Annotated in this window: 51 protein-coding genes and 4 tRNA genes (1 of these 55 cut by a window edge); 16 read left to right on the forward strand and 39 right to left on the reverse strand. The window is 71.4% G+C overall.

The annotated features are described in order from the left end of the window. Both ACFWE1_RS00590 and pyrR read right to left on the reverse strand, forming a co-directional pair. Window positions 1-565 carry the 5' portion of an aspartate carbamoyltransferase catalytic subunit gene (locus ACFWE1_RS00590; RefSeq protein WP_376931640.1) on the reverse strand. It extends 389 nt beyond the left edge of the window, so the window shows 565 of its 954 coding nt (coding positions 1-565); its start codon is at window positions 563-565; its stop codon lies off the left edge, out of view. Then, complete coding sequence (gene pyrR / locus ACFWE1_RS00595) at window positions 562-1,119, reverse strand: bifunctional pyr operon transcriptional regulator/uracil phosphoribosyltransferase PyrR (RefSeq protein WP_376931641.1); 558 nt, start codon at window positions 1,117-1,119, stop codon at window positions 562-564. Before pyrR ends, ACFWE1_RS00590 begins: the two co-directional genes overlap by 4 nt. 104 nt (window positions 1,120-1,223) lie before the next feature. Between pyrR and ACFWE1_RS00600 the strand changes: the two genes are divergently transcribed. Both ACFWE1_RS00600 and ACFWE1_RS00605 read left to right on the forward strand, forming a co-directional pair. Next, window positions 1,224-2,564 (forward strand): MFS transporter, encoded by a 1,341-nt coding sequence (locus ACFWE1_RS00600; protein ID WP_376931642.1) that lies wholly within the window; start codon window positions 1,224-1,226, stop codon window positions 2,562-2,564. A gap of 206 nt (window positions 2,565-2,770) precedes the next feature. Next, entirely contained in the window at window positions 2,771-4,129 is a 1,359-nt protein-coding gene (locus ACFWE1_RS00605) for an 8-oxoguanine deaminase (protein WP_376931643.1), read from the forward strand. Window positions 4,130-4,195: 66 nt separating this feature from the next. Here ACFWE1_RS00605 and nusB read toward each other — a convergent pair whose 3' ends face one another. The 13 genes from nusB to ACFWE1_RS00670 form a co-directional block, all read right to left on the reverse strand. Beyond that, the gene (nusB, locus tag ACFWE1_RS00610) at window positions 4,196-4,609 is read right to left on the reverse strand and encodes a transcription antitermination factor NusB (protein WP_376931644.1); all 414 of its coding nucleotides are present in this window, start codon (window positions 4,607-4,609) and stop codon (window positions 4,196-4,198) included. Then, a complete protein-coding gene (gene efp / locus ACFWE1_RS00615; protein ID WP_189084903.1) occupies window positions 4,609-5,172 on the reverse strand; it encodes an elongation factor P in 564 nt (187 codons plus the stop codon). Before efp ends, nusB begins: the two co-directional genes overlap by 1 nt. 74 nt (window positions 5,173-5,246) lie before the next feature. Continuing rightward, window positions 5,247-5,684, reverse strand: coding sequence for a type II 3-dehydroquinate dehydratase (gene aroQ, locus ACFWE1_RS00620; protein WP_376931645.1), 438 nt, complete (start codon window positions 5,682-5,684; stop codon window positions 5,247-5,249). Between the two features lie 79 nt (window positions 5,685-5,763). Then, window positions 5,764-6,858 carry a 3-dehydroquinate synthase gene (gene aroB / locus ACFWE1_RS00625; RefSeq protein WP_376931646.1) on the reverse strand — a complete coding sequence of 365 codons (1,095 nt, stop codon included), beginning with the start codon at window positions 6,856-6,858 and terminating at the stop codon, window positions 5,764-5,766. Continuing rightward, on the reverse strand, window positions 6,855-7,388 hold the full coding sequence (locus tag ACFWE1_RS00630) for a shikimate kinase (protein ID WP_376931647.1): 534 nt from the start codon (window positions 7,386-7,388) through the stop codon (window positions 6,855-6,857). Before ACFWE1_RS00630 ends, aroB begins: the two co-directional genes overlap by 4 nt. Next, window positions 7,385-8,614, reverse strand: a complete 1,230-nt coding sequence (gene aroC, locus ACFWE1_RS00635; RefSeq protein WP_376931648.1) for a chorismate synthase — start codon at window positions 8,612-8,614, stop codon at window positions 7,385-7,387. Before aroC ends, ACFWE1_RS00630 begins: the two co-directional genes overlap by 4 nt. Window positions 8,615-8,701: 87 nt before the next feature. Next, on the reverse strand, window positions 8,702-9,550 hold the full coding sequence (locus ACFWE1_RS00640; protein ID WP_376931649.1) for a shikimate dehydrogenase: 849 nt from the start codon (window positions 9,548-9,550) through the stop codon (window positions 8,702-8,704). After that, window positions 9,547-11,004 carry an endolytic transglycosylase MltG gene (gene mltG / locus ACFWE1_RS00645; protein ID WP_376931650.1) on the reverse strand — a complete coding sequence of 486 codons (1,458 nt, stop codon included), beginning with the start codon at window positions 11,002-11,004 and terminating at the stop codon, window positions 9,547-9,549. The genes ACFWE1_RS00640 and mltG overlap by 4 nt, the downstream gene beginning before the upstream one ends. After that, window positions 11,001-11,480 carry a Holliday junction resolvase RuvX gene (gene ruvX, locus ACFWE1_RS00650; protein ID WP_376931651.1) on the reverse strand — a complete coding sequence of 160 codons (480 nt, stop codon included), beginning with the start codon at window positions 11,478-11,480 and terminating at the stop codon, window positions 11,001-11,003. Before ruvX ends, mltG begins: the two co-directional genes overlap by 4 nt. Window position 11,481: 1 nt before the next feature. Continuing rightward, window positions 11,482-14,139 carry an alanine--tRNA ligase gene (gene alaS, locus ACFWE1_RS00655; RefSeq protein WP_376931652.1) on the reverse strand — a complete coding sequence of 886 codons (2,658 nt, stop codon included), beginning with the start codon at window positions 14,137-14,139 and terminating at the stop codon, window positions 11,482-11,484. 69 nt (window positions 14,140-14,208) lie between these two features. Next, window positions 14,209-14,403 (reverse strand): hypothetical protein, encoded by a 195-nt coding sequence (locus ACFWE1_RS00660; RefSeq protein WP_189084896.1) that lies wholly within the window; start codon window positions 14,401-14,403, stop codon window positions 14,209-14,211. A 147-nt stretch (window positions 14,404-14,550) separates the two neighbouring features. Next, window positions 14,551-15,174: a 30S ribosomal protein S4 gene (gene rpsD / locus ACFWE1_RS00665; protein ID WP_189084895.1), complete on the reverse strand. Its 624-nt coding sequence runs from the start codon at window positions 15,172-15,174 to the stop codon at window positions 14,551-14,553. 180 nt (window positions 15,175-15,354) lie between these two features. After that, complete coding sequence (locus ACFWE1_RS00670; RefSeq protein WP_376931653.1) at window positions 15,355-16,848, reverse strand: replication-associated recombination protein A; 1,494 nt, start codon at window positions 16,846-16,848, stop codon at window positions 15,355-15,357. Window positions 16,849-16,960: 112 nt separating this feature from the next. Between ACFWE1_RS00670 and ACFWE1_RS00675 the strand changes: the two genes are divergently transcribed. From ACFWE1_RS00675 to ACFWE1_RS00685, 3 genes are all read left to right on the forward strand, one after another. Then, window positions 16,961-17,740, forward strand: a complete 780-nt coding sequence (locus ACFWE1_RS00675; protein ID WP_376931654.1) for a peptidylprolyl isomerase — start codon at window positions 16,961-16,963, stop codon at window positions 17,738-17,740. A 120-nt stretch (window positions 17,741-17,860) separates the two neighbouring features. After that, window positions 17,861-19,093 carry a DUF349 domain-containing protein gene (locus ACFWE1_RS00680; RefSeq protein WP_376931655.1) on the forward strand — a complete coding sequence of 411 codons (1,233 nt, stop codon included), beginning with the start codon at window positions 17,861-17,863 and terminating at the stop codon, window positions 19,091-19,093. Window positions 19,094-19,186: 93 nt separating this feature from the next. Further along, on the forward strand, window positions 19,187-19,747 hold the full coding sequence (locus ACFWE1_RS00685) for a hypothetical protein (protein ID WP_376931656.1): 561 nt from the start codon (window positions 19,187-19,189) through the stop codon (window positions 19,745-19,747). A gap of 9 nt (window positions 19,748-19,756) precedes the next feature. On the opposite strand, the gene ACFWE1_RS00690 is transcribed toward ACFWE1_RS00685, so the two are convergent. From ACFWE1_RS00690 to pdxS, 11 genes are all read right to left on the reverse strand, one after another. After that, on the reverse strand, window positions 19,757-22,003 hold the full coding sequence (locus ACFWE1_RS00690; protein WP_376931657.1) for a RelA/SpoT family protein: 2,247 nt from the start codon (window positions 22,001-22,003) through the stop codon (window positions 19,757-19,759). A 67-nt stretch (window positions 22,004-22,070) separates the two neighbouring features. After that, complete coding sequence (gene secF / locus ACFWE1_RS00695) at window positions 22,071-23,075, reverse strand: protein translocase subunit SecF (protein ID WP_376931658.1); 1,005 nt, start codon at window positions 23,073-23,075, stop codon at window positions 22,071-22,073. Further along, on the reverse strand, window positions 23,075-24,802 hold the full coding sequence (secD, locus tag ACFWE1_RS00700; protein ID WP_376931659.1) for a protein translocase subunit SecD: 1,728 nt from the start codon (window positions 24,800-24,802) through the stop codon (window positions 23,075-23,077). Before secD ends, secF begins: the two co-directional genes overlap by 1 nt. Before the next feature lie 63 nt (window positions 24,803-24,865). Beyond that, window positions 24,866-25,249: a preprotein translocase subunit YajC gene (gene yajC, locus ACFWE1_RS00705; RefSeq protein ID WP_376931660.1), complete on the reverse strand. Its 384-nt coding sequence runs from the start codon at window positions 25,247-25,249 to the stop codon at window positions 24,866-24,868. Window positions 25,250-25,347: 98 nt separating this feature from the next. After that, a complete protein-coding gene (gene ruvB, locus ACFWE1_RS00710; protein ID WP_376931661.1) occupies window positions 25,348-26,403 on the reverse strand; it encodes a Holliday junction branch migration DNA helicase RuvB in 1,056 nt (351 codons plus the stop codon). Further along, complete coding sequence (ruvA, locus tag ACFWE1_RS00715; protein ID WP_376931662.1) at window positions 26,400-27,020, reverse strand: Holliday junction branch migration protein RuvA; 621 nt, start codon at window positions 27,018-27,020, stop codon at window positions 26,400-26,402. The genes ruvB and ruvA overlap by 4 nt, the downstream gene beginning before the upstream one ends. Continuing rightward, window positions 27,017-27,634, reverse strand: coding sequence for a crossover junction endodeoxyribonuclease RuvC (ruvC, locus tag ACFWE1_RS00720; RefSeq protein WP_376931663.1), 618 nt, complete (start codon window positions 27,632-27,634; stop codon window positions 27,017-27,019). Before ruvC ends, ruvA begins: the two co-directional genes overlap by 4 nt. A 10-nt stretch (window positions 27,635-27,644) precedes the next feature. Beyond that, window positions 27,645-28,400, reverse strand: a complete 756-nt coding sequence (locus tag ACFWE1_RS00725) for a YebC/PmpR family DNA-binding transcriptional regulator (RefSeq protein WP_376931664.1) — start codon at window positions 28,398-28,400, stop codon at window positions 27,645-27,647. Window positions 28,401-28,486: 86 nt separating this feature from the next. Next, window positions 28,487-29,023 (reverse strand): DUF1697 domain-containing protein, encoded by a 537-nt coding sequence (locus tag ACFWE1_RS00730; protein ID WP_376931665.1) that lies wholly within the window; start codon window positions 29,021-29,023, stop codon window positions 28,487-28,489. A gap of 10 nt (window positions 29,024-29,033) precedes the next feature. Continuing rightward, window positions 29,034-29,669 (reverse strand): pyridoxal 5'-phosphate synthase glutaminase subunit PdxT, encoded by a 636-nt coding sequence (pdxT, locus tag ACFWE1_RS00735; RefSeq protein ID WP_376931666.1) that lies wholly within the window; start codon window positions 29,667-29,669, stop codon window positions 29,034-29,036. Next, entirely contained in the window at window positions 29,666-30,556 is an 891-nt protein-coding gene (pdxS, locus tag ACFWE1_RS00740; protein ID WP_279399732.1) for a pyridoxal 5'-phosphate synthase lyase subunit PdxS, read from the reverse strand. The genes pdxT and pdxS overlap by 4 nt, the downstream gene beginning before the upstream one ends. A gap of 83 nt (window positions 30,557-30,639) precedes the next feature. Between pdxS and ACFWE1_RS00745 the strand changes: the two genes are divergently transcribed. Together ACFWE1_RS00745 and pdxY are read left to right on the forward strand one after the other, a co-directional pair. Then, window positions 30,640-32,031, forward strand: coding sequence for an aminotransferase class I/II-fold pyridoxal phosphate-dependent enzyme (locus tag ACFWE1_RS00745; protein WP_376931667.1), 1,392 nt, complete (start codon window positions 30,640-30,642; stop codon window positions 32,029-32,031). A gap of 7 nt (window positions 32,032-32,038) precedes the next feature. Continuing rightward, window positions 32,039-32,890 carry a pyridoxal kinase PdxY gene (pdxY, locus tag ACFWE1_RS00750; RefSeq protein ID WP_376931668.1) on the forward strand — a complete coding sequence of 284 codons (852 nt, stop codon included), beginning with the start codon at window positions 32,039-32,041 and terminating at the stop codon, window positions 32,888-32,890. Window positions 32,891-32,959: 69 nt separating this feature from the next. Here the strand turns inward: pdxY and ACFWE1_RS00755 are convergent, their stop codons facing one another. Beyond that, window positions 32,960-33,436, reverse strand: coding sequence for a hypothetical protein (locus ACFWE1_RS00755; protein ID WP_376931669.1), 477 nt, complete (start codon window positions 33,434-33,436; stop codon window positions 32,960-32,962). 157 nt (window positions 33,437-33,593) lie between these two features. Here ACFWE1_RS00755 and ACFWE1_RS00760 point away from each other — a divergent pair, with 157 nt between their 5' ends. Both ACFWE1_RS00760 and ACFWE1_RS00765 read left to right on the forward strand, forming a co-directional pair. Continuing rightward, window positions 33,594-34,799, forward strand: coding sequence for a sensor histidine kinase (locus ACFWE1_RS00760; protein ID WP_376931670.1), 1,206 nt, complete (start codon window positions 33,594-33,596; stop codon window positions 34,797-34,799). Beyond that, the gene (locus tag ACFWE1_RS00765; RefSeq protein ID WP_376931671.1) at window positions 34,796-35,425 is read left to right on the forward strand and encodes a DNA-binding response regulator; all 630 of its coding nucleotides are present in this window, start codon (window positions 34,796-34,798) and stop codon (window positions 35,423-35,425) included. Before ACFWE1_RS00760 ends, ACFWE1_RS00765 begins: the two co-directional genes overlap by 4 nt. A 30-nt stretch (window positions 35,426-35,455) precedes the next feature. Here ACFWE1_RS00765 and ACFWE1_RS00770 read toward each other — a convergent pair whose 3' ends face one another. The 6 genes from ACFWE1_RS00770 to ACFWE1_RS00795 form a co-directional block, all read right to left on the reverse strand. Continuing rightward, window positions 35,456-36,013, reverse strand: coding sequence for an HIT family protein (locus tag ACFWE1_RS00770; protein WP_376931672.1), 558 nt, complete (start codon window positions 36,011-36,013; stop codon window positions 35,456-35,458). Beyond that, window positions 36,010-38,004 (reverse strand): threonine--tRNA ligase, encoded by a 1,995-nt coding sequence (gene thrS, locus ACFWE1_RS00775; protein ID WP_376931673.1) that lies wholly within the window; start codon window positions 38,002-38,004, stop codon window positions 36,010-36,012. Before thrS ends, ACFWE1_RS00770 begins: the two co-directional genes overlap by 4 nt. A 158-nt stretch (window positions 38,005-38,162) precedes the next feature. Then, complete coding sequence (locus ACFWE1_RS00780) at window positions 38,163-39,650, reverse strand: cell wall-binding repeat-containing protein (RefSeq protein ID WP_376931674.1); 1,488 nt, start codon at window positions 39,648-39,650, stop codon at window positions 38,163-38,165. A gap of 183 nt (window positions 39,651-39,833) precedes the next feature. After that, a tRNA-Val gene (locus tag ACFWE1_RS00785) sits at window positions 39,834-39,905 on the reverse strand. A 24-nt stretch (window positions 39,906-39,929) separates the two neighbouring features. After that, a tRNA-Cys gene (locus tag ACFWE1_RS00790) sits at window positions 39,930-40,003 on the reverse strand. A gap of 55 nt (window positions 40,004-40,058) precedes the next feature. Beyond that, window positions 40,059-40,131: transfer RNA gene (locus ACFWE1_RS00795), tRNA-Gly, on the reverse strand. A gap of 272 nt (window positions 40,132-40,403) precedes the next feature. Between ACFWE1_RS00795 and ACFWE1_RS00800 the strand changes: the two genes are divergently transcribed. Then, a tRNA-Val gene (locus ACFWE1_RS00800) sits at window positions 40,404-40,479 on the forward strand. A gap of 60 nt (window positions 40,480-40,539) precedes the next feature. Here ACFWE1_RS00800 and ACFWE1_RS00805 read toward each other — a convergent pair. The 3 genes from ACFWE1_RS00805 to zapE form a co-directional block, all read right to left on the reverse strand. Then, entirely contained in the window at window positions 40,540-41,121 is a 582-nt protein-coding gene (locus ACFWE1_RS00805) for a type II toxin-antitoxin system PemK/MazF family toxin (RefSeq protein WP_376931675.1), read from the reverse strand. 41 nt (window positions 41,122-41,162) lie between these two features. After that, the gene (locus ACFWE1_RS00810; RefSeq protein ID WP_376931676.1) at window positions 41,163-42,425 is read right to left on the reverse strand and encodes an ammonium transporter; all 1,263 of its coding nucleotides are present in this window, start codon (window positions 42,423-42,425) and stop codon (window positions 41,163-41,165) included. Window positions 42,426-42,571: 146 nt separating this feature from the next. Next, on the reverse strand, window positions 42,572-43,627 hold the full coding sequence (gene zapE / locus ACFWE1_RS00815; protein ID WP_376931677.1) for a cell division protein ZapE: 1,056 nt from the start codon (window positions 43,625-43,627) through the stop codon (window positions 42,572-42,574). A 143-nt stretch (window positions 43,628-43,770) separates the two neighbouring features. On the opposite strand from zapE, the gene ACFWE1_RS00820 reads away from it, so the two are divergent. Both ACFWE1_RS00820 and ACFWE1_RS00825 read left to right on the forward strand, forming a co-directional pair. Beyond that, on the forward strand, window positions 43,771-44,670 hold the full coding sequence (locus tag ACFWE1_RS00820) for a sulfurtransferase (protein ID WP_376931678.1): 900 nt from the start codon (window positions 43,771-43,773) through the stop codon (window positions 44,668-44,670). A gap of 62 nt (window positions 44,671-44,732) precedes the next feature. Continuing rightward, window positions 44,733-45,167, forward strand: coding sequence for a SufE family protein (locus ACFWE1_RS00825; RefSeq protein WP_376931679.1), 435 nt, complete (start codon window positions 44,733-44,735; stop codon window positions 45,165-45,167). Window positions 45,168-45,177: 10 nt separating this feature from the next. On the opposite strand, the gene ACFWE1_RS00830 is transcribed toward ACFWE1_RS00825, so the two are convergent. Beyond that, entirely contained in the window at window positions 45,178-46,347 is a 1,170-nt protein-coding gene (locus ACFWE1_RS00830) for an alpha/beta hydrolase family protein (protein ID WP_376931680.1), read from the reverse strand. Between the two features lie 91 nt (window positions 46,348-46,438). Here ACFWE1_RS00830 and ACFWE1_RS00835 point away from each other — a divergent pair, with 91 nt between their 5' ends. From ACFWE1_RS00835 to ACFWE1_RS00850, 4 genes are all read left to right on the forward strand, one after another. Further along, a complete protein-coding gene (locus ACFWE1_RS00835; protein WP_376931681.1) occupies window positions 46,439-47,023 on the forward strand; it encodes a DUF3000 domain-containing protein in 585 nt (194 codons plus the stop codon). Further along, window positions 47,016-48,212 carry a ribonuclease D gene (locus ACFWE1_RS00840; RefSeq protein WP_376931682.1) on the forward strand — a complete coding sequence of 399 codons (1,197 nt, stop codon included), beginning with the start codon at window positions 47,016-47,018 and terminating at the stop codon, window positions 48,210-48,212. Before ACFWE1_RS00835 ends, ACFWE1_RS00840 begins: the two co-directional genes overlap by 8 nt. Window positions 48,213-48,290: 78 nt before the next feature. Further along, a complete protein-coding gene (locus tag ACFWE1_RS00845) occupies window positions 48,291-49,496 on the forward strand; it encodes a thiolase family protein (protein ID WP_376931683.1) in 1,206 nt (401 codons plus the stop codon). 5 nt (window positions 49,497-49,501) lie between these two features. Further along, window positions 49,502-51,640 (forward strand): 3-hydroxyacyl-CoA dehydrogenase NAD-binding domain-containing protein, encoded by a 2,139-nt coding sequence (locus ACFWE1_RS00850; RefSeq protein ID WP_376931684.1) that lies wholly within the window; start codon window positions 49,502-49,504, stop codon window positions 51,638-51,640. 70 nt (window positions 51,641-51,710) lie between these two features. On the opposite strand, the gene dxs is transcribed toward ACFWE1_RS00850, so the two are convergent. Together dxs and ACFWE1_RS00860 are read right to left on the reverse strand one after the other, a co-directional pair. Continuing rightward, complete coding sequence (gene dxs, locus ACFWE1_RS00855; RefSeq protein WP_376931685.1) at window positions 51,711-53,657, reverse strand: 1-deoxy-D-xylulose-5-phosphate synthase; 1,947 nt, start codon at window positions 53,655-53,657, stop codon at window positions 51,711-51,713. 123 nt (window positions 53,658-53,780) lie between these two features. Continuing rightward, window positions 53,781-56,591, reverse strand: coding sequence for an aconitate hydratase (locus ACFWE1_RS00860; RefSeq protein ID WP_376931686.1), 2,811 nt, complete (start codon window positions 56,589-56,591; stop codon window positions 53,781-53,783). Window positions 56,592-56,733 lie beyond the last annotated feature (142 nt).

The following is a 56,733-nucleotide window of genomic DNA, read 5'->3' on the forward strand; positions in this document are numbered from 1 at the left end:
CGGCGCCGAGCGCGGGCAGCAGCCACGCGTTCGAGCGCGCGACGCGCGAGTGCAGCACGTCGCCGACGATGAGCACGCGCGCCCCGTCGAGCCCGCGACCGCGGGAGGCGGCCCCGTGCAGCCGGCGGCGCATCGTGAAGGCGTCGAGCAGGGCCTGGGTGGGGTGCTCGTGGGTGCCGTCGCCCGCGTTCACCACGCCCGCGTCGATCCACCCGCTCGTCGCGAGCGTGAGCGGTGCGCCGGACGCCGGGTGCCGGATGACGACGCCGTCCGCGCCCATCGCCTGCAGCGTCTGGGCGGTGTCCTTCAGGCTCTCGCCCTTGGAGACGCTGGACCCCTTCGCGCTGAAGTTGATGACGTCGGCGGAGAGCCGCTTCGCGGCGGCCTCGAAGGAGATCCTGGTGCGGGTCGAGTCCTCGAAGAAGAGGTTCACGACCGTCTTGCCGCGCAGGGTCGGCAGCTTCTTGACCTCGCGCTCCTGCACCGCCGCCATGTCCTCGGCGATGTCCAGGAGCTCGACCGCCTGCTCGCGGGCGAGGTCGCGCGTGCCCAGCAGATGGTTCACTCCGCCTCCCCCTCGCCGTGCGCGGTCTCGATCGCCACGCCCTCGTCGCCGTCGGTCTCGACGAGCCGCACGTTGATGCGCTCGTCGTGGGACGACGGCAGGTTCTTGCCGACGAAGTCCGCGCGGATCGGGAACTCGCGGTGGCCGCGGTCGACGAGCACCGCGAGCCGCACCGCACGGGCGCGGCCGAGGTCGGAGAGGGCGTCGAAGGCGGCGCGGATGGTCCGGCCCGAGTAGAGCACGTCGTCGACGAGGACGACCGTGCGTCCGTCGATGCCGCCCGCGGGCACCTCGGTGGGCTGCGGCGTGCGGGTGCGGGTGCGGGAGAGGTCGTCGCGGTACATCGTGACGTCGATCGAGCCGACCGGCACCGGTGCCGCCTCGGGTTCGATGCGGGCGATCGTCTCGGCGATCCGCCGGGCGAGGATCACGCCGCGGGTCGGGATGCCGAGGATGACGAGGTCGCTCCCCCCGCGGTTCGATTCGAGGATCTCGTGCGAGATGCGGGTCAGCGCCCGTTGGATGTCCGCCTGAGTGAGCACGGCGCGTGCCACGGCGGCCTCCCTTCTCCGCCTCACGGGACGGCCTTAAAGGTTGCCAAACTCCGTCGAGTTTAGCAGCGCGCCGGGTGCTGTTTCGCCGTGCGTACGATGCAAGGGTGACTTCTCCCCGGCCGCGACGGTCGCACTTCGTCGATCTCGCCCCGCTCCGGGAGTCGCCCGCGTTCGCCCGGCTCTGGATCGGCGGCACGATCGCGGGCATCGGCGCGCAGCTCACGGTGCTCGCCGTCGGGCTGCAGCTCTACGAGCTCACCCGCTCGACGCTCGCCGTGGGCCTCGTCGGCGGCATCGCCCTGCTGCCGATGCTCGTGGCGGGGCTCTGGGGCGGCGTCCTCGCCGACGCCCTCGACCGGCGGCGCCTGCTCATCGTGAGCGCGAGCACCACCTGGGCGGCGACCGCGGCGCTCGTCGCCGTCTCCGCCGTCAGCGCGGTCGAGCACGAGGCCGGCCGTCCGGTCGCGATCTGGCCGTTCTACGTGCTCACCACCGTGATCTCGGTCTGCGCGACCGTCACCGGCGCCACGCGGACCGCCGTGACCCCGAGGCTGCTCGCCCCGGCCCTCGTGTCCCGCGCCGCCGCGCTCAGCGGGATCGGGATCGGCGTGCAGCTCACGCTCGGCCCGGCGCTCGGCGGCGTGCTCGTCGCCTCGATCGGCTATCCGCTCACCTTCGGCGTGGACCTCGTGCTCTTCAGCGCGGGCTTCCTCGGCATCCTGACGCTTCCCGCCGTGCCGCCGAGCGCGGGCGAGGAAGGGCCCGCGCGGCGCACGGGCTTCGCCGCCCTCGCGGACGGGTTCCGATTCCTGCGCCTGGCGCCGAACATCCGCGCCGGCTTCCTGATCGACCTCGCCGCGATGACCTTCGGCCGGCCCTACGCGCTCTTCCCCGCGGTCGGCGCCGTCGCCATCGGCGGCGGAGCGGCGACCGCCGGCGCGCTCACCGCCGCTTTCGCGGTCGGCACCTTCCTCACGAGCCTGCTCAGCGGCCGGGTCATGCACGTCCGGCGCTACGGCGTCGCGATCGGCCGCTCGGTCATGGTCTACGGCGCGTGCATCGCCGGATTCGGCGCGGTGATCGCCATCGTGCTCGCCGGGCGCTCCCCGGCCGCGGACCCCGCGCTGAGCGTGCCGGCGCTGCTCGTCGCCGCGGTCCTGCTCGCGGGCGCGGGGGCGGCCGACGAGGTGAGCGCGATCTTCCGTAGCACGATGCTGATGACCGCGGTGCCCGACGAGCTCCAGGGCCGGATGCAGGGGGTGTTCCAGGTGGTCGTCACGGGCGGTCCGCGCCTCGGCGACCTCTGGGTCGGCATCCTCGCGACCGCGGTCGCGCTCTGGTTCCCGCCGCTGTTCGGCGGGCTGCTCGTCGTCGCGGCCGCCGTCGCGATCCTCCGCCTCCAGCGCGGCTTCCGCGAGTACGACGCCCGCGCCCCGACGCCGTGAGCGACGCGCTCGCCGACGTGCGATCGCCTCCCCCACACCGAGTTGCCCGACTTTCATGAAAGTCGGGCAACTCCGGGTTCGGTCGGCCTCGGCGCGCGGGGCGTTGACGAGGCCTCCGCCGCGCACGTAGTCTGGCGCGACCTGGATCAGCAGACAGGTCAACACTGAGCTGGCACCACTCCTCCACCGTCGAAGGGATGCCGCTCATGGCACGAGTCTGGATCAAGAACCCCGCCGCCGTCTTCACGGCCGCCGACCACGCGCCAGGCAGCGCGGACGGCGGTATCGTCGTCGAGGCCGGCCGCATCGTCGAGCTGCTCCGCGCGGGCGCCGTGCCCGCGACGCCGGTCGACGAGGTCTTCGACGCGGCGAACCACGTCGTGCTGCCCGGCCTCATCAACACCCACCACCACTTCTTCCAGACGCTCACCCGAGCCTGGGCGCCCGTGGCCGACGCGAAGCTCTTCCCCTGGCTGCAGGGCCTCTACCCGGTCTGGGCGCGGCTCACCCCGGAGAGCCTCGACCTCGCCGTGACCGTCGCGCTCGCCGAGCTCCTGCTCTCGGGCTGCACGACCGCGGCCGACCACCACTACGTCTTCCCCGAGGGGCTCGACGAGGCGATCGACCTCGAAGTGGAGGCCGTGCGGCGGCTCGGCATGCGGGCGACGCTCACCCGCGGCTCGATGACCCTGGGCGAGCGCGACGGCGGGCTGCCGCCGCAGAGCGTCGTGCAGGACGGCGACGTCATCCTGGCCGACTCGGAGCGGCTCATCGACCGCTACCACTCCACCGCGCCCGACGCCGACATCCACATCGCGCTCGCGCCGTGCTCGCCGTTCTCGGTGACACGGGAGATCATGTCGGACAGCGCCGAGCTCGCCGCCCGCCGCGGGGTGCGGCTGCACACGCACCTCGCCGAGACCCTCGACGAGGAGGAGTTCTGCCGGGAGCGCTTCGGCCTGCGCACCGTCGACTACCTCGAGAGCGTGGGCTGGCTGGGCCCGCAGAGCTGGCTCGGCCACGGCATCCACTTCGACGAGCGGGAGATCGCCCGTCTCGGGGCAGCGGGCACGGGCGTCGCGCACTGCCCGACCTCGAACATGCGGCTCGCCTCGGGCATCGCGCGCGCGATCGAGCTGGAGGATGCCGGCGTCCCCGTCGGCCTCGGCGTCGACGGCTCCGCCTCGAACGACTCCTCGAACCTCATCCAGGAGGTGCGCCAGGCGCTCTACCTGCAGCGCCTCCGCTACGGCGCCGACGTGCCGGTCGCCCGGGCCATCGGCTGGGCGACGCTCGGCTCGGCGCGGGCGCTCGGCCGCGACGGCGAGCTCGGGTCGATCGAGCTCGGCAAGCAGGCCGACCTCGCGCTGTTCACGCTCGACGGGCTGCGCTTCTCGGGCAGCCACGACCCGATCGCGGCGCTCGTGCTCTGCGGGGCCGACCGCGCCGATCGCGTCATGGTCGGCGGCGAGTGGCGGGTCGTCGACGGCCGCATCCCCGGGCTCGACCTCGACGAGCTGATCTCGGCGCACTCGAAAGCCGCCCGCCGCCTCGTGCTCGGCTGAACGCCGGACGGCGGGCCGCCTGGTGGCGGCCCGCCGTCGTGGGTGGGGCGTGGAACGCGCGGTTCGTCAGGCCTTCGCGTGCGCGACGGCGGCCAGCAGCCCGTTCACGAACCCGGCCGAGTCATCGGTCGACAGCACCGTCGCCGCCTCGACGGCCTCGGAGATCGCGACCGCGTCGGGCACCTCGTCGTTGTAGACGATCTCCCAGACGCCGATGCGCAGCAGCGCACGGTCGATGGCGGGCATGCGCTCGAGCGTCCAGCCGCGGGAGTGCGTCGTGATGAGCTCGTCGATCTCGGCGCGATGGTCGACGATGCCGTCGACGATCTCGCGGGCGTACAGCCACGACGCCTGGCGCTCCGGTTCGCCGGCGGCCTTCTCGGCCTCGACGACGAGCAGCTGCTCCACCGGCATCCCGCGCATCTCGGCGGCGTAGAGCAGGTCGAGCGCGCGCTTGCGAGCCTTGGTGCGAGCGCTCACTAGTCGTTCACGCGGCCGAGGTAGTCACCCGTGCGGGTGTCGACCTTGACCTTGGTGCCGGTCTCGAGGAAGAGCGGGACCTGGATCTCGTAGCCGGTCTCGACGGTGGCGGGCTTGGTGCCGCCGGTCGAGCGGTCGCCCTGCAGGCCCGGCTCCGTGTAGGTGATCTCGAGCACCACCGAGGCGGGCAGGTCGACGTACAGCGGGTTGCCGTTGTTCAGGGCGATGGTGACGGCCTGGTTCTCGAGCATGAAGTTGGCGGCGTCGCCGACGGTCGCCGCGGGGACCGTGATCTGGTCGTAGTCGACGGCGTCCATGAAGACGAAGCCGTCGCCGTCGTTGTAGAGGTACGTGAAGTCGCGGCGGTCGACGTTCTCGATGTCGACCTTCGCGCCCGCGTTGTACGTGCGGTCGACGGTCTTGCCCGTCACGACGTTCTTCAGCTTGGTGCGGACGAACGCGCCGCCCTTGCCGGGCTTGACGTGCTGGAACTCGATCACGCTCCAGAGCTGGCCGTCGATGCTGAGGACGACGCCGTTCTTGATGTCTGCGGTCGATGCCATGCGCGTGGATTCCGTTCCGTTTCGGTGAAGTCGTTCGGCCGCAGGCGGTGGCGCACGCGAGCCGACGAACGATTCTAGACGATGCGCAGCAGCTGCTGCACGGCGAGGCGATAGGAGTCGCTGCCGAAGCCGGCGATGACGCCCGTCGCGACCGCCGAGATGACGCTCGTGTGGCGGAACCGCTCCCGCGCGTGCGGGTTCGAGAGGTGCACCTCGATGAGCGGCACGCCGGCCTGCTTCAGCAGCGCCGCAGCGTCGCGCAGCCCGTAGCTGTAGTGCGTGAAGGCCGCCGGGTTCAGCACCACGGGAGCGCCCCGGTCGACGGCCTCGTGGATCCAGCGGATGAGCTCGCCCTCGTCGTCGGTCTGCCGGAGCTCGAGCTCGACACCCTCGGGCAGCTCGCCGCGCAGCGACGCCTTGATGTCGGCGAGCGTCTCGCTGCCGTACACCTCGGGTTCGCGGGTGCCGAGCCGGCCGAGGTTTGGCCCGTTCAGCACGAGGATCGTCGTCATGCGCTCAGCCTAGCCGCGGCCGGGACGACCCGGCGGGCCGCTCTGCCGCGGCCGCCTCCCGTGCCCCGCGCCGATCGGCTCACGAGCCGATCTCCTGGTACGCCGCGAAGAGCATCGACTGGTCGGGGGCCTGCATCACGGTGGGCTTCGCGAGGTCGTCGAGCACGATGAAGCGCAGCTGGCCGCCGCGCGACTTCTTGTCGCGCTGCATGGTGGCGAGCAGCGTGTTCCAGCGGCCGGCCGGGTAGCTCGTCGGGAGGCTCAGCAGTTCGAGCACGCGCCGGTGCCGGTCGGCGACCTCGTCGGAGAGCCGGCCGGAGAGCCGGCCGAGCTCGGCGGCGAACATCATGCCGACCGCGACGGCCGCGCCGTGCCGCCACTGGTAGCGCTCGGCGTGCTCGACCGCGTGGCCGAGGGTGTGCCCGTAGTTGAGGATCTCGCGGAGGCCCGCCTCCTTGAAGTCCTCGGTCACGACGTCCGCCTTCATCCGGATCGCGAGCTCGACGACCCGGCGGAACTCGGGCGTCGCCGGGTCGGTGGCGCGCTCGGGGTCGGCCTCGATGGTGTCGAGGATCTCCGGGTAGCGGATGAACCCGGCCTTCACGATCTCGGCGAAGCCGGCGAGGATCTCGTTCTTCGGCAAGGTGTCGAGCAGGTCGAGGTCGCAGATGACCTCGGCAGGCGCGTGGAACACGCCGACGAGGTTCTTGCCCTCGTTCGTGTTGATCCCGGTCTTGCCGCCGACGGCGGCGTCGACCATGCCGAGCACGGTCGTCGGCACCTGCACCACGCGCACGCCGCGCAGCCAGGTCGCCGCGACGAAGCCGGCCAGGTCGGTGACGGCTCCCCCGCCCATGCCCACGACGGCATCGCTGCGGGTGAAGTCGGCCTGGCCGAGGATCTGCCAGCAGAACGCGGCGACCTCGACCCGCTTGCCGGCCTCGGCGTCGGGGATCTCCGCGAGGATGACCTCGAATCGGTCGGTGAGCGACTCGCGCAGCTCGGCGGCGCGGGCGCCGAGGGTCGCCGGATGCACCAGGAGGACCTTGCGCACCGCCGGCCCGAGCGCGTCGCCGAGCCGCGCGAGCACGCCGCGCCCCACGACCACGTCGTAGCCCTCGTCGCCGCCGACCCGGATCACGGTCGGCTCGGCCTGCGGCTCGGCTGCGGTCATGCTGTTCCTCCGAAGCGCTCGGTGATGTCGGCGACGATCCGCGCGACCGAGCGGCGCGAGGTGTCGATGGCGAGGTCGGCGAGCGAGGCGTAGACGGGCGCCCGCTCGTCGCGGATTCTGGTCCAGGCTTCGATGCCGCCCTGCGCGATCAGCGGGCGCGCGCTGCCGGCCAGTCGTGGCGCGACGGCCGCGGCACTCACCTGCAGCCACACCACGGGCAGCTCCGCGAGATCGACGCGGGTCGCCGGGTGCAGCACGGCTCCCCCGCCGAGCGAGACCACGGCCTCCTCGGCGAGGGCCTCGGCGACGATCTCGCGCTCGACGATGCGGAAGTACTCCTCGCCCTCGCGGGCGAAGATCTGCTCGATCGGCCCGTAACGCTCGACGATGCGGGCGTCGGTGTCGACGAAGGGGGCACCGGTCTCGGCGGCGAGCTTCTGCCCCACCCGGGACTTGCCCGCTCCCATCGGCCCGATGAGCACGAGGGGCAGCGCGAGCGCACCGGGTGCGGCCGCACCCGCCGCGGTCATCCCGCCGCGCCGGTTGCGAGCCCGGCGTCGCCGTCCGCCCCCGCGCTCGCGAGCGCCTCGGGGATCGCGGCGAGGTACGCCTCGAGGTTGCGGCGGGTCTCGGCGAGCGAGTCGCCACCGAACTTCTCGAGCACGGAGTTGGCGAGGACGAGCGCGACCATCGCCTCGGCGACGACCCCCGCCGCCGGCACGGCGCAGACGTCCGAGCGCTGGTGGTGCGCGGGGGCCGGCTCGCCCGTCGCGACGTCGACCGTCGGCAGGGCGTGCGGGACGGTGGCGATGGGCTTCATGCCGGCGCGGACCCGCAGCACGGTGCCGGTGGACATGCCGCCCTCGGTGCCGCCGGCGCGGTCGCTCGCGCGCACGATGCGGCCGCGGTCGAGGTGCAGCTCGTCGTGCGCCTGGGAGCCGCGGCGGCGGGTGGTCTCGAACCCGTCGCCGACCTCGACCCCCTTGATCGCCTGGATGCCCATGAGCGCGGCGGCGAGCTGCCCGTCGAGCCGGCGGTCCCAGTGCACGTGCGAGCCGAGGCCCGGGGGCACGCCGTAGGCGAGCACCTCGACGACGCCGCCGAGCGTGTCGCCGGACTTGTGGGCGTCGTCGACCTCGGCCACCATGCGGGCCGAGGTCTCGGCGTCGAAGCAGCGCAGCGGGTCGGCGTCGACCGCCGCGAGATCGGCGGGCAGCGGCAGGGCGGCGCCCTCCGGCACGCGGACCGGCCCGATCGAGAGGGTGTGCGCGATGGTGCGGATGCCGAGCTCCGCGAGGAACGACTTCGCCACGGCGCCGAGCGCCACGCGCGCGGCGGTCTCGCGGGCGCTCGCGCGCTCGAGCACCGGGCGGGCTTCGTCGAAGCCGTACTTCTGCATGCCGACGAGGTCGGCGTGCCCCGGGCGCGGACGGGTCAGCGGCGCACCGCGGCCACGGCCGAGGCGGTCCTGCTCGATCGGCTCCGGGCTCATGACCTCCTGCCACTTCGGCCACTCGGTGTTGCCGACGCGCAGGGCGATCGGGCTGCCGAGGCTCAGGCCGTGGCGCACCCCGCCCGAGATGGCGAGCTCGTCCTGCTCGAACTTCATGCGCGCGCCGCGGCCGTAGCCGAGCTTGCGCCGGGCGAGGTCCTCGCGGACCTGATCGAGCGAGACGGGGATGCCGGCGGGGAGGCCCTCGAGGATCGCGACGAGTTCGGGGCCGTGCGACTCACCGGCAGTGAGCCAACGAAGCATGCGTCTATCCTTCCACAGCGGAGGAGACGCCCTCTCCGCATGACGTCCTCGGCGGGGGCGCCGTCGGACGGCATCGTGGCGGATGCCTCAGGCGATCGCCGCTCGCATCGCCTGGAGCACCACGGCCTCGTCGGGCAGCGCCTGCTCCGGGTCGCCGTTCGCGAAGACGCGCACCTGCAGCAGCGCCTGGTGCAGGAGCATGCCGAGGCCGTGCACGACGGTGCCGCCGGCGTCGAGCCACGCCGCCGCGAGCGGACTCGGCCACGGGTCGTAGGCGACCTCCAGCAGCACGGCGCCACCGGTGAGCGCGGCACTCGGCCGCACCCCGAGCTCCGTGCCGCCGGGCACCGTCGCCACGACGAGATCGAGGCCGTCGGCGCCCGACAGCTCGTCGAGGCGGCGCACGAGCACCCGGAGCCCGAGCGACGCCGCGAGCGGTTCGAGCGCCGCCGCACGAGCCGGCGTGCGCACGAAGACCTCGACCTCGCTCGCCCCGAGCTCCGCGATCGCGGCGATCGCCGACGCGGCCGTCGCTCCCCCGCCGACGATCCCGGCGCGCGCCGACGCGGTCACCCCGGCGTCCGCGAGCGCGCCGACGATGCCGCCGACATCGGTGTTGAACCCCAGCCGACGACCGCCGTCGAAGCGCAGCGTGTTCGCGGCGCCCGTGAGCCGGGCGCGGCGGTCGAGCTCGTCGACGAGCGGGAGCACCTCCTGCTTCAACGGCATCGTGAGCGAGAGCCCGCGCCACGAGGCATCCCTCGACCGCACGAAGTCGGCCAGCCCGGCCGAGGCGAGCTCGACGGCCTCGTACTGCCAGTCGAGGCCGAGCGCTGCGTACGCGGCGCGGTGCAACGCCGGTGACTTCGAGTGCGCGATCGGCGAACCGAGCACGGCGAGCCGATGCGGGGCGGGAGTCCGGACGCCGTCGCTCATTGGTACTCCGGGTGCTCGTCCATCCAGGCCAGCCACTTCGCGACGGCCGCGTCGTGCTCCTCGACGGTGGTCGAGAAGATCGTCTCGCCCGTGTCGAGGTTCCACGTCACGAAGAAGAGCCAGGTGCCGTCGGCGGGGTGCAGCGCGGCGTCGATCGCGAGATCGCCCGGATTGGAGATCGGGCCGATCGGCAGACCGGGGTGCACGTAGGTGTTGTACGGGTTGCTCGCGTCGGCGCGCTCGGCGTCGGTCGTGGCGACCCGGTGGGTGTTGCCGGTGCCGTACGCGACCGTCGCGTCCGACTGCAACAGCCCCGACTCCCACTGCGCCGGGTCGAGCCGGTTCTGGAAGACCCGCGAGACCTTGTAGTAGTCGTCGCGGAGCCCGGCCTCGCGCTGGATCAGCGAGGCGAGCACGATGGTGCGCCAGCGATCAGCCGGGGCGACGCCGGCCTCGTCGAGCGCCTGGAACTGCCGGTCGACGAGGGTCTGGAGCACGCCGCGGGCGTCGAGACCCGGGTCGAGCGTGTACGTCGCCGGGAACAGGAATCCCTCGAGCGACTTCGCCTCGGCCGGGAGACCGTAGCTCTGCGGCGACTCGGCCGCGGCCGCCTGGAGCTCCTCCAGCGGCACGCCCGTTCCCTCCGCGATGTTCGTCAGCGCGTCGACGGTCGCGGTGCCCTCCGGGATGACGAAGGTGTTCTCCAGCTTGTTCGCCGGGTCGAGCAGCGCGTCGAGCGCGGCCTGCGCGCTCATCTTCTCGGCGAGCCGGTACGCGCCCGGATAGAACGCCGGCTCCGGGTCCTGATCGACGAGCACGTCGTAGAACGCCTTCGAGGAGGCCACGACGCCCTCGTCGTAGAGGTTCTCGGCGATGGTGGAGCCGTCGTCGCCCTCGTGGATCATGAAGGTCACCTCGCCGGTGCCCGAGCCCTCGTAGTCCGCGGCGGGCGCGAAGCGCTCGATCACGGCGGAGATGGGCCCCTGCAGGAAGAAGAACGCGCCGACGCCGAGAGCGATGACGATGAGCAGGGCGATGAGGCAGCCCCACGCGCCGCGTCGCTTCGGTCGCTGCGGCGTGTCGTGGTCGTCGAAGCCGGCCGCCTCCCGCCGTTCGGCCCGGCTCGGCCGTGCCGGCGCGCTCGGCGCGGTGACGGGTTCCGCCTCGACGCGCGCCTGACGCTCCTCGAGCTCGCGCCGCTCCCGGCGGGTGAGCGGCACCTCCTCCTGCGCGGCGAACGGGTCGTTGCTGCGCGGCGCGACCCGGCCCGGCTCCGGCGCGGAGGCGGCGAAGGGGTCGTTCACCCACTCGTCGCTGCGCGGGGCGGCGTCGGGCGCGGCGGCCCGGCCGTCGCCGGCTCCGCTCGCCGCGGCCTCGTCTCCGGAGAGGATCGCCTCCCAGTCGAGACCGGGGCGCTCGCGCGACGCGCGCTGCTCAGGGGGGAGCTGAGTCACAGGGGTGGTGGCCCTTCGTCGGTGCCGAGGGACTGCCCCGGCGGCTTGCCCGACGCGCGTTCGGCGTCGATGGCGTGTTGCAGAATGATAACGGCTGCAGCTTGGTCGATGATGGACCGCTGCTGCTTGGCGCGTTTCCCGCTCGCCCGGAGCGCCTGCTGCGCGGTCACCGTCGACATCCGCTCGTCCACCAGCCGCACCGCCGCACCGCCGTTCGCGAGCCGGCGCGCGAATGCGACGGCGTCGTCGGTCGAGGGCGTCGCGTTGCCCGAGAGCGAGAGCGGATGCCCGACGACGAGCTCGAACGCGCCGTGCTCCTCCGCCAGCTCGAGGATGCGGCGCACGTCGGCGTCCGAGCCTGCTGCGGCGCGCGGCACGGTCTCGACCGGGACGGCGAGCATCGCCGAGGGGTCGCAGCGCGCGACGCCGATGCGGGCCCGGCCCACATCGACGCCGAGGCGGACGCCGTCGCGCACGCTAGCGGCCGAGCTCGTCGCGGACCGCGTCGAGGGCCGCGGGGATCGCGGCCACGTCGGTGCCGCCGCCCTGAGCCAGGTCGGGCTTGCCGCCGCCGCCCCCGCCAAGCACCCCGGCCATGCGCTTCGCGAGCGCACCCGCGTTCGCGCCGGCCGCACGGGCCGCCGGCGAGGTCGCGGCGATCGCGAGCGGCTTGCCGCCGACCTCGGCCGTCAGCGCGACCACCGAGGCGACGTCGCCGAGCTGCGAGCGCACCGAGAGGGCGAGCGAGCGCAGTTCGTCGCCGGAGCCGAGGCTGCCGACGTGCTCCGCGACGAGCAGGACCTCACCGGTCCGCACCGCCGTCGCGGCCAGCGCAGGCACCCGGTCGTTGAGCGCCTTGGCCTCGTAGGCCTGGATCTTCTTCTCGGCCGCCTTCAGGTTCGCCACGAGTTCGCCGACGCGGTCGACGAGCTGCTCGGGACGGGTCTTCAGCGAACTCGTGAGCTCACTGACGAGCGCGCGCTCGGTCGCGAACTGGCGGAACGCCTCGATGCCGACGAGCGACTCCACCCGACGGTTCGTCGCGCCGACCGAGGACTCGCCGATCAGATTGATCATGCCGACCTCCGCGCTCGTGCGCACGTGCGTGCCGGCGCACAGCTCGCGCGACCAAGGGCCGCCGATGTCGACGACGCGCACGACGTCGCCGTACTTCTCGCCGAACAGCGCCATGGCGCCGAGCGCCTTCGCCTCCTCGAGCGGCAGCTCGCGGGTGACGACCTCGAGGTTGTCGCGGATCGCGGCGTTCGAGATCTCCTCGATCTCGGAGCGGGTCTCGCTCGAGAGGGCCGCGTTCCAGCTGAAGTCGAGACGCAGGTAGCCGGCCTTGTTGAAGGAGCCGGACTGGTGCGCGTTCGGCCCGAGCACCTGCCGGAGTGCGGCGTGCACGAGGTGGGTGCCGGAGTGCGCCTGCGTGGCGCCGCGCCGGTAGTCCTCGTCGACGAGGCTCGTCGCCGCCTCGCCGACGCCGACCTCGCCGCGGACGACCCGCACGGTGTGGCTGATCAGGCCCTTGACCGGGCGCTGCACGTCGAGCACCTCCAGCTCGAAGCCGTCGCCCACGATGCGGCCCCGGTCGGGCGCCTGCCCGCCGGACTCCGCGTAGAGCGCGGTCTCGGCGAGGATGACCTCGGCGGTCTGCCCCGCCGTGGCGCGCTGCACCGGACGGCCGTCGACGAGGAGGCCGAGCACGCTCGACTCCGTCTGCAGCTCGGTGTATCCGGTGAAGATCGTCTCGCCCTTGGCGCGGTAGTCGGCGTAGACCGAGAGGTCCGCGAGAACGCGCTTCTTCGACTTGGCGTCGGCCTTCGCCCGGTCGCGCTGGTCCGTCATGAGGCGGTCGAACTCGCCGCGGTCGACGCGGAGCCCTGCCTCCTCCGCCATCTCGAGCGTGAGCTCGATCGGGAAGCCGTAGGTGTCGTGGAGCAGGAACGCGGTGTCGCCGGCGAGCTCTCCCGAGCCCTGCGCCTTCGTCTTCGAGACCGCTACGTCGAGGATCGTCGTGCCCGAGGCCAGCGTACGGAGGAAGGTGTCCTCCTCGCCGAGCGCGAGCTGCTCGAGGTGCGAGTAGTCGGTCGCCACCTCGGGGTAGGCCGACTTCATCGCGTCGCGCGAGGCGGCGAAGAGCTCGTGGAAGCTCGGGCCCTCGACGCCGAGCAGGCGCATCGCGCGGATCGAGCGGCGGAGGAGCCGGCGCAGGATGTAGCCGCGCCCCTCGTTCGACGGGGTGACCCCGTCGCTCATCAGCATGAGCGAGGAGCGCACGTGGTCGGCGATGATGCGCATGCGCACGTCGTCCTCGTGCGCGGCGCCGTAGCGGCGGCCGGAGAGCTCCGAGGCGCGATCGAGCACCGGGCGCACCTGGTCGATCTCGTACATGTTCTCGACGCCCTGCTTGATGAACGCGACGCGCTCGAGGCCCATGCCGGTGTCGATGTTCTTCTTCGGCAGCGGGCCGGCGACGTCGAAGTCGACCTTGGAGCGCACCTCGCTCAGCAGCTCCTGCATGAACACGAGGTTCCAGATCTCCGTGAAGCGGTTGTCGTCGACCGCCGGGCCGCCGTCGCGGCCGTACTTCGGGCCGCGGTCGAAGTAGATCTCCGAGCAGGGGCCGCCGGGGCCGGGCTGGCCGGTGTGCCAGTAGTTGTCCTCCTTGCCGAGGCGCTGGATGCGCTCGGCGGGCAGGCCTGCGATCTTCTGCCAGAGCGCCGCCGCCTCGTCGTCGGTCTCGTAGACCGTCACCCAGAGGTCGCGCTCGTCGAAGCCGAGGCCGCCGTCGGCCTCGGAGCGGGTGAGGAGGTCCCACGCGTAGGTGATCGCCCCCTCCTTGAAGTAGTCACCGAACGACCAGTTGCCGAGCATCTGGAAGAAGGTGCCGTGGCGGGCGGTCTTGCCGACCTCCTCGATGTCGTTCGTGCGGATGCACTTCTGCACGTCGACGGCGCGGGGGTACGGGGCCGGGACGACGCCGGTCAGATAGGGCACGAAGGGCACCATGCCCGCGACCGTGAAGAGCAGGGTGGGGTCGTCGGAGACGAGCGAGGCCGAGGGGACGACGGTGTGCCCGCGCTCGGCGAAGAAGTCGATGTAGCGACGGCTGATCTCGGCAGTCTGCATGGTTCCGTTCCGGGTCGAGACACCCCGCGGTCGGCGGGGTGGAAACTGTGCGCGCGGTGGCGCGGAGGGTCAGCGCTCGTCGGTGCCGGCGGCGCGCAGCTCGGCGTCGCGCTCGTGGTAGCCCTCGGCGATGGCCTGGCCGAACGCCCTGGCCTTGGCGTCGACCGACTCGAAGAACTTGCGGCCCTCGGCCGTCTGGTTCACCTGGTGGGCCACGACGAATCCCGCCGCGATGCCCGCGACGAACCACAGCACGCTCTTCACCGATTGCTCCTCTGGTCGAACTCTGTTCGAGGGACCGCGGCCCCTGACGCTTCCGTCCAGTCTAGGCGAGCCGAGGGCCCGCCCGCCGGGACGACGGAGGGGCCGCGGGCGAACCCGCGACCCCTCCGGCCTGCACGCGACGCTGGGTCAGCGCGCGGCGTAGTACTCGACGACGAGCTGCACGTCACAGGTGACGGGGACCTCGGCGCGCTTCGGGCGGCGAACGAGGGTCGCCTCCAGCTTGTCGATCTGGACCTCGAGGTAGCCCGGGGTCTTGGGGAGCACGTCCACGTGACCGCCGGCGGCGGCGACCTGGAACGGCTCGGTGCCCTCGGAGCGCTGCTTGACACCGATGTGCTGACCCGGCTTCACGCGGAACGAGGGGCGGTCGACGATCTTGCCGTCGACGAGGATGTGGCGGTGCACCACGAACTGGCGGGCCTGCGCGATGGTGCGGGCGAAGCCGGCACGCAGCACGAGGGCGTCGAGACGCATCTCGAGCAGCTCGACGAGGTTCTCACCGGTCTGGCCGTCGATGCGCTTCGCCTCGTTGTAGGCGATGCGGAGCTGCTTCTCGCGGATGCCGTACTGGGCGCGGAGGCGCTGCTTCTCGCGGAGACGGACGGCGTAGTCGCTGTCGGCCTTGCGCTTGGTGCGGCCGTGCTCACCCGGAGCGTAGGGGCGCTTCTCGAGGATGCGCGCGGCCTTCGGGGTCAGGGCGACGCCGAGTGCGCGCGAGAGGCGGGTCTTGCTACGTGCACGATTCGACACGAATGGTCCTTTCGGAGGTTCTGAAACGGGGTTCCGGCGCGCGACAGCGCGCTGGAAAGCTCTAGTCAGAGGGATTCGCCATGGGCCGACCGGCTACAGGTCGCGCCGCTTCGCCGTCGGAGATCGCGCAGCCGCACGCGAAAACCTGGCTTCAGGCCATCAGCAATCGTAGCACGGGGCTCAGTCCTCGCCGCGCACGATGCGGCGGAGCTTGGCGAGCCTCGCGGAGAGCTCGCGCTCGTGGCCGTGCTCCGTGGGCTCGTAGTACCGCGCGCCCCGCAAGGTGTCGGGCAGGTACTGCTGGGGCACGACGCCGATGTCGGCGTCGTGCGGGTAGCGGTAGCCCTTGCCGTGGCCCAGGCGCTTCGCCCCGGCGTAGTGCGCGTCGCGGAGGTGCTTCGGCACCCGGCCCGCCTTGCCCGCTCGGACATCGGCGATCGCCTGGTTGATGCCGAGGTAGGAGGCGTTCGACTTGGGCGCGGTCGCGAGGTGCACGACGGCCTGGGCGAGCGGGATGCGGCCTTCCGGCATGCCGATGAGCGCGACCGCGTCGGCCGCGGCGACGGCGACGCCGAGGGCCGTCGGATCGGCCATGCCGATGTCCTCGGAGGCGAGCACGATGATTCGCCTGGCGATGAACCGCGGGTCCTCGCCCGCTTCGATCATGCGCGCCAGGTAGTGCAGCGCGGCATCGACGTCGCTCCCCCGCACCGACTTGATGAACGCGCTGATGACGTCGTAGTGCTCGTCGCCGTTGCGGTCGTAGCGCAGCAGCGCCCGGTCGACGGCGCGTGCGACCGTCTCGGCCGTGATCGTGGGCTTCGCCGGTGCGGGAGCCTCGGCAGCCGAATCGTCGGGGCTCGACGGCGCGTCGGATGCGGCTTCGTCGTCGTCGCCCGAGCCATCCGCCTCGTCGCCCGAGGCATCCGCCTCGTCGGGAGCCGACGCCTCGGCGTCGGTCGAGGCCTCCGCCTCGGCGTGCGCGGCGGCGAACTCGCCGATCGCGGAGTTCGCGGCGGCCTCGAGCGCTGTGAGCGCGCGACGGGCGTCTCCGGAGGCGAGCCGGACGATCGCCTCGCGCGCCTCCGGCTCGAGCACGAACGCGTCGGCGAGCCCGCGCGGGTCGGTCGCGGCGCGGTCGACGAGCGTGCCCAGGTCGTCATCGCTCAGGAGCTCGAGCGTGAGCAGCAGCGATCGGGACAGCAACGGCGAGATGACCGAGAAGGACGGGTTCTCGGTCGTCGCGGCGACGAGGATGACCCAGCCGTTCTCGACGCCGGGCAGCAGGGCGTCCTGCTGCGCCTTCGTGAAGCGATGGATCTCGTCGAGGAAGAGCACCGTCGAGAGCCCGTAGAGATCGCGGCTCGACTGCGCCTCTTCCATCACCTGCCGGACGTCGCGCACCCCGGCCGTGACCGCGGAGAGCTCGACGAAGCGCCGACCGGAACTGCGCGCGATCGCCTGCGCCAGCGTCGTCTTGCCCGTGCCCGGCGGCCCCCAGAGGATCACCGAGACGGAGCCGCTCGTGCCCGTCCGGTCGCTCGCGAGCGCCACCAGGGGCGAGCCCGGGCTCAGCAGGTGCCGCTGTCCGGCGACCTCGTCGAGGCTCGTCGGCCGCATGCGCACCGCCAGAGGAGTCGCGCCGGAGCGCAGCCCCGTACCGGTGTCCACCATGCTCTCCAGCGTAGCGACGCCCCCGACACGGCGTCCCGCGCCGACGCGGTGATTGGCACGGTGCGCGGGGCTTGCGTAGAGTCGGCTCGCAGGAGTCCCGAGAAGGAGCAGCGTGGCATCGAACGACCGTCAGGCGCGTGAAGAGCGCGCGAGGCTTCGCACCTACCAGGCACGGCAAGAGGTTCACACGCGCAAGCAGCGCCGGCGCACCCGCGACAACGTGATCGCGGTGCTCGCGCTCGTGGTGGTCCTCGTGCTCGCGACCGCCGCGCAGCTGTTCTACTTCAGCGGCGGTCCCGGTGCCCCCGAAGCGGCACCGAGCGAGTCCCCCGCGGCCAGCGAGCCGGCCGGCGCGAACGAGGGCGACGTGCCGTCGGCGGAGCTGGCCGAGGGGCGCACCTGGACGGGAACGCTCACCCTCAACGGCATCCCGCTCGGCGTGGAGCTCGACGGGGCGGCCGCGCCGCAGGCCGTGTCCTCCGAGATCAGCCTCGCGCAGTCGGGCTTCTACGACGGCGTCGGCTGTCACCGGCTCACCACCTCGGGACTGTTCGTCCTGCAGTGCGGCGACCCGAACGGCGACGGTACCGGCGGCCCCGGCTACAGCTACGGCCCGGTCGAGAACGCCCCGGCCGACAACGTGTACCCAGCGGGGACGATCGCCATGGCGCGCCAGTCGGGCAACGGCTACAGCCAGGGCAGCCAGTTCTTCCTGGTCTACGAGGACACGACGCTGCCGACCGACGCCGCGGGCGGCTACACCGTGCTCGGCACCGTGACGAGCGGGCTCGACGAGCTGCGCGCCGCGGTGATCGACGCGGGGACCGCCGCCGGCGGCGGGGACGGCGCTCCCGCCGTGCCCGTCACGATCGACTCCTTCACGCTGCAGTGAGCCGGTGGCGCGCTCCGGAGCGCGCCAGCGCGACCGGCACCGCGCGCCGGAGGTGCAATAGGCTTGATGTCGCACCGCCGCCGTCAGGCGGCATCTACCGACCTACGACAGGGTGAGGCCGTGACCGAATCAGATCAGCAACCGTGGGGCCGCGTCGACGAGACGGGCACGGTCTTCGTTCGGACCGCCGACGGCGAACGGGCCGTGGGCGAGTACCCCGACGGCACCGCTGAGGAGGCCCTCGCCTACTTCGAGCGCAAGTACGCCGACCTCGCCGGCGCGGTCGGGCTGCTCGAGCAGCGCGTCCGCCGCGGCGCCCCCGCGGCCGACGTGGCCAAGGCGGTCGCCGCCCTGCAGGAATCCGTGGCCGACGCCCGCGCCGTGGGCGACCTCGACGCGCTCCGCACCCGGCTCGACGCTCTCTCCGGCACCACGCAGGAGCTGAACGAGCAGCAGCAGGCCGAGGCCAAGGCGCAGCTCGCGGAGGCCATCGCCGAGCGCACCGCCATCGCCGAGGCCGCCGAGGCGCTCGCCGCCCAGGACCCGGCGAAGACGCAGTGGAAGCAGACCTCCGCCGAACTGGACGCCCTGTTCGCCCGGTGGCAGCAGCACCAGCAGAACGGTCCGCGGCTGCCCAAGAACGAGGCGAACGAGCTCTGGAAGCGCTTCCGCACGGCCCGCTCGACGATCGAGTCGCACCGCAAGGCGTTCTTCGCGCAGCTCGACAGCGCCCACCGCGAGGTGCGGGCGCGCAAGCAGCAACTCATCGAGCGCGCCGAGGCCCTGGCCCCGCGCGGCGCCGACGCCGTCGGCGACTACCGCGCGCTCCTCGACGACTGGAAGGCGGCGGGCCGCGCCGGCAAGAAGGTCGACGACGCGCTCTGGGCGAAGTTCAAGGCGGCGGGCGACGTGCTCTTCCACGCGAAGGCCGAGATCGATGCGCGCGACGACGCCGAGTACCGTGAGAACCTCGAGCAGAAGCTCGCGCTCATCACCGAGGCCGAGCAGCTCCTGAGCGAGAAGGACCCGAAGCGCGCCCGGCCGGCGCTCAACGCGATCCAGCTGCGCTGGGACGAGATCGGGCGGGTCCCCCGCGACCAGGTCCGGGTGATCGAGGACCGCCTGCGCAAGGTCGAGACGCACGTGCGTCAACTCGAGGACGAGCGCTGGCAGCGCGAGGACCCCGAGAAGAAGGCCCGTTCGGAAGGCATGCTCGGCCAGCTGCAGGAGGCCATCGCGAAGCTCGAGGCCGAGCTGCAGGCCGCGGAGGCCGCCGGCGACGCGAAGGCCATCGCCGCCGCACGCGAGGCGCTCGAGGCGCGTCAGGCCTGGCTCAAGGCCGTCGGCGGCTGAGCCCCGGTCCACCGACCGTCACCGGCCGGGGCGTTCTCCACAGAACGCCCCGGCCGTCGTCGTTCCGGCCCGCCCGCGGGGCAGAATCGGCCCATGCCCCGGCTCTCCGACGTCCTCGACACCACGGACTTCTCGCTGGCGGAGCTCTGCGCCGCACGGATCGACGGCGAACTCGTTCCGGTGCTCGATCACTGGGTGGCGGTCGATGCTCCCGACGTCCCCGCCGTACGGGCGCGGGCCCTCGGCGGCGGGCCTGACGGGCCCGCGATCGCGGGGTGGTCGGCGGCGTGGGTGCACGGCGCGACGCCGATCCCCCCGGCGATCGCGGAGTTCTGCGTCCCGCACGGCGCGCGCGTCGCCCGTTCCCGGGATCCCCGCCGCCTCGTCCGTGAGGTGACGATCGCCGCGGCAGACCTCACGATCGCCGGCGGATGCCGCTGCACCTCCCTCGAGCGCACGGCGTTCGACCTGCTCCGCGACCCCGAGCTCGACGTCGAACGGCTCGCGCCGGTCCTCGCCGAGCTCATCGGCAGGGATGCCGCGCTGCCCGCACGCCTCCGCGCGCGCTTCGCGCCCGAGCGCAGGGTGCCCCACCGCCGGCTCGCGCTCGTCAGGCTGAACGAGCTGGGCAGGCTGACGGGATTGCGGTCTTGACGCCCGGGTTCAGCCGTCGCTCACGCGGTAGACGTCGTACACCGCGTCGATGCGCCGCACCGCGTTGAGCACCCGATCGAGGTGCGTGGTGTCGCCCATCTCGAACACGAAGCGGCTGAGGGCGAGCCGGTCGGTCGAAGTCGTGACGTTGGCCGACAGGATGTTCACGTGGTGCTCGGAGAGCACGCGCGTCACGTCGGAGAGCAGCCCCGCACGGTCGAGCGCCTCGATCTGGATCTGCACGAGGAAGACGCTCTTCGAGCTCGGCGCCCATTCGACGTCGATCATGCGCTCGGGCTCGCGCAGCAGCGACTGCACGTTGTGGCAGCTCGCCTGGTGCACCGAGACTCCGGCTCCCCTCGTGACGAAGCCCACGATCTCGTCGCCCGGCACCGGCGTGCAGCAGCGGGCCAGCTTCACGAGGATGTCGGGTGCGCCGCGCACGAGCACGCCGGAGTCGCTGTTGCGCGGCAGCGGGCGGGACCGCACCGGGATCGCGAGCTCTGGCTCGTCGCCGCCCTCGACGTCGCGCACCAGGGCGACGACCTTCTCCAGCACGGACTGCGTCGAGACGTGCCCCTCGCCGACGGCGGCATAGAGCGCCGAGACGTTCTCGTAGCGCAGCTGGGCGGCGACCTCGGCGAAGGACTCCTGGCTCATCAGCTTCTGCAGCGGCAGGTTCTGCTTGCGCATGGCGCGGGCGATGGCGTCGCGCCCCTGCTCGATCGCCTCGTCGCGCCGTTCCTTCGTGAACCACTGCCGGATCTTGTTCCGCGCCCGCGCGGACTTCACGAAGTTCAGCCAGTCCTGGCTCGGCCCGGAGTCGGGGTTCTTCGAGGTGAACACCTCGACGACGTCGCCGCTGGAGAGCTCGCTCTCGAGCGGGACCAAGCGGCCGTTGACCTTCGCGCCCATCGTGCGGTGGCCGACCTCGGTGTGCACGGCGTACGCGAAGTCGATCGGGGTGGCGCCGGCGGGCAGCCCGACGACGCGCCCCTTCGGGGTGAAGACGTAGACCTCCTTCGCACCAATCTCGAAGCGCAGCGAGTCGAGGAACTCCCCCGGGTCGGCGGTCTCGGCCTGCCAGTCGGAGATGTGCGCGAGCCACGCCATGTCGGTGCTGCTCTGCTTCTCGTCGACGCGGCCGCTCGTCATCCGCTCCTTGTACTTCCAGTGCGCCGCGACACCGTACTCCGCACGCTGGTGCATGTCGTGGGTGCGGATCTGGATCTCGACCGCGCGGCCCTTCGGCCCGATCACGGTCGTGTGCAGCGACTGGTAGAGGTTGAACTTCGGCGTCGCGATGTAGTCCTTGAAGCGGCCGGGCACCGGCGTCCACCTGGCGTGGATCGCGCCGAGCACCGCGTAGCAGTCGCGCACCGAGTTCACGAGCACCCGGATGCCGACGAGGTCGTAGATCTCGTCGAAGTCGCGCCCGCGCACGATCATCTTCTGGTAGATCGAGTAGTACTGCTTCGGACGGCCCATGACCTTCCCGCGGATCTTCGCGGCCTTCAGGTCGTCGTTCACGAGGTCGATGACGTTCTGGACGAACTCCTCACGCTGCGGGGTGCGCTGCTTCACGAGGCTCTCGATCTCGGCGTAGAGCTTCGGATACAGCACCGCGAAGGAGAGGTCCTCGAGCTCCCACTTGATGGTCTGGATGCCGAGGCGGTGCGCGAGCGGGGCGTAGATCTCGAGCGTCTCGGTCGCCTTGCGCGTGGCCGAGGCCGCCGGGACGAAGCCCCACGTGCGGGCGTTGTGCAGGCGGTCGGCGAGTTTGATGATGAGCACCCGGATGTCCTTGGACATCGCGACGATCATCTTGCGCACGGTCTCGGCCTGCGTCGAGTCGCCGTACTTGACCTTGTCGAGCTTCGTGACGCCGTCGACGAGCATCGCGATCTCGTCGCCGAAGTCGGCGCGCACCTGGTCGAGCGTGTACGCGGTGTCCTCGACGGTGTCGTGCAGCAGGGCCGCGGCGACCGTCTTCGAACCGATGCCGAGGTCGGCGAGGATCTGCGCGACCGCGAGCGGGTGCGTGATGTAGGGTTCGCCGCTCTTGCGCTTCTGGCCCTGGTGCGCCCGGTCGGCGACCTGGTAGGCGCGCTCGACGAGCGCGAGGTCGGCCTTCGGGTGGTGCATGCGCACCGTGCGGATGAGCGTCTCGACCGCGCCGGAGGGCTGAGCCTTGGAGAAGATCCTCGGCACGAGGCGGCGCAGCGACGCCGTGGAGTTCACTCCAGTCTCGGTCATCTCAGCACCTCCAGGGTTCCATTCCTACCACTGTCGGAGCCCCCTGGAGCCCGCACGGCGGCCCGGGCTACGCTTCGACGGCGACCGACGACCCCGCCCGCTCGCGCTCCTTGAGCACCTTCAGGTCGTGGCGCTTGATCGCCGGCTCCCCCTCGCGCAGCTGCGAGTACAGCGGCGCCGCGACGAACACGGTCGACCAGGTGCCGACCAGGATGCCGATGAGCAGCGACAGCGAGATGTCCCGCAGCGTGTCGGCGCCGAGGACGCCGGCGCCGATGAAGAGGATGGCCGCGACCGGCAGCGCCGCGATGACGCTCGTGTTGATCGAGCGCACCAGGGTCTGGTTGACGGCGAGGTTGACCGACTCGGCGAAGGTGCGCCGCGATTCATCCCCGTCGTCGGCGGTGTTCTCGCGGATCTTGTCGAAGACCACGACCGTGTCGTAGAGCGAGTAGCTGAGGATCGTCAGCACACCGATCATGGCGGCCGGCGAGATCTCGAAGCCGACGGCGGCGTAGACGCCCACCGTGACGATGAGGTCGCCGATGAGCGCCAGGATCGCGGCGAGCGACATCTTCCACGTGCGGAAGTAGATCGCCATGATGATGCCCGCGAGCAGCAGGAACGCGATGAGGCCGACGATGGCCTGCCTCGTCACGTCGGCGCCCCAACTCGGCCCGATGAAGCTCGAGGTGACCTCGCTGACGGGCACGTCGTACGCCTCGGCCAGCGCGGCCGAGACGTCGTGCGAATCCTGCTGGGAGAGCTGGTCGGTCTGCACGCGCACACCGCTGTCGCCGACGATGGTGACCTTCGCGGTGGCGTCCGGCACGACGCTCGCGACGGCCTCGGTCGCCGGCTCGGCCGTGGCGTTCTGCACGTTCGTGATCTGGAACTGCGAGCCGCCGAGGAACTCGATGCTGAAGTTCACGCCGCGCACGAGCGGGACGACGATCGACAGGATGACGAGCACCGCCGCGATCACGTACCACTTGCGTCGTCCGCCGACGAAGTTGAACGAGCGCTTGCCCGTGTAGAGGTCGTTGCCGAAGGTGGTGAGACGGCTGGCCATCAGGACTCCTTGCCTTCGCTCGTCGAGCTGAGCTGTTCGGCGGCCTTGCGCTCCGCGATCGTCTGGCGGCGCTGCGCCTCCTTCGCGCTCGACGCGGCCTTCTTGGCGGGCACCGAGGACGGCTTGCGGAACTCCGCGCGGCCTCGGTAGACGGCGCCGAGCGCGTTCGGGTCGAGACCCGACCACGGGTTGCCGCCGGAGAAGAACCGGGTCTGCGCGAGCAGCTGCAGCATCGGGTGGGTGAAGAGGATGACGATCACGACGTCGATGATGGTCGTGAGGCCGAGCGTGTAGGCGAAGCCCTTGACGCTGCCGACCGCGAGGATGAAGAGCACGATCGCCGCGAGCAGGTTCACGCCCTTCGACGCGAGCACGGTGCGGAAGGCGCGCTTCCAGCCCGCCTCGACGGCGCCGACGAGCGGTCTGCCGTCGCGCAACTCGTCTCTCACGCGTTCGAAGTAGATGATGAACGAGTCGGCCGTGAAGCCGATCGCCACGATCACGCCCGCGATACCCGCGAGCGAGAGGCGGTAGCCCTCGCGCCAGGACAGGATCGTCAGCATGAGATAGGTGATGATGCCCGCGATGATGAGCGAGGCGACCGTCACCGAGGCGAGCGCGCGGTACTGGAAGATGCTGTAGAGCACGACCAGGATGAGGCCGATGAGGCCCGCGATCAGACCGTTCTGCAGCTGCTGCGTGCCGAGCGTCGGCGAGATCGTCTCGGACGACTGCACCGTGAAACTGATCGGCAGCGCGCCGAACTTCAGCTGGTCGGCGAGCGCCTTCGAGGTCTCCTGGGTGAAGGAGCCGGTGATCTGCGGGCGGCCGTCGGTGATGACGCCGTTCATCGAGGGCGCCGAGATGACGGCACCGTCGAGCACGAAGGCGAACTGGTCGCGCGGGGTCTGGCCCTTGAGGCCGTAGAGCCGGGTCGAGACGTCGGCGAAGGCCTTGGTGCCCTCGTCGTCGAAGACGAGGTTCACCGCCCACTGACCGGTCGAGGCGCCGCTCTGCGTGGTGACGACGCCGTTCGTGGCGTCGACGATGTTCGCGCCGCTCACCTCCACGGGGCCGAGGATGTACTTCGCCGTGCGGCTCGCGTCGCAGGTGACGAGCGGCTCGTCGGCCGGCGCCACGTTGGCGTCGGGGTCGTCGAGGCTCGAGCACTGGAAGGTGTCGAACTCGTTCTGCAGCGCCGGCGTGATCCACGAGGGATCGCTCGGGTCGGTGGGCTCGACGGTCGGCGTGGCCTCGAGCTCCGCATCGTCCGTCGGGGCCGGCGACTCGCTGGGGCTGATCGACTGATCGGTCGCGGCGCTCGCGAGCAGCACGGGACGCAGTTCGAGCTTCGCCGACTGCTCGATGCGGTTGCGCGTCTGCTCGTCGAGCTCACCCGGGATGCGGACGACGACGTTCGACCCCTCGGTGTTGATCTCGGGCTCGGCGACGCCCGAGGCGTCGACGCGCTGGCGGATGATCGACACCGCCTGGTCGAGCTGCTCCTGCGAGGCGGTCTGCCCCGACTCGAGCTTCGGCTCGAGGATGATCTGCGTGCCGCCCTCGAGGTCGAGCGCGAGCTTCGGCGTCCACGACCCGCCGCCCCAGATCACGCCGGCGGCGTTGATCGCGAACAGACCGACGATGATCACGCCGAGCCAGCTCAGCGACCGCCAGGCCTTGCGAACGGGGGTCGGCCGTGATGACCGCTTCGGTGCTGCAGCCACGTGCTCTGCTTTCTCTGCGTCGGCCCGCGCACGAGTGCGCGGGCCGAGCCAGTGGGAACGGGTTTAGTCCTCGGACTTCTTCGGCGACTCGTCGCCCTTGGGCGCCTCGTCGGCGGCCTTCGAGGTCTCGTCGGCCGCATCATCGATGCGCTCGCCGAACTCCGGCTCGCCGTCGATCGACTCGATCGCCGGGGCGTCGGTGCCCTCGGCCGGCTCGACCACGCGGGCGATGGTCTGACGGTGCAGGGTCAGCACGGTGCCCGGGCTCACCTCGAGCTCGGCGCGGTTCTCCTCTTCGTCGATCGATACGATCGTGCCGAAGACGCCGAAGTTCGTCATCACCTTCGCACCCGGCTGCACCTTCGACTGCAGCTCGCGCGCCTCGGCCTGGCGCTTCCGCGAGTTGCGGAACATGAAGAAGATCAGCACCGCGAGAACGGCGAGCATGATGAGAGTCAGCGGATCGAAGGGCATGAGCTGGGAAACCTTCCGGTGCGCGCGACGGCGCGCGAAGTCAGAGACAAGGGGGCCGAAGCCTCCTTGGATTATAGGTCATCGATGGGGAGTGCCTGCTCGACGCCCGGCGCGTGCTCCGCGAGCCCGAAGTGGCGCCACGCGGCGGGGGCCGCGACCCGGCCGCGAGGGGTGCGTGTGATGAGCCCGATGCGCACGAGGAACGGCTCGACGACGGCCTCGATCGTCTCGGACTCCTCGCCGACCGAGACGGCCAGGGTATTGAGGCCGACCGGTCCCCCACCGAAGCGCTCGAGCAGGATCGTCATGACCGCGCGGTCGAGCCGATCGAGCCCGAGCGCGTCGACGTCGTACAGCTCGAGGGCCGAGCGCACCGCGTCGAGGTCGGCGCGCGCGCCGGCACCGCCCGAGTGCACGAGCGCGTAGTCCCGCACACGGCGGAGCAGCCGGTTGGCGATGCGCGGCGTGCCGCGGCAGCGACCGGCGATCTCGGCGAGCGCCTCGCCGTCGATGTCGAGCCCGAGCATGCGCGCAGCCCGCTCGAGGACCTGCTCGAGCTCGCTCCGGTCGTAGAACTCGAGGTGCGCCGTGAAGCCGAAGCGGTCGCGCAGCGGGTTCGGCAGGAGCCCGGCGCGGGTCGTGGCCCCGACGAGCGTGAACGGCGCGAGATCGAGCGGTACCGAGGTCGCGCCGGCGCCCTTGCCGACCATGATGTCGATGCGGAAGTCCTCCATCGCGAGGTACAGCATCTCTTCGGCCGAGCGCGCCATGCGGTGGATCTCGTCGATGAAGAGCACCTCGCCCGGCACCAGCGAACTGAGGATGGCCGCGAGATCGCCCGCGTGCTGGATGGCCGGCCCGCTCGACATGCGGAGCGGCCGACCGCCCTCGTGGGCAACGATCATCGCGAGCGTCGTCTTGCCGAGCCCCGGCGGGCCCGCCAGCAGGATGTGGTCGGGGGTGCGCTGCTGGAGCTGCGCGGCCGTGAGGAGCAGTTGGAGCTGCCCGCGCACCTTGCTCTGCCCGACGAACTCCTGCAGGCTCTTCGGCCGCAGCGCGCCCTCGAACGCGAGCTCGGCCTCGGAGGCGAGCTCGGGGTCGGTGAGGTCGAGATCGTCGTGGTTCATCGCGCCCGACCGCCCTGCTGCGCCGGACCGAGCCGCGCGAGCGTGAGCCGCAGCAGCGTCGGCACAGAGGCCGCGTCGGCCTCGCTCACGGCGAGGATCGTCTCGTCGAGCGCCTCGGCCGCGACCTTCTCGGACCAGCCGAGCCCGGTGAGGGCGGCGAGCACGCTGTCGCCGATGCTGCCGCTCGCGACGGGCGCGCTGGCGGCGCGGGCGGCCGGGGCGGCCAGCTTGCCCGCCAGGGAGACCACGATCAGCTTCGCCGTCTTCGGGCCGATGCCACTGACCTTGCGGAAGGCCGCGTCGTCTTCGCGGTGCACTGCGGCGGCGACCTCGTCGGGCGAGAGCGCCGAGAGCACGCCGAGCGCGGACTTCGGCCCGACGCCGTTCACGCCGACGAGCAGCTCGAAGACCTCGAGCTCGTCACGCGTGCCGAAGCCGAACACGGTCAGCGAGTCTTCGCGGACGATGAGCACCGTGTGCACGGAGAGCTCGTCGCCCACGCGGCTCGCGAGCACGAGGGCCGGGGTGGTGTTGACCTGGAAGCCGACGCCGCCGACGTCGATGACGAGGGTGCTGCCGGCGGCGACGAGCACGCGCCCGCGGAGGGAGGAGATCACTCCTTCACCCTACGGGCCGCCCCCGACACCGCCGCGGAGCGCTCCGCGGCGAGCCACGCCCGCTGCGCCGGGGTGAGGCCCGAGGCATCCTGCTCGCCGCCGCGCCCGGTCGAGGCGTCCCGGATCGCCGCGCCGGCGACCCCGCCGGTGCGCCAGGCGTGGCAGATCGCGAGGGCGAGGGCGTCCGCGGCATCCGCCGGCTTCGGCACCTCCTCGAGCCCGAGGATGCGCGCAACCATCGCGCCCACCTGCTTCTTGTCGGCGCGCCCGTACCCCGTGATCGCGGCCTTCACCTCGGACGGGGTGTGCAGCGCGACCGGGAGCTCCCGCCTGGCCGCGATGAGCATCGAGACGCCGGAGATCTGCGCGGTGCCCATGATCGTGGAGACGTCGGAGCGGGCGAAGACCCGCTCGAGCGCGACCGCGTGCGGCCGGTGCTCCTCGAAGATCGCCTCGAGGCCGTCCGCGATGCGTGCGAGCCGCCGTTCGATGGGGGCGTCGGTGGGCGAGCGCAGCACGATGACGTCGACGAGCCGGGCGCGCCGGTTCGGCTCGACATCGACGACGCCGACGCCGCAGCGGGTGAGCCCGGGGTCGATGCCGAGCACCCGCATGGCGATCGGCCTACTCCGCCTCGAGTTCGGCCTGCACCTCTGGGGTGAGGTCGAAGTTGCTGTAGACGTTCTGCACGTCGTCGCTGTCTTCGAGCGCGTCGATCAGGCGGAAGACCTTGCGCGCCGTGTCGGCGTCGATCTCGACCTTGAGGTTCGGCACGAACTCGATGTCGGCCGATTCGTAGTCGAGGCCAGCCTCCTGCAGGGCCTTGCGCACCTCGACCATGTCGGACGGGTCGGTGATGACCTCGAAGCCGTCGGCGTGCGGCTCGATCTCATCAGCCCCGGCCTCGAGCGCCGCCATCATGACGTCGTCCTCGGTCGTGCCCTCGCCGGTGACGACGATGACGCCCTTGCGGGTGAAGTTGTAGGCGACCGAACCCGGGTCGGCGAGCGTGCCGCCGTTGCGGCTGAGCCCGGTGCGCACCTCGGCGGCAGCGCGGTTCTTGTTGTCGGTGAGCACCTCGACCATGAGGGCGACGCCGGAGGGCCCGTAGGCCTCGTACGTGATGCTCTGGTACTCGACGGCCTCGCCGCCGATTCCGGCGCCGCGCTTGATCGCCCGGTCGATGTTGTCGTTCGGCACCGAGGTCTTCTTGGCCTTCTGCACGGCGTCGTACAGGGTCGGGTTGCCGTTCAGGTCGGCGCCGCCCAGCTTCGCGGCGACCTCGATGTTCTTGATGAGCTTGGCGAAGGACTTCGCGCGACGCGCGTCGATGACGGCCTTCTTGTGCTTCGTCGTGGCCCACTTGGAATGCCCGGACATGCTGCTCCTGGATCGATTGCCCGGCGGGGGCGCCCGCCGGTCTCCCATTCTACGGCAGCGGCGCCGCGGGGCCCGGAAGCGCGCGCCTACTTCAGCAGCTTCTGCAGCGTGCGGAGGTTCCGGTTCGTCGTCGTCGGCTTGAACCGCGCCTTGGCGACGAGCTTGGCGAACGCGCTGTCGATGCCGACCGCACGCCGGCAGTGCCAGTAGACGACCTGCTCCCCCGGCGCGATGATCTCGTCGGCCGGGTCCAGCGAGGGCGCAGCCTCGAGCAGCTCGGCGAGCGGCGCCGGGTCGGAGGCGAACAGCACGTACGGATGCCACCCCTCGCGCTCGGCGTCGAAGGGGAACGCCTCGACGATCTGCTCGAGCCGCTCCCGGGAGCAGAGCACGATCCAGGCCTCGTAGCCGAAGCGCTCGGACAGCGCCGCCTCGATCCTCGCCTTCAGCCGCCGCTCCGCCGCGGCATCCCGCGCCTCGGCCTCGAAGGCGACGTTGCCGCTCGCGAGCACCGTGCGCACCGCCTCGAAGCCGAGCGAGCCGAAGAGCTCGCGGAGCTCGGCCGAACGGATCGTGATGCCGCCGACGTTCACCCCGCGCAGCAGCGCGATCCAGGTCCCCATGACCGCGACGCTACCGCGCCCGGACCATCCCGAGGAAGTACTCGTGGAAGCGGTGCTCCCCCGTGATCTCCGGGTGGAAGCTCGTCCCGAGCAGCGCGCCCTGGCGCACCGCGACGACACGGCCGTCGGCCAGTGCGGCGAGCGGCGTCGCCCGCGGTCCGAGCGATTCGACGACCGGGCCCCGGATGAAGGCCGCGTGCACCGGCGGCTCGCCGAGCTCCGGCACCGCGAGTTCGGTCTCGAAGGACTGGTTCTGCGAGCCGAAGGCGTTGCGCCGCACGACGATGTCGAGGCCGCCGAAGGAACGCTGGCCGGGACTCGCGTCGAGCACGGTGTCGGCGAGCATGATGAGCCCCGCGCAGGTGCCGTAGACCGGCATCCCGCCGCGGATCGCGGCGATCAGCGGCTCGGCGATCCCGAAGCTGCGCGCGAGCTTGTCGATGACGCTCGACTCGCCGCCCGGGATCACGAGGCCGTCGATCTCGGCGAGCTCCGCCGGCCGACGGACGAGCGTCACCCGGGCGCCGAGCCCGGCGAGCACGCGGGCGTGCTCGCGGAAGTCGCCCTGGAGTGCGAGGACGCCGACGCGGGGGCCGGTCGCGCCGGCCCCCGCGTCGAGCGACTCCTCGCGGAGGGTGGTCGTCACCAGCCGCGCTCGGCGAGCCGGTGCGGGGCCGGCAGGTCGCCGACGTTGATGCCGACCATCGCCTCGCCGAGCCCGCGCGACACGTCGGCGATCACGGAGGCGTCGTCGTAGAAGGTCGTGGCCTTCACGATGGCGGCGGCGCGCTGCTCCGGGTTGCCGGACTTGAAGATGCCCGAGCCGACGAACACGCCGTCCGCGCCGAGCTGCATCATCATGGCCGCGTCGGCCGGGGTGGCCACGCCGCCCGCGGTGAAGAGCACGACCGGCAGCTTGCCGGTCTCGGCGACCTCGAGCACGAGCTCGTAGGGCGCCTGCAGCTCCTTGGCGGCGACGTAGAGCTCGTCGCGGGTCATCGACTTCAGCGCGTTGACCTCGCTCGTGATCTTGCGGATGTGCTTGGTGGCCTCGGACACGTCGCCGGTGCCGGCCTCGCCCTTCGAGCGGATCATCGCCGCACCCTCGTTGATCCGGCGGAGCGCCTCGCCGAGATTCGTGGCACCGCAGACGAACGGCACGGTGAACTGCCACTTGTCGATGTGGTTCACGTAGTCGGCGGGCGAGAGCACCTCGGACTCGTCGATGTAGTCGACGTCGAGGGCCTGCAGCACCTGCGCCTCGACGAAGTGGCCGATGCGCGCCTTCGCCATGACCGGGATCGAGACCTCGGCGATGATCGCCTCGATCAGGTCCGGATCGCTCATGCGGGCGACGCCGCCCTGCGCGCGGATGTCGGCGGGCACGCGCTCGAGCGCCATCACGGCGACGGCGCCGGCGTCCTCAGCGATGCGCGCCTGCTCCGGGGTGACGACGTCCATGATGACGCCGCCCTTCAGCATCTCGGCGAGGCCGCGCTTCACGCGGCTCGAGCCCGTCTCGGGTACCGTCACAGGGAATCCTCTCGATCGAGCGCGAGCCCATCCCGCGCTTCGAAACAGACCAACGGAATCATTGTCCTAGGCCAAAATGTAGCATGGTCGTGGACACGAGGAAGGACCATGACGTGATCGCCGAGATCGAAGGGCGTTCGGCCGCCGAGATCGCCGACAGCCTGCGTGCGCTCATCGAGCGCGGGCGGCTCCGCCCCGGCGACGCGCTGCCCCCGGTCCGCACCCTCGCCAAGCAGCTCGGCGTGAACCGCAACACCGCCGTCGCCGCCTATCGGCAGCTCGGCGCTTCCGGACTCGTCGTGACCCGCGGCCGCGCCGGAACCCGGGTCGCCGGCGCCGCGCCGGTCGCGCAGGAGGGCTTCGCCGCCGACACCGCGCTCCGCGACATCGGCACCGGCAATCCGGATGCCTCCCGCATCCCCGACCCCTCGCGGGCGCTCGCCGGCATCGCCCGCCGCCCCGTGCTCTACGGCGAGCCCGTCATCGACCCGGGCCTCGAGCAGTGGGCCGCCGAGTGGATGCACCGCGACCTGCCGGCCGGGCTCCCCCTCCGGCTCACCGTGACCTCGGGCGCGGGCGACGCCGTCGAACGGCTGCTCGCCCAGGCGCTCACCCGCGACGACGCGGTCGCGCTCGAGGACCCGTGCTTCCTCACCAGCATCCACACCGTTCGCATCGCCGGGTATCGCCCGGTCGCCGTGCCGGTCGACGAGCAGGGAATGACCGTCGCCGGCCTCCGCGCCGCGCTCGAGCAGGGGGTCCGGGCCGTCATCTGCACGCCGCGGGCGCAGAACCCGACCGGGGCGAGCCTCAGCGCCGAGCGCGCCGCCGCGCTGCGGGAGGTGCTCGCCGAGCACCCCTACGTGCTCGTGATCGAGGACGACCACTACTCGCTGCTCTCGCAGCAGCCGTTCCACTCCTTGATCGGGCCGGAGCACCGGCGCTGGGCGCTCGTCCGCTCGGTGTCGAAGTTCCTGGGCCCCGACATGTGCCTCGCCGTCACGGCCTCCGACCCGGAGACGGCCGAGCGGCTCGCCATGCGGCTCACGCCCGGCACCACCTGGGTGAGCCACCTGCTGCAGCGCCTCGTGCACGCGCTCGCCACCGACCCGGAGGTGGCCGCGCAGATCCGCGCGGCAGGCGAGCACTACGCCGCGCGGAACCGCACGTTCGCCGAGCTGCTCACGGCGGAGGGCCTGCCCACCGAGCCCGGCGACGGCCTGAACGTCTGGGTCGCGCTCGGCGCACCGGCGCGGGCGGTCGTCGAGCAGCTGATGCGCCGCGGCTGGCTCGCCCGGCCCGGCGACGAGTTCGCCCTCGCCGGCGGTGCCCCGCCCGAGCGCCTGCGCCTCACGGTGCACGAGCTCGACGATGAGGAGCTCCGGCGGCTCGCCGCAGATCTCGCCACCTCCGTCCGGGCGGCGCGCGAGGCGAGCGGCGCCGTGGAACCGGCCCGGCTCGCCGAGGTGGGATGATCGTCCGATGAAGATCCTCTCGATCCAGTCGGCGGTGGCCTACGGTCACGTGGGCAACTCCGCCGCCGTCTTCCCCCTGCAGCGCATCGGCGTCGAGGTGCTCCCCGTCTACACGGTGAACTTCTCGAACCACACCGGCTACGGCGCCTGGCGCGGGCCGCTCATCGCCCCCGACGACGTCCGAGAGGTCATCGCCGGCATCGAGGACCGCGGAGTGCTCCCCCAGATCGACGTGGTGCTCTCCGGCTACCAGGGGGGCGAGGGCATCGCCGATGTCATCCTCGAGGCCGTCGTGAAGGTCAAGGCGGCGAACCCCTCCGCCATCTACTCCTGCGACCCCGTGATGGGCAACGCGAAGTCCGGCTGCTTCGTCGCCCCCGCGATCCCGGTGCTGCTGCGCGACCGCGTCGTGCCGGCGGCCGACCTGATCACGCCCAACCAGTTCGAGCTCGGCTTCCTCACCGACACCGAGCCCGATACCCTCGAGTCCACTCTCGACGCGGTCGACCGCATCCGCGCCACGGGGCCGCAGACGGTTCTCGTGACGAGTGTCGAGCGGCCAGACCGCGAGCCGGGCACGATCGAGATGCTCGCCGTCGACGACCGCGGCGCCTGGATCGTGCAGACCCCGCTGCTGCCGCTCAAGGCGAACGGCTCCGGCGACGTCACGGCCGCCCTCTTCACCGCGCACTACCGCGCCACGGGCGACGCCGCCGACGCGCTGGCGCGCACCACCTCGAGCGTCTTCGGGCTCCTCGAGCGCACGCACCGCTCGGGCGAGCGGGAGCTCCAGCTCGTCGAGTCGCAGGAGGACTACGCGAACCCCGCCATGCAGTTCTCGGTGCGCCAGGTGCGCTGACACCGCCACGACGACCGATGCCCCGGCGGGTCGATCCCGCCGGGGCATCCGTCGCCTCTGTCCGCGTCGTCAGCGCACGAGCGAGACGCCGAGGGTCGCCAGCACGCCGAAGACGACGCCCCAGAGCACGATCGAGACGATCTGCCAGAAGATGACGGCGTTGCGGCTGGCCCCGAAGGAGACCATCGCCGCGGAGGTGATCTGGCTCGGCAGGATCGTCTGCCCGACGATGCTCACCCCGGCGACCCCGTACTTGTCGAAGGCGCGGCGCAGCTTCTCCCGGCGCGGCGACTCCTCGGGCGCCTGCTGCTTCCCCGCGACGACCTTCGAGCGCACCCCGTGCGCGGTCAGCACGAAGATGAGCATCGACACCACGTTGCCGATCACCGCGACGCCGATCGCGACGGCCGGCGGCAGCCCGATCAGCACGCCGACGACCGAGCCGAAGTAGGACTCCACGAACGGGATCGCCGCGACGAGCATCACCCCGAACCACTGGAGGTAGGTGGGCAGCGAGCCGGCGAAGTCCTGGAGCGCGTCGATCATGTCGGGCCTTTCGAGTGCGGGTCGCCATCGCGACTGCGATGGGATGCCTCCAGCCTCCCGGCCGCCGCCCGCGCCCGGCAGTGCCGCCGTGTCAGCGAACGCCGTGCGGATCCGCACCCCGGAACGTGACAAATGTCACTGCCATATGCTCGGATCCATGCCCCCGGAACCCGCCCGCAGCGTCCGCGCGACCTGGATCTACACGCTCGTGTCGATCGTGTTCTTCTACGGGTTCTTCGATCTGATCGTCGGCCTCACGCTCTTCGAGGCCTCCCTCGCCCAGCCCACGCCGCTCGTCCTCGCGGCCCTCGTGCTCCACGTGCTCGCGACCGCGGCGCAGCTGCGCTACTGCTGGTTCCTGCACCTCGGCCGTGGCGGAGGGCTGCCGCACCCCGCATGGACCGTCGTCCTGCTGCTCCCCGCGGCCCTCGTCTGGGCGATCGGGCTCCTCGCGCCCGGCCTGGCGCTCGTGAGCGCGATGCCGCTCTGGGCCGCCCTGACCCTCGTCGCACCGCTGCTGCCGAAGCCCAGGCGCGGTCAGCTGTTGGCCGTCGGCGCCGCAGTCACCGCGGCGCACGTGTTCGCCGCGGCCTGGCTGCACGGCGGCGCCGAGACCGCTCGCGAGCAGTCGAGCGGCTGGATGATCGGCTTCTTCGCGGTCATGCTGCCGATCATGGCCCTCACGAGCCTCTGGTGGTGGGAGGTGGTCGTCCGGCTCGACCGGAACCGCCGCACCGCCGGTGAACTCGCCGTGACGCAGGAGCGGCTCCGCTTCGCCTCCGATCTCCACGACATCCAGGGCCACCACCTGCAGGTGATCTCGCTCAAGTCGGAGCTCGCCGAGCGGCTGCTCGAGCGCGACCCGGAGCGCGCACGGGAGCTCGTCCACGAGGTGCGCCTGATCGCGAAGGAGGCGCTCGAGGAGACGCGCTCCCTCGTCGCGGGCTACCGCCAGGTGGCCTTCGACCAGGAGCTCGAGAACGCGCGCGAGGTCCTCGCGGCATCCGGGGCGGTCTGCACCCTGCGACTCGGGCCCGTGCCGAGCGACGACGAGGTGCAGCGCGTGCTCGGCACCGTGGTGCGCGAGGGCACGACGAACATCCTGCGGCACAGCGAGGCGCGCGCGGTCACGATCGAGCTCGTGACGCGCGACGGACGCTCGGAGCTGCGGATCACCAACGACGGCGTCGCAGCGCCCTCGGAACGGGGCGCGCGGGCCGGGCACGGGGCCGGCAGCGGGCTCGACGGCCTCAGCGAGCGCCTGACGGCGATCGGCGGTGTGCTGAGCACCGAGGCGGATGCCGCAGCGGGCTCGTTCCGGCTCGTCGCGAGCGTGCCGATGGCCGCCGGGGTGCCCGCATGACCCGCACCGATGCCGCCGCCCCGCCGATCCGCCTGCTCGTCGCCGACGACGAGCATCTGATCCGCGGCGCGCTCGTCGCCCTCCTCGACCTGGAACCGGACATCGAGATCGTCGCGAGCGCCGACACCGGCACCTCCGCGGTGGCGCAGGCCGTCGCCGCGCGCCCCGACGTGTGCCTGCTCGACCTCGAGATGCCCGACGCCGACGGCGTCGAAGCCGCCGCGCGCATCCTCGCGACGGTGCCGACGCGCGTCGTCATCGTGACCCGGCACGCCCGCCCCGGAGTGCTGCGCCGGGCGCTCGCCGCGAAGGTGTCCGGCTTCGTGCCGAAGTCGACGCCCGCGGAGAGCCTCGCCGACGTCATCCGCGACGTCGCCGCCGGGCGCCGGTACATCGATCCGGAGATCGCCGCCGCGGCCCTCACCGCCGAGCGCTGCCCGCTGACCGACCGGGAGCTCGACGCGCTGCGATACAGCCGCTCGACCCTCAGCGTCCAGCAGATCGCCGAGCGCCTGCACCTCGCCCAGGGCACCGTGCGGAACTACCTCTCGGCCGCTATGACCAAGCTGGACGCGGCCTCGCGCCACGAGGCCGCGGAGAAGGCCTGGCAGCAGGGCTGGATCTGAGCCCGCGTCCGCGGTCGCGAAGGCGCCCGGTCAGTCCGTGGCGGGCCAGGCCTCGGCGATCGTGCGGCGCACCTCGCCGAGGAGCTGCGGCAGCGCCTTCGTGCCGGCGATGATCGGGAAGAAGTTCGAGTCGGAGGCCCAGCGCGGCACGACGTGCTGGTGCAGGTGCTCCGAGATGCCGGCCCCGGCGATCCGCCCCTGGTTCATGCCCAGGTTGAATCCATCGCAGCGCGAGACGGCGCGGATGACCCGCATCGCCGTCTGCGTGAGCTCGCCGATCTCGGCGACCTCCTCGGGCGTCGCCTGGTCGTAGGTGGCGATGTGCCGGTAGGGGCAGACGAGCAGATGCCCGCTGTTGTACGGGTAGAGGTTCAGCAGGGCGTACGCCGTGCGCCCGCGCGCGACGATGAGGGCGTCCTCGTCGCTGCGCTCGGGCGCCCGGCAGAACGGGCACTCGTGCGACTCCGGTTCGCCCTGCTGGATGTAGACCATCCGGTGCGGGGTCCAGAGCCGCTGGAACGCGTCGGGCGCCGCCGCGAACTCCGCGGACGACTGCACCCGCAGCTCCTCGTCGGCCGCCCCGGTCATCCGAACAGGTCATCCCGGCTCGTCACCTGGCGGTGGTCGCGGATGGACGCGAGCACGTGCTCGATCGCCTCGTCGACGGCGACGCCGTTCTCCTGGGTGCCGTCGCGGAAGCGGAAGCTCACCGTGCCCGCGGAGCGGTCGTTCTCGCCCGCGATGAGCTGGAACGGCACCTTCTGCGTGGTGTGCGTGCGGATCTTCTTCTGCATGCGGTCGTCGCTCGTGTCGAGCTCGGCGCGCACGCCCGCGACCCGCAGCCGCTCGACGATGTCGCCGAGGTAGGGTGCGAACTCGTCGGCGACCGGGATGCCCACCACCTGCACGGGGGCCAGCCACACCGGGAACACGCCCGCGTAGTGCTCGAGCAGGATCGCGAAGAAGCGCTCGATCGAGCCGAACAGCGCCCGGTGGATCATGATCGGGCGGTGCTTCTCGCCGTCCGAGCCGGTGTACTCCAGCTCGAAGCGCTCCGGCAGGTTCGGGTCGACCTGCACCGTCGAGAGCTGCCAGGTGCGCCCGATGGCGTCGCGGGTCTTCAGGTCGATCTTCGGCCCGTAGAACGCCGCCTCGCCGGGCACCTCGGTGAGCTTCAGCCCGCTCGCCACCGCGACGTTGCGCAGCGCGTTCGTCGAGTACTCCCAGAACTCGTCCGAGCCGATCCACTTGGACTTCTCGTCGTCGCGCATCGAGAGCTCGAGCTCGAAGTCCTCGAGGCCGAAGTCGCGCAGCATCGAGATGACGAACTCGAGCACCCGGGTCGCCTCGGCCTCGAGCTGCTCGGGCGTGACGAAGAGGTGCGAGTCGTCCTGGGTGAAGCCGCGCACCCGGGTGAGCCCGTGCAGGGCCCCCGAGAGCTCGTTGCGGTAGACCGTGCCGTTCTCGGCCAGCCGCATCGGCAGGTCGCGGTAGCTGCGCGCGCGCTCCTTGTAGATGAGGATGTGCATCGGGCAGTTCATGGGCTTCAGGTAGTAGTCCTGGCCCTGCTTCGTGACGTTGCCCTCGGCGTCGCGCTCCTCGTCCATGACGATCGGCGGGAACATGCCCTCCCGGTAGGTGACGAGGTGATTCGACTGGAGGAAGAGGTCCTCCTTCGAGATGTGCGGCGTGTACACGTACGTGTAGCCGCCCTCGATGTGCCGGCGGCGCGCGTGCTGCTCCATCTCGCCGCGGATGATGCCGCCCTTCGGGTGCCAGACCGACAGCCCCGAGCCGATCTCGTCGGGGAAGCTGAACAGGTCGAGCTCCTTGCCGAGCTTGCGGTGGTCGCGCTTCGCGGCCTCCTCGAGGCGGTGCTGGTAGGCGCGCAGCTCGTCCTTCGTCGGCCACGCGGTGCCGTAGATGCGCTGCAGCTGAGGGTTCTTCTCGCTCCCCCGCCAGTACGCGCCGGCGACGCGCATGAGCGCCCAGCCGTTGCCGATCATGCGGGTGTTCGGCAGGTGCGGCCCGCGGCAGAGGTCCTTCCAGGCGACCTCGCCGGTCTTCGGGTCGACGTTGTCGTAGATCGTCAGCTCGCCGCCGCCAACCTCGACGTTCTCGTTGTCGTCGCCGGTCGAGGCGCTGCCCTTCAGCCCGATGAGTTCGAGCTTGTACGGCTCGTGGGCGAGCTCGGCGCGCGCCTCCTCGTCGCTCACGACGCGGCGCACGAAGCGCTGGCCGGCGCGGACGATGCGCGACATCTCCTTGTCGAGCGCCTTCAGGTCGTCGGTGCTGAACGCCTCGGCGACGTCGAAGTCGTAGTAGAAGCCGTCGGTGACGGGCGGGCCGATGCCGAGCTTCGCCTCGGGGTTCACGTTCTGCACCGCCTGGGCGAGCACGTGGGCGGTCGAGTGCCGCAGGATGTTCAGCCCGTCGGGCGAGTCGATCGTGACCGGCTCGACGACGTCGGTCTCCGTGACCGTGGTCGCCAGGTCCTTGAGCTCGCCGTTGACGCGCATCGCGACAACGGAACGGTCGGTGAAGAGCTCGAAGCCGTCGGTCACCTGGTCCACTCCCATTTAGCTGGATCCCACCGCTCGGGCGTCCTGCCCACCGCGGTCCGGGATCGTCGATCATCCGGATGTCGCGGCGCCCGTATCGAGAGATCCGCGCCGCCCCTCAACTGTAGTCGCGTGCCGAGCGTCGTCGCGCCGCGTGCGGCTCCCGCCGCGCCGACTCAGAGCTTGGACTTGCGGTATCCGGCCGCCTTCGCCGCGGCTTCGCTCGCGAAGCACTCCTCGGGCTTCGTGCGGGAGTAGTACTGCCCGGACGGCACATGGTAGATCCCGGACTGCGCGTTGCCCTTGATCGGTGCCCACGAGGGGCAGTTCCAGGCGTCGACCGGCGCCGTTCGACTCGGATAGACCACCGCCGACGTCTGGGCGGACATCGCACTCGCACTGACGTATCCGGCCTTCGTGCCCGTCACCTTGACCGAGAGGCGCTTGCCCTTGAGGCTCGCCCACAGCGTGATCGACGATCCGGTGGCGCCCGAGATCGCCGCGCCGTTCGCGTACCACTGGTAGCCGAACGCGGTACCCGACGTCCACGAACCGGGCCGCGCGGTGAGCGTCGCGGAGACCTGCGCGCTCCCGCTGATCGTCGGCACCGCCGCGGTGAGGCAGCCGGTGTTCGCGGCCGCCGCCGCGCTCACCACCGCGGTTCCGCCCATGACCACCTGCTTCGCCGCACCGAGCGCGGTGATGGACGCGCGAACGGAGTCCGGCGTGCAGCCGGCGGGGGTCACGAAGAGCGGCGCGCCGAGGCGTCCCGCGAGGGCCGCGCCGGCGAGCGCGTCGGGGAAGTTCGTGCCGGTCGCGAGGAACATCGTGTCCGTCGATCCGCGCGGGAAGTAGGCCGTGTTGATCTCGGCGGCGGTGTCGTACCGGCTCGCCCCGCCATACCGCACCACGCTCAGTCCGGCACGTCCCAGCTGCGTCTCGATCCCGCTGGACACCACGCCGGTTCCGCCGACCAGCACGACCTCGTGCGCGCCGAGTCCGGCGATGGTGGCCATCGTCGGGGCGTCGAGCGACGTCGAGGTCCCCGGCACCAGGAGGACCGGTGCCTGCCGAGCGCCGGCGGCCCCGGTGGCCGCGAGCGCATCCGGGAAGGACGCGCCGGTGGCGAGGAAGACCGTCCCCGAGGCGGGGAAGACCTCGGACACGATCGCCCGTCCGGTCTCGTATCGCCCGCTCCCCTCCAGCCGCTGCGTCGGGGCGATGGCCTTCAGGGCCCGCATCACCCCGTTGGAGACCGCGCCGGTGCCGCCGACGACGTAGATCCGCTGGGGCGCGAGACGCGTGATCTCGCTCGCGACCGAGCCTGGCAATGCGGCCGGCGTGGTGAGCAGGAGCGGGCCGCCGAGGAGCGCCGCCGCGGCAGCGGCGGAGAGCGCGTCCGGGAAGTTCGTTCCGGTCGCGACGAAGACGGCCGGCACTCCGGGCGAGTATCGCTTCGAGACGCTGACCGCGGTGTCGTAGCGGGATGCGCCGGCGAGCCGGGTCTGCCCGGCGGGGAACCCGGCGACACCCGTCGCTCCGGCGGTCGCGGCGAGGGGCTCCTGCGGGAGCGGCGTCTCCGTCGCCGACGCCGGAGCAGCAGCCAGCAGGGTCGAGAGGAGCGCGGCCGCAGAGGCCAGCGCGAGAGCAACACGAGTGTGCACGATGAACACCTTCCCCGACGCTCATTGGTCGTCGTTGCGACGCGTCTCGGGTGGGCCGGGTCAGACGTCTGCTCTCACCGTAACGGGAGGCGGTGTCCGCTTCAGTACCCCATCCGTGGGACAGAGGGTCGTGAAGGCGCCGGAAACGACGAACGCCCCGGCGTCTGCCGGGGCGTTGCTGTGTGGGCGATACTGGGATCGAACCAGTGACCTCTTCCGTGTCAGGGAAGCGCGCTACCGCTGCGCCAATCGCCCGTGTCAAGTCGAAAGGTTTCGGCTTGGAGGTGGATACGGGATTCGAACCCGTGTATACGGCTTTGCAGGCCGCTGCCTCGCCTCTCGGCCAATCCACCGTGTCTGGGTTCACCACCAGAAACCAGAAACGGGCTTTCGCCCGGTTCTGATCAGAGCGGATGACGAGACTCGAACTCGCGACCCTCACCTTGGCAAGGTGATGCGCTACCAACTGCGCCACATCCGCGTTGTCGCCGTTTCCGGCAACACAGAAACTGTAACCGAAAGGGTGAACGATTCACAAACCGAGGATGGCTCCCCCAGTGTTCAGCCAGGTCAGCCCCGGAATCCGCTCGCGCAACCCGGGCGTGTCGAGGCCGATTCGCACGTCGATCCGGCCTGCGGCGAAGGGCCGGACACGCCCGGGATCCGAGGCCCGCCCGGCCGATGTGCATTCACCCCTCGGCGTCGGCTACTATCGAACCCGCGGCACGACGCGTTCGTGCCCGAATCCCACTTGGGCGATTGGCGCAGCTGGTAGCGCGCTTCCTTCACACGGAAGAGGTCGTCGGTTCGAGCCCGGCATCGCCCACCAGAGAAGCCCCCGGCAGACGCCGGGGGCTTCGTCGTTCTCGGGCGCGGTGCAGCGCCGTCGTCAACGCCAGCCGTAGCGCGTGCGCAACGCCTCGGCGACGAGCCGGTAGCGCGCCTCGTCGAGCGAGGCGGCCTCGCGGCGCATCCCGTCCCCGTGCACGAGGAAGACGCGATCGAGCCGCACCCAGCTCGGCCGACCCTCGGCATCCCACGGCCCGGTGCCGAGCCCCAGGTAGTCGCGATCCCCCGGCCGGCCCTTGCTCGTGAGCTGCACCGCCAGGAAGCGATCCCCGTCGCCGGCGGCGACGATCACGACCGGGCGGTCCTTTCCCCGGCCGTCGTGCTCCTCGAACGGCACCCAGGTCCACACGATCTCGCCGGGATCCGGCTCGCCGTCGGGCGTCGGGGCATAACTCAGCACGACGCGACCGAGGCCGCGCGGGTCGATCTCCTCGGTCGCGGACGCGCCCGACTGCCCCGGCGACAGCGTGTCGGTCGCCGTTCCGCTCCGGCCGGATCCGCCGCTCGCACGGGCCGCCCGAGACGAGGTGCCCGGCCCGCCGGTGCGCGCCTGGCCGCCCGATCGGAACGCCTGGCCGATCGCACGAACGAGGGCGGTGAGGAAGCGGCTGGTGTCTGACACACCGGCACACTACCCCACCGCCCTCGGACGGCGGTTCCGCGCTAGACGAGCTCGAGCTTGTAGGCGTCCTCGCCGTGCACGGCGGTGTCGATGCCCGCGATCTCGTCCTCGTTGCGCACCCGGAAGCCCATGATCTTCTGGATCGCGAAGCCGATCACGAAGGTCAGCCCGAACGAGTACACCAGCACCGCGAACGCCGCGATCGCCTGCACCGCGAGCTGCGTGAGCTCGCCGCTGTAGATGAGGCCGGTGCCGTTCGCGAAGATGCCGAGGTACAGCGTGCCGATCAGGCCGCCGACGAGGTGGATGCCCACCACGTCGAGCGAGTCGTCGAAGCCGAACTTGAACTTCAGGTCGACCGCGACGGCGCACACGGCGCCGGCGACGAGGCCGAGGACGATCGCCCACACCGGGGTGAGCGAGGCGCACGCCGGGGTGATCGCCACGAGACCGGCGACCGCACCCGAGGCGGCGCCGACCGAGGTGGGCTTGCCGTCCTTGATCTTCTCGACGAGGAGCCAGGCGAGGAGCGCGGCGGCCGGGGCGGCGATCGTGTTCACGAAGGCGAGGGCGGCGGTGCCGTCCGCCGCGAGCTCGGAGCCCGCGTTGAAGCCGAACCAGCCGAACCAGAGGAGCCCGGCGCCGAGGAGCACGAACGGCGGGTTGTGCGGCACGTGCGCGCCCTTCGAGAACCCGACGCGCTTGCCGAGGACGAGCGCGAGGGCCAGGGCCGCGGCGCCCGCGTTGATGTGCACGGCGGTGCCGCCGGCGAAGTCGATCGCCCCGACGCCGAAGGCCTGCTGGAGGCCGTAGGTGATCCAGCCGCCGTAGGCGAAGCTGCCGTCGTCGGCCAGCCCGAAGTTGAACACCCAGCTCGCGACCGGGAAGTAGACGACGACCGCCCAGATGCCGGCGAACACCATCCACGCGCCGAACTTCGCCCGGTCGGCGATGGCTCCCGAGATGAGCGCGACGGTGAGGATCGCGAAGGTCGCCTGGAACGCCACGAAGGCGAGCGGCGGGAAGGCGGCGCCCTCCGGAGTCTCGAGCAGGCTCTGCAGGCCGAGGGCCGACCAGTCGATCGCCCAGGGGGCGCTGAGTCCCTCCGAGGAGGGGAACGCGATCGCGTAGCCGAAGAGCACCCAGAGCACGCCGATGAGGCCCATCGCGCCGAAGCTCATCATCATCATGCTGATGACGCTCTTCGCCTTCACGAGGCCGCCGTAGAAGAACGCGAGCCCTGGCGTCATCAGCAGCACGAGTGCCGCCGCGATCAACAGGAACGCGGTGTTGCCTTGGTCCATCTCGAAACCTCTCTCGGGTGCAACCGGGGATCCAGTGGGCCCAGTGTCACGAGAGCTGGTTTCGAACGACGCCTCGTCGTGTTTCGGTCCGGTTACGGAGCTGCCGCCCGCGTAAACAGCAGGTTTCGGCGAAGCCGGACGGCGCGTCAGTCGTGCGGCGGCAGCTCGCCCGAAGTCAGCGCGATCATGCGGCTCATCGAGCGGAGGTACTTCTTGCGGTAGCCGCCCGCCATCATCTCCGCGTCGAAGACCTCGTCGAGCGGGATGCCGCTCGCGATCAGCGGCACCTCGGCGTCGTAGACGCGGTCGATGAAGGCGACGAGCCGCAGCGCGGCGTTCTGGTCGTTCAGCTCGTGCGCGCCGGTGAGGGCGATCGCCTCGACGCCGTCGATGAGCCGGACGTACTTCGACGGGTGGACCGTCGCGAGGTGGGCGATGAGCTCGTCGAAGCCGTCGAGCGAGGTGCGGTGGCCGTTGGCCGCGAGCGCCTCCGCCGTGCGACGGACGACCTCGTCGTCGCCGGCGACGACGGCGTGCCCTTCGGTATCGCGACGGCGGTAGTCCAGCCCGTCGATGCGCAGCGTCTCGAAGTTCGAGGACAGGGCGTGGATCTCGCGCAGGAAGTCGGCCGCGGCGAAACGTCCCTCGCCGAGCGCGTTCGGCGGGGTGTTGCTCGTCGCGGCGACCCGTGTGCCGCCCGCCATCAGCTCGCCGAGGAAGCGGGTCATCAGCATCGTGTCGCCCGGGTCGTCGAGCTCGAACTCGTCGATGCAGATGAGCTTCGCCCCGCGGAGCAGCTCGACCGCCTGCGCGTACCCGAGCGCCCCGACGAGCGCCGTGTACTCGATGAAGGTGCCGAAGTACTTGGGGCCGTGCGCGACGTGCCAGAGCGCGGCGAGGAGGTGGGTCTTGCCGACGCCGAAGCCGCCGTCGAGGTAGACGCCCGGCAGCTCGATGCGGGCCGGGCGCTTGCGCGAGAAGAACCCGCCCGGGCGCTGGGCGGCGCGCCAGGCTCCCGCGAACTCCTTGAGGCGGGCGAGCGCCGCCTGCTGCGAGGGGAAGTCGGGGTCGGGACGGTACGAGTCGAAGGACGCGTGCTCGAACTGCGGCGGCGGCGTCAGCGCGGCGGCGATCTCGGCGCCCGTGATGGTCGGGTTCCGCTCGATGAGCCGGACGAGCGTTCTGGCCTCAGCCGTGGTCATATTCAGGGGTCTCCCGTGTTGCATCCGATGACGGCCCCTGTGACTTCGACCGGCGCGCCGCGTAGATTCGAGTTGGATTTCGCCACCAGCCTAGTCCGCTCCCCGAACCCCCACGCCCGACCGGGCGCCCGCAGGAGGCCAGCATGTCCGTCGCGTTCGATCCCGCCGAGAAGTTCGCCGAGTACGCCCACCCCGAGCGGCTCGTCTCCACCGAGTGGCTCGCCGAACGCCTGGGCGAACCGGGTCTCGTGGTGGTGGAGTCGGACGAGGACGTGCTGCTCTACGAGACGGGCCACATCCCTGGTGCGGTGAAGATCGACTGGCACACGGAGCTCAACGACCCGGTCGTCCGGGACTACCTCGACGGCGAGCAGTTCGCCGCCCTGCTCGGGTCGAAGGGCATCGCCCGCGACTCGACCGTCGTCATCTACGGCGACAAGAACAACTGGTGGGCCGCCTACGCGCTCTGGGTGTTCACCCTCTTCGGGCACGAGGACGTGCGGCTGCTCGACGGCGGCCGCGACCTCTGGGCCGCCGAGGGTCGCGAACTCACCACGGCCCCGCCCGAGGTCACGCCGGTCGAGTACCCGGTCGTCGAGCGCGACGACACCGTCGTCCGAGCCTTCAAGGAGGACGTGCTCGCCCACCTCGGCAGCCCGCTCATCGACGTGCGCTCCCCCGAGGAGTACTCGGGCGAGCGCACGACGGCACCCGCTTACCCGGAGGAGGGCGCGCTCCGCGCCGGGCACATCCCGACGGCGGCGTCGGTGCCCTGGGCGCGCGCCGCCGCGCCCGACGGCACCTTCCGCTCCCGTGCGGAGCTCGACGCGATCTACCGCGACGAGGTCGGCCTCGAGGACGACGACGAGATCGTCGCGTACTGCCGCATCGGCGAGCGCTCGAGCCACACGTGGTTCGTGCTCACGCACCTGCTCGGCTTCGAGCACGTCCGTAACTACGACGGCTCGTGGACCGAGTGGGGCAGCGCCGTCCGCGTGCCCATCGTCACCGGGGAGGCGCGCGGCGAGCTGCCCGCACGCTGACCCGCGGCCGCGCTTCGGCGAGCTCGGCTGCGGCGCCGCGGATCGGTGCGAGAATCGACGGGATGGACGACACGGCACTCCCCGAGCGGCTCGCCGAGACCCGCGACGACTTCCTCGCACTCGAGGTGAAGGACCGCCTCCAGCTCCTGCTCGAGTTCTCGAACGAGCTGCCGGAGCTGCCCGAGCGTTACACGGACCACCCCGAGCTGCTCGAGCGCGTCGAGGAGTGCCAGTCCCCCGTCTACCTCTTCGTCGAGGTCGACGATGGCCGGGTGCACCTGCACGCCACCGCGCCGCGGGAGTCGCCGACCACCCGGGGCTTCGCCTCGATCCTCGTGCAGGGGCTCGACGGGCTCACCCCGCAGGAGGTGCTCGACGTTCCCGCCGACTACCCCCAGTCGCTCGGGCTCGGTCAGGCCGTGTCGCCGCTGCGGGTGCGGGGCATGACCGGCATGCTCGCTCGGATCAAGCGCCAGGTGGTCGAACGCCGCGCCTGATCGCCGGCGGTCAGCGCGCGGCGAGCCAGTCCGAGATGAGCGAGTTCCAGCGCTCCGGATCCTCGTTCCAGAGCTTGGTGTGGCGCGCGCCCTCGAAGATCTCGAACTGCACGAGGTCGGGACGGGCCTCCGCCAGGCGCCGCGAGCCGTCGATCGGCACGAATCCGTCGTCGACGCTGTGCAGCAGCAGCATCGGCACCGCGAGCTCGTCGGCGCGGTCGGCGGCGTCGAGCTCGGCGAGGTCGATCGGCTCGGCCAGGCCGGCGAGTCCCGAGCCCAGCCGGTCGCGCAGGACCCTGCTGACCACGACGGCGAACTCCGCGGGCAGCCGGTAGAGCGTGCCCTGGAAGCGCAGGATGTCCGCCCAGTCGACCGCCGGCGACTCCAGGATGAGGCCGCACACCGCGTCGGCGACGCCGGGCGAGCGGAGCATCGCCTGCAGCACCGTGCCGCCGCCCATCGACCAGCCCATCAGCACGATGCGTCGCGCGCCGTGCTCCTGGGCGTAGGCGACGGCCGCCTCCACGTCGCGCCACTCGGTGCTGCCGAGCCCGAAGCGGCCGTCCCCCGAGGCGGGCGCCTCCCCGTCGTTCCGGTAGGAGATGAGCAGGGTGTCCCAGCCCTGCGCACGAGCCGGTGCGACGGCCCGCAGCCCTTCCGGGCGCCTGGCCCCCCAGCCGTGCACCTGGATGATCCAGTCGCCACCCGGCTCCTCGGCGGGGACGAACCAGGCGGGCGCCGGTCCGACGGGCGTCTGGATCGCGACGTTCTCGTACGGGATGCCGAGCTCCCACGGGCCCAGGTGGTACCAGCCGCTCATCCGCCCGCGCTGCGCACGCTCGAGGCGGCCGAAATCGATCGACTCGATGACTCGGCGGACTCCGCGCGGTCCCTCGTCGAGGACGTCGCCGAGCCGGGCGTACCCGGCGTCGCGGTCGAACCAGAACCCGTAGCGGCCGGCCATCCGCGCTTCGTCCGACGGCGCCAGCAGGATCTCGTTCCTGGGGCGGTCGACGCCGAGGATGCGGACGTCCTCCTCGCGCTCCAGCGGCGGAGTGACCACCTTGCGCGCGAATCGCACCCCGATCGCGGCGGTCACCGTCGCCGCGACCGCCGCCGTCAGCGCGACGGCCCCGATCGCGATGCCGACGCCCTTCGCGATGCGTGCTCCCCTTGGCATACGTCCCCCTCCGGTCGAACCCGTCGAGGTGGTGCCGGTCGGACCGGCGTGCCGCCGACATCCGCCTCGACGCAGACTCTAGTCTGCACTCGTGCCCGACTCAGCGACGCGACCGCCCCACGAGTTCGAGGTCGCGCTCGAATCCATCCGAGCGGCCTCGCCCCGAAGCGAGCTCCGCGTGTCCGAGATCCCCGCGCCCGCGGCCCTCGCCCCCTATGCCACCGCGCTGTCGGCGGACGTGCTGCCGAGCCGGCACGCCGACTCCGAGCTCGGCACCGGACGCTTCGTGCTGCTCTACGACCCGAGCGAGCCGGAGCAGTGGGGCGGACGGTTCCGCGTCGTCTGCTTCGCGCAGGCGCCGCTCGAGACCGACATCGGCCTCGACCCGTTCCTGGCCGACGTGGCCTGGTCGTGGCTCGTCGACGCCCTCGACGCGAGGGGCGCGAACTACGTGGCGGCCTCGGGCACGGCGACGAAGATCCTCTCCACCGGCTTCGGCGAACTCGCCCAGCAGGGCGACGGCGCGCAGATCGAGCTGCGCGCCTCGTGGACCCCCCTCGACCCCCGGATCGACGCGCATGTGGAAGGCTGGGGCGAGTTGCTGTGCATGCTCGCCGGGCTGCCGCCCCGTTCCGAAGGGGTGACGACCCTACTCAGACGGAGGAACCGTGACTGACTACCGGGTGATCGACACGCCCGAAGCGTTCGCGGCCGCGGTCGACCGGATCGCCGACGGCGACGGCCCCATCGCGGTGGACGCCGAGCGGGCGAGCGGGTTCCGCTACTCGCAGCGCGCCTACCTGATCCAGCTGTTCCGGCGGGGGTCGGGCACCTTCCTCTTCGATCCACCCGCCCTCGGCGAGTTCGGCCGGCTGCAGGAGCTCGTGCAGCACGACGAGTGGGTGCTGCACGCCGCGAGCCAGGACCTCGCGTGCCTGCGCGAGGTCGGCCTGGACCCGGAGCGCATCTTCGACACCGAGCTCGCCGCGCGCCTCCTCGGCATGCCGCGCGTCGGCCTCGCCGCCGTCGTCGAGGAGCTCCTCGGCGTGACGCTCGCGAAGGAGCACTCCGCGGCCGACTGGTCGACCCGCCCGCTCCCCCAGCCCTGGCTCACCTATGCGGCCCTCGACGTCGAGCTGCTCGTCGACGTACGCGACCGCCTCGCGGAGGAGCTCGTCGCTGCGGACAAGGCGCGGATCGCCGAGCAGGAGTTCGACGCCGTGCTGCACCGCGAGCCGAAGCCGGCCGCGAGCGAGCCCTGGCGCCGGCTCTCGGGCATCCACGCGCTGCGTTCGCCCCGGAACCTCGCGGTCGCCCGCTCGCTCTGGCTCGCCCGCGACGAGCTCGCGGTCGAGCGCGACGTGGCGCCCGGACGACTCGTCCCCGACTCGTCGATCCTCACCGTCGCGAAGGCCATCCCGCGCAGCCGCCGGGCGCTCGCCGACATGAAGGACTTCAACGGCCGGGCGAGCCGCAGCGAGCTCGACCGGTGGTGGAAGGCGGTCGAAGCGGCCATCCAGACCAACGATCTGCCGGCCGCGCGCGTGCCGAGCGACGCCCCGCCGCCTCCGCGCGCCTGGGCGGCCCGCAATCCCGAGGCCGATGCGCGCCTGCGCCTTGCGAAGGAGGCGGTCGCCGAGATCGCCGAGGAGTACGGGATGCCGGTGGAGAACCTGCTCACCCCGGACACGCTGCGCCGCGTCGCCTGGCACCCGCCGATCGAGCGCGATGCCGCAGCCATCTCTGCCGCACTCGCCGAGCACGGGGCCAGGCCCTGGCAGCTTGAAGCCACCGCACAGAGAATCGCTGCGGCCTTTAGCGAGGCGGCACAAAGCATTCAGGACGCCGAGGACAGCGCTTCGTAGGTTCCGTCAAGCGATTCCGCCGCCGCGACGACGGCTTCGTAGGATCGAGTCATTCCTGATCCGAAAGGGAGCTGCAGCGTGGCTGAACGAGCTGATGTCGTGTTCGTCGACGGGGTCCGGACCCCGTTCGGACGAGCCGGTGAAAAGGGCATGTACTGGAACACCCGGGCCGACGACCTCGCGGTCAAGACCATCACGGGGCTCCTCGAACGCAACCCCTCCCTGCCCCCGGCGCGAGTGGACGACGTGGCGATCGCCGCGACGACGCAGCAGGGCGACCAGGGCCTGACGCTCGGCCGCACCGCCGCGATCCTCGCGGGTCTGCCGATGAGCGTGCCCGGCTTCGCGATCGACCGCATGTGCGCCGGTGCGATGACCGCCGTCACCACCACCGGTTCGGGCATCGGCTTCGGCCAGTACGACGTGGTCATCGCCGGCGGGGTCGAGCACATGGGGCGGCACCCGATGGGCCTCGACGCCGACCCGAACCCGCGGTTCCTCGCCGAGAAGCTCGTCGCCGCCGACGCGCTCAACATGGGCAACACCGCCGAGCGGCTCCACGACCGCTTCCCCGAGCTCACCAAGGAGCGCGCCGACCGCTTCGGCATGCTGAGCCAGCAGAAGGTGCAGGCCGCCTACGACGCCGGCAACATCCAGCCCGACCTCGTGCCGGTCGCCCTGCGCACCGAGTCGGGCTGGGGCCTCGCCACGGAGGACGAGGGCCGCCGCCCCGAGACCACCATGGAGGGCCTCGCGACGCTGAAGACGCCGTTCCGCCCGCACGGCCGGGTCACCGCGGGCAACGCCTCGCCCCTCACCGACGGCGCCACCGCCGCGATCCTCGCGAGCTCCGACGCCGCCAAGGAGCTCGGCCTGTCCACGAAGATGCGCATGGTCAGCTTCGCGTTCGCCGGCGTCGAGCCCGAGGTCATGGGCATCGGCCCGATCCCCTCGACCGAGAAGGCGCTGAAGCGCGCCGGCCTCGACATCACCGACATCGGGCTCTTCGAGCTCAACGAGGCCTTCGCCGTGCAGGTGCTGAGCTTCCTCGACCACTTCGGCATCGCCGACGACGACGAGCGGGTGAACCCCTGGGGCGGCGCCATCGCGATCGGCCACCCGCTGGCCGCGTCGGGCGTCCGCCTGATGACCCAGCTCGCCCGCCAGTTCGAGCAGCGCCCCGACGTCCGCTACGGCGTGACGGCGATGTGCGTCGGCCTCGGCCAGGGCGGCACCGTCATCTGGGAGAACCCGCACCACAAGCGCTATGGAAAGGGTCGTTGAGCGACATGACCGACTACTCGAAGATCGACTTCTCCGAGCTCGCCGCCATGTCGGCCGACGAGGTCGTCACGCACTCGTACGTGCGCGACGTCCGCCTGCCGTCCGGCAAGACGCTGGCGCTCATCACCCTCGACAACGGGCGCGACCACACCCGGCCCACGACGCTCGGCCCGGTCACGCTGCTCGAGCTCGACGAGCGGCTCGTCGAGCTGCAGGCGCGCGCCGCGGCGGGCGAGATCGACGCCGTCGCCATCACCGGCAAGCCGTACTTCCTCGCCGCCGGCGCCGACCTCTCGAAGGTCGGCGAGATCCCGAGCCGCGAGGTGGCGCTCAAGATGGGTCAGCTCGGCCACTTCGTGCTCGGCAAGCTCGGCGAGCTGGGCGTGCCCTCGTTCTGCTTCATCAACGGCCTCGCCCTCGGCGGCGGACTCGAGATCGCGCTGAACTCCGACTACCGCACGGTGGACTCCTCGGCGCCCGGCATCGCGCTGCCCGAGGTCTTCCTGGGCATCATCCCCGGCTGGGGTGGTGCGTACCTGCTGCCGAACCTCATCGGCATCGAGAACGCGCTCAAGGTGGTCGTCGAGAACCCCCTGAAGAACAACCACATGCTGAAGGCGAAGGACGCCCTCGAACTCGGCATCGCCGACGCCATGTTCGCACCGGTGAACTTCCTCGAGGATTCGCTGAAATGGGCCGACGGCGTGCTCGGCGGCGCGCAGGTGAAGCGCCCGAACACGCCGGGCAAGCTCGAGCGGCTCGCGAAGTGGGATGTCGCGATCGGCATCGCCCGCAAGACGCTCGAGGCCCGCATCGGCTCCGTCGCGAAGTCGCCCTACGCCGCGCTCGAGCTGCTGAAGGCGGCCAAGAGCGGCACGAAGACCGAGGGCTTCGCCCGCGAGGACGAGGTGCTCGCCGATCTCATCGCCGGCGACCAGTTCCGTGCCTCGATCTACGCGTTCAACCTTGTGCAGAAGCGCGCCAAGCGCCCGGCGGGCGCCCCCGACCGGGAGCTCGCGCGCAAGGTGACGAAGGTCGGCATCATCGGGGCCGGGCTCATGGCGAGCCAGTTCGCGCTCCTCTTCGTCCGCCGCCTGCAGGTGCCGGTCGTCATCACCGACCTCGACCAGGCCCGCGTCGACAAGGGCCTCGGCTACATCCGCGACGAGATCGGTGCGCTCGAGCAGAAGGGCCGCATCGACGCCGACGAGGCCAACCGGCTCCGCGCGCTCGTCAGCGGCACGACCGACAAGGCCGACTTCGCCGACTGCGACTGGGTGATCGAGGCCGTCTTCGAAGACCTGGCGGTGAAGCAGCAGGTCTTCGCCGAGGTGGAGCCGCACCTCGCCGAGACGGCGATCATCGCGACGAACACCTCGTCGCTCTCCGTCGAGGAGATCGGCGCGAAGCTCGCCCACCCCGAGCGCCTCGTCGGGTTCCACTTCTTCAACCCGGTCGCGGTGATGCCGCTCATCGAGATCGTGCGCACGCCGAAGACCGACGACGCGACGCTCGCGACCGCGTTCGCGACCGCTGCGAAGCTCAAGAAGAGCGCAGTGCTCACCGCCGACGCCCCGGGCTTCGTCGTGAACCGCCTGCTCGCCAAGGTGATGGGCGAGGCGGCGCGCGCCGTCGACGAGGGCACCCCGGTTCCCGTCGTCGAGAAGGCGCTCGCCCCGATCGGGCTCCCGATGGGCCCGTTCGAGCTCATCGACCTCGTCGGCTGGGCGGTCGCCGCGCACGTGCAGGACACGATGGTGCGGGAGTTCCCGGAGCGCTTCTACGCCTCCGAGAACATGCACGCGCTCTCGAAGCTCGGCTCGCCCGTCGTCGAGAAGGACAAGCACGGCAAGGTCATCGACCTCAGCAAGGAGGCGAAGAAGGCCATCACGGTCGGCAAGACCCCGGTGGATGCCGCGACGATCCTCCGTCGCGTGGAGGACGAGCTCGCCGGCGAGATCCACCTCATGCTCGAGGAGCAGGTCGTCGCCGCCGCGGAGGACATCGACCTCTGCCTCATCCTCGGCGCCGGCTGGCCGTTCCAGGCGGGCGGTGCGACCCCGTACCTCGACCGAGTGGGCGCCTCGGAGCGGGTCTTCGGCGACACGTTCCACCACCCGCCGGTGCGCGGCGTCGGCGCCTGAGCCGAGCAGACGAACAGAACGGCCCGCGACGAGATCGTCGCGGGCCGTTCCCCGTGCGGGGCGCAGGCGGTCAGTCGGCCGCGCGGGCGACGACCGGCTGCGCGCCGGTGTCGCCGGACACGCCGCGGGCGTGCGGCAGCTTGGTGCCGAGCACCATCGCGGTGACGTCGTGGGCGATGTGCTGCGGGGTGAGCCCCACCCGTTCGAGGATCTCGGCGCGCGAGCCGTGGTCGAGGAACTCGTCGGGCAGGCCCAGTTCGGTCACGGCGGTGTCGACACCGGCCTCGCGGAGGTCCTGCCGGATGCGCGTGCCCACGCCGCCGACCCGGACGCCGTCCTCCAGCGAGACGACGAGACGGTAGCCCGCCGCGAGCTGCACGACGCTCTCGGGCACCGGCACGACCCAGCGAGGGTCGATCACCGTCGCGCCGATGCCGTGCGCCTCGAGGCGCTTCGCCACGTCGAGGCCGATGCCCGCCATCGGACCGACGGTCACGATGAGCACGTCGCGGCGCTCGGACTCGACGAGCACGTCGACGCCGTCGGCCGTGCGCCGGACCGCGTGGTACTCGGTGCCCACGGAGCCCTTCGGGAAGCGCAGCACGGTGGGCGCGTCCTCGACGCGCACCGCCTCGCCGAGTTCCTCGGCCAGGCGCACCGAGTCGCGGGGGGCGGCGATCCGGATGCCGGGGACGACCTGCAGGATCGACAGATCCCAGACGCCGTGGTGGCTCGGGCCGTCGGGCCCGGTGACGCCCGCACGATCGAGCACGAAGGTGACGCCGGCCTTGTGCAGGGCGACGTCCATCAGCAGCTGGTCGAAGGCGCGGTTCATGAACGTGGCGTAGACGGCGACGACGGGATGAAGGCCGCCGAAGGCGAGCCCGGCCGCACTCGTGACCGCGTGCTGCTCGGCGATGCCGACGTCGAAGACGCGGGACGGGAATCGCTCCGCCATGCGGTGCAGCCCGGTGGGGCGCAACATGGCCGCGGTGATGCCGACGAGTCGCTCGTTGTGCTCGGCGAGCTGCACGAGCTCATCGGCGAAGACGCTCGTCCAGCTCTTCGCGCCGCTCGTGTCGAGCGGTTCGCCCGACTCCGGGTCGATCTGCCCGACGGCGTGGAACTGGTCGGCCACGTCGTTTCGTGCGGGCTCGTAGCCGCGGCCCTTCTCGGTGATCGCGTGCACGATGACCGGGGCGCCGTAGTTCTTCGCCTGCCGGAGGGCGTCCTCCATCGCGTGCTCGTCGTGCCCGTCGACCGGGCCGACGTACTTGATGTCGAGGTTCGAGTAGAGCGCCTCGTTGTCGGTGAAGCGGGAGAGGAAGCCGTGCAAGCCGCCACGCACCCCGCGGTAGAACGCCTTCGCCGGTCCGCCGAGCCGCTCGAAGGCGTCACGGCTGGAGAGGTGCAGATTGCGGTAGGTGCGCTTCGTGCGCACGGAGTTCAGGAAGCGGGCCATACCGCCGATGGTCGGCGCGTACGAGCGGCCGTTGTCGTTGACGACGACGATGAGCTTGCGGGTGTTGTCGTCGGAGATGTTGTTGAGCGCCTCCCACGTCATGCCGCCGGTGAGCGCCCCGTCGCCGACGATGGCCACGACATGACGGTCGTGCTGCCCGGTCATCTCGAAGGCTTTCGAGATGCCGTCGGCCCAGGAGAGCGAGCTGGAGGCGTGCGAGGACTCGACGATGTCGTGCTCGGACTCGCTGCGCTGCGGGTAGCCCGCGAGGCCGCCGTTCTGCCGGAGCGTCGAGAAGTCCTGGCGGCCGGTCAGCAGCTTGTGCACGTACGACTGGTGCCCGGTGTCGAAGACGATGGCGTCCTGCGGCGAGGCGAACACGCGGTGGATCGCGATCGTGAGCTCGACCACGCCGAGGTTCGGACCCAGGTGGCCGCCCGTCTTCGCGACGTTCGCGACGAGGTGCTCGCGCACCTCCACCGCGAGCTGGTCCAGCTGCTCCCTCGTGAGACCGTCGAGGTCCCGAGGACCCCTGATCGTCTCCAGCAGGGTCATCTGCGCCGCCTTTCCGTGCGCCGCGACGTGGGGTGCGGCATCCGTCGATTCTACGCGACCCGAACGGCCGAGGCCGGGCGCTCCCTGAATGGAACGCCCGGCCTCGCCGAGTCGCCGCCCGCGTCAGACGAGCGAGCGCAGCACGTACTGCAGGATGCCGCCGTTGCGGTAGTAGTCGGCCTCACCGGGCGTGTCGATGCGGACGACCGCGTCGAACTCGACCGTCTGCTTGCCGGCCGGCGAGTGCTCGCTCGGCTCGGCGACGACGTGGACCGTCTTCGGGGTGGTGCCCTCGTTCAGCTGCTCGAGGCCCGAGATCGACACGACCTCGGTGCCGTCGAGGCCGAGCGAATCGGCCGACTCCCCCGCCGGGAACTGCAGCGGGACCACGCCCATGCCGATGAGGTTCGAACGGTGGATGCGCTCGAAGCTCTCGGTGATGACCGCCTTCACACCCAGCAGGCTCGTGCCCTTCGCCGCCCAGTCGCGCGAGGAGCCGGAACCGTATTCCTTGCCGCCGAAGATGACGAGCGGGGTGCCCTGCGCCTGGTAGTTCTGCGAGGCGTCGTAGATGAACGACTGCGGTGCGTCGGCCTTCGTGAAGTCGCGCGTGTACCCGCCCTCGACGCCGTCGAGGAGCTGGTTGCGCAGGCGGATGTTCGCGAAGGTGCCGCGGATCATCACCTCGTGGTTGCCGCGACGTGAGCCGTAGGAGTTGAAGTCCTTGCGCTCGACGCCGTGCTCGGTCAGGTAGTGACCGGCGGGGCTGTCGGCCTTGATCGAGCCGGCGGGCGAGATGTGGTCGGTCGTGACCGAGTCGCCGAGCTTCGCGAGCACGCGGGCGCCCGAGATGTCGGAGACGGGCGACGGCTGCATGGTCATGCCCTCGAAGTACGGGGGCTTCCGCACGTAGGTCGACTCCTCGTCCCACTCGAACGTCGAGCCGGTCGGCGTCGGCAGCGTGCGCCACCGCTCGTCGCCCTCGAAGACGCTCGCGTACTGCGTGGTGAACATGTCCTCGCTGATCGACGAGTCGATCGTGGCCTGCACCTCGGCCGCGTCGGGCCAGATGTCGCGGAGGAAGACGTCGTTGCCCTCGGGGTCGGTGCCGAGCGCGTCGGTCTCGAAGTCGAAGTTCATCGAGCCGGCGAGCGAGTAGGCGATGACGAGCGGGGGCGACGCGAGGTAGTTCATCTTCACGTCGGGGTTGATGCGGCCCTCGAAGTTGCGGTTGCCCGAGAGCACCGCGGTCACCGCGAGGTCGTTCTGCTGGATGGCGGCCGAGACCTCTTCGATGAGCGGGCCCGAGTTGCCGATGCAGGTGGTGCAGCCGTAGCCGACGGTGTAGAAGCCGAGGTCCTCGAGGTCCTGGGTGAGGCCGGCCTTCTCGTAGTAGTCGGTGACGACCTTCGAGCCCGGGGCGAGGGTGGTCTTCACCCACGGCTTGGCCTTGAGGCCCTTCTTCACGGCGTTGCGCGCCAGCAGACCGGCGGCGAGCATGACCGAGGGGTTCGAGGTGTTCGTGCACGAGGTGATCGCCGCGATCGTGACGGCGCCGTGGTCGAGCGTGTACTCGGTGCCGTCGGCCTCGACCACCTGCGTGGGCTTCGAGATCGAGGTCGGCGCGTGGCTCTTGTGGTGGTGCACGTGCTGGCTGTACTCGTCTTCCGGCGAGTTGGCGGGCGGGTCGGACGCGGGGAACGACTCGGCGATCTCGAGGTCGACGAGGTCGTGGTCGACCTCGGCGTAGTTCGTCAGGTCCTTCTCGAACTGCTCCTTGGCGGTCGAGAGGATGATGCGGTCCTGCGGGCGCTTCGGGCCGGCGATCGACGGCACGACGGTGGAGAGGTCGAGCTCGAGGTACTCGGAGAACACCGGCTCGTTCTCGGCGTCGTGCCAGAGCTTCTGCTCCTTGGCGTACGCCTCGACGAGCGCTAGCTGCTGCTCGCTGCGACCGGTCAGGCGGAGGTAGTCGACCGTGACGTCGTCGATGGGGAACATCGCGGCGGTCGAGCCGAACTCGGGGCTCATGTTGCCGATCGTGGCGCGGTTCGCGAGCGGCACCGAGGCGACGCCCGAACCGTAGAACTCGACGAACTTGCCGACGACGCCGTGCTTGCGGAGCATGTCGGTGATGGTGAGCACGACGTCGGTCGCGGTCACGCCGGTCGGGATCGAGCCGGAGAGCTTGAAGCCCACGACCTTGGGGATGAGCATCGAGACCGGCTGGCCGAGCATGGCCGCCTCGGCCTCGATGCCGCCGACGCCCCAGCCGAGCACGCCGAGGCCGTTGACCATCGTGGTGTGCGAGTCGGTGCCGACGCAGGTGTCGGGGTAGGCGCGGAGGACGCCGTCGACCGAGCGGTCGTAGATGACCTTGGCGAGGTGCTCGATGTTCACCTGGTGCACGATGCCGGTGCCCGGCGGGACGACCTTGAAGTCGTCGAAGGCCGTCTGGCCCCAGCGCAGGAACTGGTACCGCTCGCCGTTGCGCTCGTACTCGATCTCGACGTTGCGCTCGAGGGCGTTCTCGGTGCCGAACAGGTCGGCGATGACGGAGTGGTCGATGACCATCTCGGCCGGCGAGAGCGGGTTGATCTTGTTCGGGTCGCCGCCGAGGGCGACGACGGCCTCGCGCATCGTGGCGAGGTCGACGATGCAGGGCACACCGGTGAAGTCCTGCATGACCACGCGCGCGGGCGTGAACTGGATCTCGGTGTCGGGCTCCGCCGTGGGAACCCACGAGCCCAGCGCCTCGATCTGCTCCTTCGTGACATTCGCGCCGTCCTCGGTGCGCAGCAGGTTCTCGAGCAGCACCTTCAGGCTGAAGGGGAGCTTCTCGTACCCGGGCACGGTGTCGATGCGGAAGATCTCGTAGGATTCGTCGCCGACGCGGAGCGTGTCCTTCGCCCCGAAACTGTTCACTGCAGACACGATGTCCTCTCCTTCGCGAAGCCTGCCGCGAACGCATCGCGGCACTTCATCTTGCTCGTCAGACAGGGGGCCGATCCAGCAAGGGTAACCTAATGGCCCCGCCGCCGTCCCGCCCCGCGGATTCGAGCTATTTATCTCGACG

Source organism: Agromyces sp. NPDC060279 (assembly GCF_042726785.1).
Lineage (GTDB): Bacteria > Actinomycetota > Actinomycetes > Actinomycetales > Microbacteriaceae > Agromyces.

Bases quoted from the DNA above. Each gene is read 5' to 3' on its own strand.
- ACFWE1_RS00605 (WP_376931643.1), top strand. From the start codon at position 2,771: ATGGCACGAGTCTGGATCAAGAACCCCGCCGCCGTCTTCACGGCCGCC.
- ACFWE1_RS00810 (WP_376931676.1), bottom strand. From the start codon at position 42,425: ATGGACCAAGGCAACACCGCGTTCCTGTTGATCGCGGCGGCACTCGTG.
- ACFWE1_RS00755 (WP_376931669.1), bottom strand. From the start codon at position 33,436: ATGATCGACGCGCTCCAGGACTTCGCCGGCTCGCTGCCCACCTACCTC.
- ACFWE1_RS00760 (WP_376931670.1), top strand. From the start codon at position 33,594: ATGCCCCCGGAACCCGCCCGCAGCGTCCGCGCGACCTGGATCTACACG.
- ACFWE1_RS00820 (WP_376931678.1), top strand. From the start codon at position 43,771: ATGTCCGTCGCGTTCGATCCCGCCGAGAAGTTCGCCGAGTACGCCCAC.
- ruvB (WP_376931661.1), bottom strand. From the start codon at position 26,403: ATGAACCACGACGATCTCGACCTCACCGACCCCGAGCTCGCCTCCGAG.
- ACFWE1_RS00830 (WP_376931680.1), bottom strand. From the start codon at position 46,347: ATGCCAAGGGGAGCACGCATCGCGAAGGGCGTCGGCATCGCGATCGGG.
- ACFWE1_RS00685 (WP_376931656.1), top strand. From the start codon at position 19,187: ATGCCCCGGCTCTCCGACGTCCTCGACACCACGGACTTCTCGCTGGCG.
- pdxY (WP_376931668.1), top strand. From the start codon at position 32,039: ATGAAGATCCTCTCGATCCAGTCGGCGGTGGCCTACGGTCACGTGGGC.
- ACFWE1_RS00765 (WP_376931671.1), top strand. From the start codon at position 34,796: ATGACCCGCACCGATGCCGCCGCCCCGCCGATCCGCCTGCTCGTCGCC.
- ACFWE1_RS00690 (WP_376931657.1), bottom strand. From the start codon at position 22,003: ATGACCGAGACTGGAGTGAACTCCACGGCGTCGCTGCGCCGCCTCGTG.
- dxs (WP_376931685.1), bottom strand. From the start codon at position 53,657: ATGACCCTGCTGGAGACGATCAGGGGTCCTCGGGACCTCGACGGTCTC.
- ACFWE1_RS00770 (WP_376931672.1), bottom strand. From the start codon at position 36,013: ATGACCGGGGCGGCCGACGAGGAGCTGCGGGTGCAGTCGTCCGCGGAG.
- aroB (WP_376931646.1), bottom strand. From the start codon at position 6,858: ATGACCGCAGCCGAGCCGCAGGCCGAGCCGACCGTGATCCGGGTCGGC.
- ACFWE1_RS00745 (WP_376931667.1), top strand. From the start codon at position 30,640: ATGGTCGTGGACACGAGGAAGGACCATGACGTGATCGCCGAGATCGAA.
- thrS (WP_376931673.1), bottom strand. From the start codon at position 38,004: ATGGGAGTGGACCAGGTGACCGACGGCTTCGAGCTCTTCACCGACCGT.
- alaS (WP_376931652.1), bottom strand. From the start codon at position 14,139: ATGCAGACTGCCGAGATCAGCCGTCGCTACATCGACTTCTTCGCCGAG.
- aroQ (WP_376931645.1), bottom strand. From the start codon at position 5,684: ATGACGACGATCCTCGTGCTGAACGGGCCAAACCTCGGCCGGCTCGGC.
- ACFWE1_RS00825 (WP_376931679.1), top strand. From the start codon at position 44,733: ATGGACGACACGGCACTCCCCGAGCGGCTCGCCGAGACCCGCGACGAC.
- ACFWE1_RS00630 (WP_376931647.1), bottom strand. From the start codon at position 7,388: ATGACCGCGGCGGGTGCGGCCGCACCCGGTGCGCTCGCGCTGCCCCTC.
- ACFWE1_RS00640 (WP_376931649.1), bottom strand. From the start codon at position 9,550: ATGAGCGACGGCGTCCGGACTCCCGCCCCGCATCGGCTCGCCGTGCTC.
- zapE (WP_376931677.1), bottom strand. From the start codon at position 43,627: ATGACCACGGCTGAGGCCAGAACGCTCGTCCGGCTCATCGAGCGGAAC.
- yajC (WP_376931660.1), bottom strand. From the start codon at position 25,249: ATGCTCGCCGTTCTCGCGGTGCTGATCTTCTTCATGTTCCGCAACTCG.
- aroC (WP_376931648.1), bottom strand. From the start codon at position 8,614: ATGCTTCGTTGGCTCACTGCCGGTGAGTCGCACGGCCCCGAACTCGTC.
- ACFWE1_RS00850 (WP_376931684.1), top strand. From the start codon at position 49,502: ATGACCGACTACTCGAAGATCGACTTCTCCGAGCTCGCCGCCATGTCG.
- secF (WP_376931658.1), bottom strand. From the start codon at position 23,075: ATGGCCAGCCGTCTCACCACCTTCGGCAACGACCTCTACACGGGCAAG.
- ACFWE1_RS00725 (WP_376931664.1), bottom strand. From the start codon at position 28,400: ATGTCCGGGCATTCCAAGTGGGCCACGACGAAGCACAAGAAGGCCGTC.
- ACFWE1_RS00730 (WP_376931665.1), bottom strand. From the start codon at position 29,023: ATGGGGACCTGGATCGCGCTGCTGCGCGGGGTGAACGTCGGCGGCATC.
- ruvC (WP_376931663.1), bottom strand. From the start codon at position 27,634: ATGCGGGTGCTCGGCATCGACCCCGGGCTCACCCGCTGCGGCGTCGGC.
- efp (WP_189084903.1), bottom strand. From the start codon at position 5,172: ATGGCATCGACCGCAGACATCAAGAACGGCGTCGTCCTCAGCATCGAC.
- ACFWE1_RS00670 (WP_376931653.1), bottom strand. From the start codon at position 16,848: ATGGTGGACACCGGTACGGGGCTGCGCTCCGGCGCGACTCCTCTGGCG.